The following is a 42,853-nucleotide window of genomic DNA, read 5'->3' on the forward strand; positions in this document are numbered from 1 at the left end:
AGCGCCGGCCGCCTGGCCGAGGCGTCGGAAGGACTGGCCCGCTCCAGCCGGGAGATTTCCCTGTCCACCCAGAGCCAGAGCGAAGCGGCGTCGTCCATGGCCGCCTCGGTGCAGCAGATGAGCGTCGGGGTGGATCACATCAGCCATAACGCCGACGCCACCCGGGCCCTGTCCGCCGAGGCCGAGACCATGTCCGGCCAGGGGACGGAGGTGGTGGGCGGCGTGGTCCGGGGCATCGAGGCCATCGCCGAGGTGGTGCACCGCTCGTCCTCCGCCATGGCCGATCTGGGGCGCCACTCCGAGGGCATCACCGCCATCGTCAATACCATCAAGGAAATCGCCGACCAGACCAACCTGCTGGCCCTCAATGCCGCCATCGAGGCCGCCCGGGCCGGAGAGGCCGGGCGCGGCTTTGCCGTGGTGGCCGACGAGGTGCGCAAGCTGGCCGAGCGCACCGGCCACTCGACCCAGGAAATCGCCGCCATGGTGGACGCTATCCAGAACGGCGTGCGGGAGGCGGTGATTGGCATGGACGAGGGGGTGGCCCGGGTCGGCGACGGGGTGCGCCTCACCGGCGAGGCCGGCGACACCATGGTGCGGCTCCAGGGGGGCGCCCGGGAAGTGGCGGGGAAGGTGGAGGAAATCACCGACGCCCTGCGCGAACAGAGCGCCGCCGCTCAGGAAATCGCCCGTAACGTGGAGCGCATCGCCCAGATGGCCGAGGAAAACAGCGCGGCGGTGGCTGAGAACGCCGGCACCGCCGGGGAGCTGGAATCCCTGGCCGAGTATTTGCAGGGCGAGGTGGGGCGTTTCCGCTTCTGAGGCGCCCCCGCGGCGCAGGCGGGTCCGCTGTCCGGTTGAAGCGGGTCCGCGCGGGTGAGCGCGCCTCAGGCGCCGTGCCAGCGCCCCCAGCCCAGCACCAGCAGCACCGCCAGTGCCAGCCACACGGCGGTGGCGGCCCCCAGGGCGGGGATCAGGGGCAAGCGGTCCAGCAGTACATACAGGGACCCCAGGTAGCCCAGGTAGGGCAGAACCGCCCACAGGCCGAACAGCACCGTGGCCTTCAAGTCGGCGGTGCCGCGTTCGCTGCCGACGATGTAGTGGGCGATCAGGGCGAAGGTGGGGAAGAGGGGGACCAGGCCGGCGATGTAGTAGTTGCGGGTCTTGGCCAGCAGCGCGATCAGCAGCACCACCACGGCGCCGAGCAGGGCTTTGAGGGCGAGGGCCATGCGGATTGTCGGAGGGTTTCCGGGGTCAGGCGATCATGGCGATCAGGGCTTCTTCCAGCTCGATGCGCCCCACCGGGCTGGCCATGGCGATCAGCACGTGGCCGGGCTGCAATTCGAAATCCTTGGCCGGGTTGAACATCCACTCGCTGCCTATGCGCACCGCCAGCAGTACGTACTCGGAGCTGCGCAGGGCCAGCTTGCCCAGGGGGGTGGAAGTGAAGCTAAGGGGCACCGGCACTTCCTCGACCCGCAGGCGCTTTTCCGACTTGAGCATTTCGTCGAGAAAGGACACCACATTGGGCCGCACCATCAGCGAGGCCAGGCGCATCCCGCCGGTGGTGTCGGGGGCGAAGATGGCGTCGGCGCCGGCCTTCTTCATCTTCTCGACGTTGCGCGCCTCCTGGCAGCGGGCCACCACCCGCAGCCGCGGGTTGAGCTGCTTGGCGGTGATGATGATCATCAGGTTGCGCGAATCGTCGCCGGTGACGGCGAACACCCCGGCGGCGGCGCCGATGCCGGCCTTCTCCAGCACGTCGTCGTCGGAGGCGTCCCCGTGCAGGGCGAGCAGCCCGGGGAATTTCTCCCGGTTGGCGGCCAGAGTCTCGCCATTCTCCTCGAGGGCGACGAAGTGCCGGTTGGTGCTTTCCAGTTCCCGCCCTACGTTGCGCCCCACCCGGCCGAAGCCGCAGACGATGTAGTGGTCCTTGAGCTGGCGGATCGTCTTGTCCATGCGTTTTCTCTTCAAAGTGCCGTTCAGGTCCGATTCCAGCACCATCACCGTCACCGACGAGAACAGGAACGACAGGGTGCCGGCGCCGAGCATGCCGATGAACACGGTGAACATCCGCGCCGGCGGATTGTCCGTCATCTCGATGATTTCACCGAAACCGATGGTGGTGACGGTGATGAAGGTCATGTAGAAGCAGTCGAACCAGCTGTAGCGGCCGCCGGTCAGAAGGTGGTAGCCGAGGGTGCCGATGACGTGCACCAGGGCGAACAATGCCAGGGCGCCCTGCAAGTAGCGCAGCACGTTGCTCGGTTCGCGTTGCGAGGCCATGGGCGGAAGAGGGGGAGGTGAGGGCGGTCGGGGCGATTCGGCTCAGGAAGAAGACGCGGTGCGATGCCGCGCGCGGCGGGCGTGCCAGGCACGCACCAGATAGTAGCGCCAGCCGGCGCGCACGATAGCGTATCCCGATGCCGCCAGCAAGGCGGCCAGCAGCACCAGCCCCACCCCCAGGGGCTTGCCCAGGGCCAGGGCCCAGTGGGCCATGGCCTCGACCCAGGCGAGCAACTGGCCGCCGTCGAATTCCGGCGGGCTGACGAAGGTGGCGCTGCCGTCCCCCAGCACCAGCCGGCCCAGTTCGAAGGCCACCAGGTAAAGGGGCACGATGGTAAAGGGGTTGGTGTACAGGGTGGTGAACAGGGCGAGGGGCAGGTTCACCCGCAGGAAGACGCAGCAGATGGCCGCGCCGAGCATCTGGAAGGGGCCCGGGATCAGCCCGCAGAACAGGCCCACGGCGATGCCCCCGGCGGCCGAGTGGCGGTTGAGGTGCCACAGGCGGGGGTGGAGCAGGGTGCCGGCGAAGGGGCGCAGCCAGCGGTTGCCGTGGACCGATTCGTGGTGGGGCAGGAAGCGTTTGAAGATTTTGCGCATGGCTCGGAAATAGTAGCGAGAAAACGGGCGGGAAGCCGGACAAACCGTGGACGGGGGCTTTCCGGGGCGTTGCCGATCGGGGTGGCGCCGCTTTGGCGGCCCAGGCATGGAGCGGGCTTTCTGGTTTAATTGAATGTCATGAGACTGGCGTCCCTATTCTTTGCCCTGGGCGTGCTGCTGCTCCAGGCCCAGCCCAGGTTGCCCGGCTGGCCCTGGGGGCTGCTGTTGCTGCTGTCCGGCGCGGGCGTGCTGGCGGCGGCGTGGCAGACCCGGGGTGCCGAGGCCCGCCGCCGCGCCCTGGGCCTGACGGCCCTGGCCACCCTCCTGGCCGTCCTCGGTTTCTCCTGGGCCGGCTGGCGGGCCGACGACGCCCTCTCCCGCCAGCTGGCGGCAGCGGACGAGGGGCGGGATTTCGTCGTCACCGGCATCGTCACCCGCATGCCCCAGGCCATGTCCTGGGGCGTCCGCTTCGAGTTGGAGGTCGAGCAGATGCAGGGTGCCGGCCTGTTGGGAAAAGAGCCGGGGCCCGCCGTCATGCCGCGTCGCCTGTCCCTGGGTTGGTGGGAGGCGCGCCGCGCCGACAGCCTGGCGGGCCGGGACGCCCGGTCCACGCCGGAGCTGCATTCCGGCGAACGCTGGCGCATGACCGTGCGCCTCAAGCGCCCCCACGGCCTGCGCAACCCGGGGGGCTTCGACGCCGAGGCCTGGATGGTGGAGCGGGGCATCGACGCCAGCGGGGCGGTGCGCCTGGTGCCGGTGCGGCTGTCGGCCTTCGTCGCCCGGCCGGACACGATCATCGAGCGGCTGCGCGAAATGGCGCGGGACCGTTTCCTGGCCGTCCTGCCGCGGCCGGACTACCCCTGGGGCGGTATCCTCGCCGCTCTGGCGGTGGGGGACCAGCAGGCGGTGGATAGCGGCCAGTGGCGCGTCTTTGCCCGCACCGGCACCACCCACCTGATGTCCATTTCCGGCCTCCACGTCACCCTGGTGGCCGGGCTGGTGGCGGCCCTGGCCGGCGCCCTGTGGCGCCGCCATCCCCGGGCCCCATTGCTCCTGGCGACGCCCCGAGCGGCGGCCTTGGCCGGCATGGTGGCGGCCCTGGTCTACACCTTGCTGGCCGGCGCCGGCGTACCGGCCCTGCGCACCCTGATCATGGTGGCGGTGGCCGGCCTGGCGGTGGTGTGCGGACGGGCCACCCGGGTCAGCCGGGTACTGGCGGCGGCGCTAGTGGCCGTGCTGGTGCTCGATCCCTGGGCCGTGCTGGTGCCGGGGTTCTGGCTTTCCTATGGTGCCGTGGGGGCGCTGCTCTACGTGGGCGGTGGGCGGGTCGAGCTTGCCCGGGACGAAGAGGGCGGCACCACCCGGACGTGGCGCGGCCGGATGCGGCTGGCCCTGGCCCGCTTCGGCCTGGCCCAGTGGACCGCCACCCTGGCGACCCTGCCCCTGGTCCTCTTCTTCTTCCAGCAATTCTCCCTGGTGTCGCCCCTGGCCAACGCCGTGGCCATCCCTGTGATCAGCTTTGTGGTCACGCCCCTGGCCCTGCTTGCGGCGCTGCTGCCGGTGGACAGTCTGCTGTGGCTGGCCCATGCCGTGCTGTCTCCCCTGATGTCCCTGCTCGTCTGGCTGGCGGATCTCCCCCTGGCGGTGTGGTCGCCCCCGGCGCCGCCGATCTGGAGCATGGCCCTGGCGGTGGCCGGGCTGCTCCTGCTGCTGGCGCCCCGGGGGCTGCCCGGGCGGCTGGCCGGCGCCTTGCTGCTGCTGCCCCTGGTCACCTGGCCGGTGCCCCGGCCCGGCGCGGGAGAGGCCTGGGTCACCGTGCTCGACGTGGGCCAGGGGCTGGCGGTGGTGGTGCGCACGGCCGGCCATGTGCTGGCCTACGACACCGGCCCGGCTTGGGGCGAGACCGATGCTGGCGAGCGGGTGGTGGCGCCCTATCTGCGTACCCTGGGGGTGGGGCGGCTCGATGCCCTGGTGGTGACCCATTCCGACCGGGACCATTCCGGCGGCGCCCTGTCGGTGCTGCAGGCCTTTCCCACCGCCTGGCTGGTGGACACCCTGCCCGAGGCCCACCCCGCCCATGCCTTCGGCGTGCCGCGGGACCTGTGCGAGCACGGGCTGGCCTGGGAGTGGGACGGGGTGCGCTTCACCGTCCTCCATCCGCCCCGGGAAGCCGTGGCGCCGGGCATCAAGCCCAACCGGCAGAGCTGCGTGATGACGGTGGATGCAGCCGGGCGACGCCTGCTCCTGGCGGCCGACCTGGAAATCCCCGACGAGGCCGCCGTGCTGCGCCGGGGCGGCCCGGAACTGCGCGCCGACGTGCTGGTGGCGCCCCACCACGGCGGTGCCAGCGCCTCGTCCCCGGCGTTCGTCGGGGCCGTGCGGCCGGACCAGGTGGTGTTCTCCGCCGGCTACCGCAACCGTTTTTCCCATCCCCGCCCCGAGGTGGTGGAGCGCTACCGGGAGATTGGCAGCACCGTGTGGCGGACCGACCAGGACGGCGCCGTCACCTTCCGCCTGGGAGTCGATGGGGTGTCCGGCAGCTCCGAGCGCCAGGACCGGCCGCGTTACTGGGCGGCCCGCCAGGAAATGTCAGGAATGCCGAGATAGCGACGATTGTTGCCGCGTTAGGTGTGAAATTTTCCCTAAGCCCCGCTGCCGTAAGGACTTTTTTTCTTGTCCACAGAATCTGTGGATAACTTTGTGAATAAGACGGGGATGAATGCCCTAAGTCGCCTCGGGGCAAGGGTTTTTGTTACTTTGCCTAGAAACCGGGCTGGAAAATTACTTATTTAAAAACAGCAGGTTAATATAATTTTCTGCTTGGCAAGGGGTTTTTGTGACGGGCGGACAAGTTTTGTTACAGGAAATGTCGAGGTGTGCATAAGTCAAGCCCCGGGGCGCACTTTTTTTGTTCCGGCGGGCCTTGACAGCCGCGTTTGCCCTTGTCCGCTGGAGGGGCATGGCGTGCGGGGTCATCCTCATTGGTTATCATGCCCCCTGTCCTGTTTTACGGAATCGATTACGCCATGTCCGTCCTGACCCCGCTGCATCGCTGGTGGACACGTTTCTCCGGCCGCACCGAGCCCCTGGTGCCACGCCAGCGAAGCGTGCTGTGCGCCGATCCCCATGGCCTGCACCGCATGGCCTACACCGAGTGGGGCGATCCGGCCAATCCCCGGGTGGTGGTGTGCGTCCACGGCCTGACCCGCAACGGGCGCGACTTCGACGAGCTGGCCCGGGCCCTGGCCGCCGATTACCGGGTGGTCTGCCCCGACGTGGTGGGGCGTGGGCAGAGCGACTGGCTGACGGAGCCGGCCGACTACGGCTTCCCGACCTACATCGCCGATATGGTGACCCTGATCGCCCGGCTCGACGTGGAGTCGGTGGATTGGGTCGGTACCTCCATGGGCGGGTTGATCGGCATGCTGCTGGCGGCCCAGAACAAGGCGCCGATCCGGCGGCTGGTGCTCAACGACGTGGGGCCGGTGATCACTGCCGAATCCCTGCAACGCATCGGCCAATACGTGGGCAACGCCCCGCGCTTTGCCAGCCTGGCCGATGCGGTGGCCTATGTGCGTACCGTGTCGGCCCCGTTCGGCAATCTCAGCGATGACCAGTGGCAAGCCCTGACCCGACATTGCGTGCGCCAGGGCGAGGACGGGAACTGGACCATGGTCTACGACCCGGGCATCGGCGCGCCCTTCCGCAACGGCTTCGTCTATGCGGACGTGAATTTATGGGGCTTCTACGAATCCCTGCGCCTGCCGGTGCTGGCGATCCGGGGAAAGGAATCGGACCTGCTCACCTCTGAGGTGCACCAGGCCATGGGCGCCCGGGGGCCCCGCGCCTCGCTGGCGGAAGTCGCCGAAGTGGGGCACGCCCCCATGTTTACCGACGCCGGCCAGATTCGGCTGGTGACCGATTTTTTGCTTCAGGAGTGAGGATGAAGGTCGACACGAACATTTCCGCCCGGACCCTGCGGGTCGCGGTGCGCGACCTGGAACTGGAAGTGGGCTGTTGGAGCCCGGCCGGCGCCCCCGCCGGGGCGGATCTGGTGCTGCTGCACGAAGGGCTGGGCAGCCTGTCGCTGTGGCGCGATTTTCCCGAGCAGCTCGCCGCGGCCACCGACCGCCGCGTCTGGGCCTGGTCGCGTCAGGGCTACGGGGCTTCGGGCCACGACCCGGTGCCGCGCACCCCGGACTACTTGGAAATCGAAGCCCGGGACTGGCTGCCCGCCACCCTGGTGGCCCTGGGCATCGAACGTCCGGTGCTGGTGGGCCATTCCGACGGCGGGTCGATTGCGCTGCTGCACGGCCTGCTTTTCCCCGGCGCCCAGGCGGGGGTGATCGCCATCGCTCCCCACAGCTGGGTCGAGGAGGAATCCCTGGCCGGCATCCGCATCGCAGGCCAGTCCTGGCGCGACAGCTTGGGCAAGGCAGGGGGCTTCCAGGCGCGCCTGGCGCGCCATCACGGAGACGCCGACCGGGTTTTTTCCGACTGGCACGATACCTGGCTGTCGCCCCCGTTCCGCCATTGGGATATCCGCTCGCGGCTGCACACGATCGCCTGTCCGACCCTGGCGGTGCAGGGACGCCAGGACGAGTACGCCACTCTGGGCCAGATCGAAGTGGTGCGCGATTCGGTGCCGGGCGCCGAGATGGCGGTGATCGAGGACTGCGGCCACTCGCCCCACCGGGAGCAGCCGGCGGCGCTGATCGCCATTCTGCGCACGTTCCTGGCCGGAAAACCCTGATTCCTGGTCAGGGAATTTAGTGCGACACCTGGAAATCTGACTGTAATCTGACGAAAATTGCTTCAAAAACCCGGTTTCAGGGCCCTGGAGTGGGCCGTGCCGGGTTTTTGGCGGCTTTTTTCGCTTGATCCAGCGCAAAAAACGGCGATTTTTGCCATTTTTTACACGCGCCATATTGCAGTGCGCCAGAGGCTTTACGATAATTATTCTCAGTTGCAGTCCGAGCAAGCTTGCCAGAACCGTTCCGCCGGTCGCCGCAAGCCAGCTCAACACCAAATAAAACCAACTGGGAGTTCGATATGCGCTGGCGTTCCTTGCTCGATAAAACCGTTTTTGCCCTGGCTGTTTCCTGTCTCGCCTCCGTTTCCGCCCACGCCGTGGAATACCCGATCGGCACCCCGCAGCAGCGGGCCGGCATGGAAATCGGCGCGGTCTACCTGCAGGCCGTGACCATGGAGCCGGACGGCATGATGCGCAAGGTGGAGGAATCGGACATCCACCTGGAAGCCGACATCCACGCCATGGGCGGCAACCCCAACGGTTTCGAGGAAGGCGCCTGGATTCCTTACCTGGTGGTGAAGTACGAGGTCACCAAGATCGGCACCAGCCAGAAGGTGAGCGGCGAGATGATGCCCATGGTGGCCAACGACGGCCCCCACTACGGCGACAACATTAAGCTGTTCGGCCCGGGCAAGTACCACGTCAAGTACACCGTGATGCCGCCCTCCGCCAATCCCCATTCCCACTTCGGCCGCCATACCGACCGCCTCACGGGCGTGCGCCCCTGGTTCAAGCCCTTCGATGTGGAGTACGAGTTCACCTACGTCGGCGTGGGCAAAAAAGGCGGTTACTGAGCCATGTCCGCCCGATCCCTGTGGCGGCCCGCTCGCGTGGCCGCGATGGTAGCGCTCGCCCTTTCGCCGGCGGTCAGCCAGGCCGATACCGACCCGGAAGTGCGCAAGCTTCTGGAAAAATTGACCCAGCGCCTGGACCGGCTGGAAAAGCGCAACGCCGAACTCGAAGCCGAGCTGAAGGCGGCCAAGACCGCGCCGGCCCGGGCCGTGGCACCGGCATCCGCCGCGCCCGCGGCCACCGCCAGCCTGGAAGCCCGGGTGAAGACCCTGGAGGAGCAAAGTGCCCGGGTGAATGACGGCCTCAACCGCGAAGACGTGAGCGAGAACGAGCCCGAGCTGACGGCCCGCCTCAAGGCGGTGGAATACCAGTCCCTGGGCATGCTCAAGCAGGCCCGCATGGCCGAGGCCCTGGATGGCATCACCGCCGGCATGAGCCTGTCCACCGTGGCCCAGCGTCCCAGCAACGGCAGCGGCCCGGCCGGCTCCGACCTGGTCGGCAAGTCCAACAACAGCCAGCTCAACTACCGGGGCGACGTCTATGTGACCTTGCCCCTGGAGAACATCGGCGACATCGAGAGCCGCATCTTCGCCCAGTTCCGCTTCGGCCAGGGGTTCGGCCTGAACGACCTGTACAGCTTCTCCAAGCCCAACGCCACGGCCTTCCGCGTCACCAGCCTGAGCCCGGACGACTCGGTGGCGATCCTGGGGCAGGCCTGGTACCAGGCCACCATTCCGTTGCCCTACGGCGGCTTCAAGCCCCATTCCAAGGAAAGCCTGGAGATCACCTTCGGCAAGATGGACCCCTTCGTCTTCTTCGACCAGAACGCGGCCGCCAACGATGAGACCAAGCAGTTCCTCAACACCGCCTTCGTGCACAACCCGCTGCTCGATGCCGGCGGCGACATCGGCGTCGATGCCAACGGCTTCGCACCGGGCTTCCGCGTCTCCTACTCCAACAGCGTGAACAAGCGCGAGGTGTGGCGCCTGTCCGCCGGCGTGTTCGGTGCCGGCAAGGGGGCCAACTATTCCCGCTTCTTCTCCTCGCCGCTCCTGATCGTCCAGGCCGAAACCCAGCAGCGCTTCTTCGGCGGCCTGCTCGGCAACTACCGCCTGTACTACTGGCGCAACGGCCAGGCGCCGACCTTCGAGGACACCGCCGCCCACCGCTCCGGCTGGGGCCTGTCGGTGGACCAGCGGGTTGGGGACACGGTGACCCTGTTCGGCCGCTACGGCCAGCTGGTGCAAAATACCGGCGCCCGCTTCGACCGGGCCCTGACCGTTGGGGCCGAGTTCAACGGTTCCACCTGGAACCGGGGCGGCGATTCCCTGGGCATCGGCCTGGGCATGATGCGGGCTGCCAGTTCGTTCCGCAGCACCTCCAGCCTGATCGACATCGACGGCAACGGCGTGCCCGACTATGGCTTTGCCGCCACCGGCAGCGAGCGCCTGGTCGAGTTGTACTATCGCTACCGCATCAACAAGCAGTTCGAGCTGTCGCCCGACCTGCAATACATCGCCCGGCCCGCCGGCAACCCCGACGCCAAGGGCATCACCTTGATCGGCTTGCGCGCCCAGCTCACTTATTGATCTTGAGGTTTGCCCGTGAAAACCGTGTCGCTATCACTATCGCAACCGTTCCGCCGCCTGGCCCGGCAGGCCGCCGCCCTGGCGGCCCTGGCCTGCATGGCGGCGGGCGCCCCGGCCCTGGCCGATGAACTGCCCACCTTCAACCTCGTCATCCGCGCTGGCAAGTTCTACCCCGACGTGATCGAGGTGCCGGCCAACACCAAGTGGAAGCTCACCATCCACAACGAGGGGCCGGGGGCCGAGGAGTTCGAGAGCATCGAGCTGCGCAAGGAAAAGGTGCTGGCCCCCGGGGCCAGCAGCTTCCTCGTCTTCGCGCCGATGAAGCCGGGTACCTACAAGTTCTTCGGCGATTTCCACCCGGAAACCGCCCAGGGCAAGATCGTCGCCAAGTAATGCGGCCGCAGGTGCGGCCGTTCGCTTTCGTATATCGCAGTCTTCGCAGTTGGAGTTCGCATCATGGGAAATGCCCTGTTCATCGTCTGGCGTGAGAGCCTGGAGGCCATGCTGGTGGTGGGGGTGCTCTACGCCTGGCTGGCGCGCAACGCCCCCGAGCGCCTGCGCGCCCTGTGGGCCGGCACTGCCGGCGGCCTGGCCCTGGCCGGCGGTCTGGCCTACGCCATCGTCAGCGTCCAGGACGAGCTTTCCGGCGAGGCGGTGGAATGGTTCCAGACCGGGGCCCTGCTGCTCGCCGCGGTGCTGATCGCCCAGATGGTGCTGTGGATGCAGAAGCACGGCCGGCACATGAAGAAGAGCATCGAGGCCGACGTGGCCGCCGCCGCCGAGAAGTCCGGCGGCCTGGGCATCGCCCTGGTGGCGGCCCTGGCCATCGGCCGCGAAGGTGCCGAGACGGTGATCTTCCTCTACGGCGTCGGCCTGGAGCAGGGCAGCGCCCTGACCACCCTGGGCGGTGCGGCCATCGGCCTGGCCTTGGCGGCGCTCACCGCCTGGGCGGTGAGCCGGGGCCTGCGCGGCCTCACCTACGCCACCTTCTTCCGCGTCACCAGCCTGCTGCTGCTGATGTTCGGCGCGTCCCTGCTGGTGGCCGGCGTAGACCGCCTGGTGGGGGCCGGCCTGCTGCCGGCCCTGGTGGATCCGCTGTGGGACACCTCGGCCCTGCTCGACGACGGCGCTGGCCTGGGCAAGCTGCTCTACGCCGTGGTGGGCTACCGGGCCATGCCGTCCCTGTCCCTGGTGCTGGCCTACGCCGCCTACTGGGCGGCGGTGTTCCTGGTCGGCCGGATCGGGGGGGGGGCGCCCAAGCCGGCGGCAGCGCCGGCCCGGGAGAACGGCCGTGGCTAGATCGGCGACGATCCCCATCGTCCCGGTGGCGTCAGTGGCGCCACCTTCTCCCCGGTCACCCCTGGCGACCACCTTCCTCGGCCGCCTCGGTGAGGCCATGCGCCGCCACCGCCGCGTCATCCTGGCCATCCAGTGGGTGGTCATCGTCGTTTACGTGGGCCTGGTCACCGTGCCGGCCTTCATGCCCCTGCCGGAAACCGGCGCCACCATCGTCTCCAACCTGACCCTGGCCGCCCAGTTCGCCTTCTGGGGCATCTGGTGGCCCTTCGTCATCTTCACCACCCTGTTCGCCGGACGGGTCTGGTGCGGCGTGTTCTGCCCCGAAGGGGCCCTGGCCGAGCACGTCAGCCGCTTCGGTCTCAACCGGCGGGTGCCCAAGTTCATCCGCTGGAGCGGCTGGCCCTTCGTCGCCTTCATCCTGACCACGGTCTACGGCCAGCTGGTGAGCGTCTACGAATACGCCCAGGCAGCCTTGCTGGTGCTGGGCGGTTCGACCCTGGCGGCCATCGCCGTGGGCTTTCTCTACGGCCGGGAAAAGCGCGTCTGGTGCCGCTACCTGTGTCCGGTGAGCGGCGTGTTCAGCCTGCTCGGCCGGGTGGCGCCGCTCCAGTTCAAGGTGGATCGCCAGCTGTGGCGCGAGCACCGGCCCAATTTCCGCCTCGAATGCGCCCCCCTGGTGGACGTGAAGGGCATGACCGGCTCGTCCGACTGCCACCTGTGCGGTCAGTGCAGCGGCTTCCGCGAGGCGGTGCACCTCACCGCCCGGCTGCCCGGCAGCGAGGTGGCCCGGCTGCCCGACGGCGAGGTGTCGAAGTGGGACGCCCGGCTGGTGGTGTTCGGCATGCTCGGCGTGGCGGTGGGGGCCTTCCAGTGGAGTTCCAGCCCCTGGTTCGTCATGGTCAAGCAGGCCCTGGCCGAGTGGCTGGTGGAGCGCAACTGGTTCGGCCCCCTGGAATCGGACATCCCCTGGTGGGTCCTGACCCACTATCCGGAAGCCGGTGATGTGTTCACCTGGCTCGACGGCGGCCTGGTGCTCGGCTACATCGGCTCCATGGCCCTGGTGCTGGGCAGCTGGATCAGCCTGTGGCTGGCGGTGGCCGGCCGGATCACCGCCACGGCCGGCGAATCCTGGCACCACGCCGCCCGGCGCCTGGCCTACACCTTGACGCCCCTGGCCGGCCTGGGCATCTTCCTCGGCCTGTCCGCCCTGACCGTCACCCTGCTCAAGGCCGAGGGCCTGCGCTTCCCCTGGCTGGGCAGCGCCCGGGGCGTGGTGCTGGCCATCGGTGTGCTGTGGAGCCTGGGCCTGGCCTGGCGCCAGTTGCACCATCGCAAGGCCCCCCTGCCACGCCTGGCCGCCGCCCTGGCCTGCGTAGCCGTAGCTCTGGCGCCGGTGGCGGCAAGCTGGATGCTGCTGTTCTACGTCTGGTAAGCGTGTGGGTCCGTTCCCCGGACGCTCTCCGGATTTTCCAAGCAGGTTGCGATGAACCGCCCGGCATTGTCCGGGCGGTTTTTTTCATGCCGGTTCATGTCAATTGCCCCGGCAGGCGGGGCTGGTCAGGGCCAGGTGCGCCCAGGCGCGGTCGATTTCGCCGGTGCGGGCGGCGCAGGGTCGGCGCCCGGCGGTGAGCACCACGCTGTAGGGCAGGGCCTGGGGACGGTCGCCGAAGCGGGCCAGCACTCCGGCCGGATTCGACGGCGCCGTGAGGGCCAGCACCGGCGGCAGCAGGGCTTGGCGTACCGATTCCGGTGCCGCCAGGGTTTCGGAGGGGCGTTGGACCGCGACGGCGATCACCCGCAGCCGACCCTCCCTGGCAATGGCCGCCAGTTCCGCCATTTCGCGCACGCAGCCGGGGCAGTCGCTGCGCCAGAAGTTGACCAGGGTCGGCGCCGGAGCCAGGGCGGACAGACGCACGAAGCCATCGTCGCCGGCCAGTTCGAAATCCAGGGAGGTGGCCGGGTCGAGGGCGGCGGAAGCGAGGGCGGGGAGGCTGGCGAGCAGACAGGCGGCGATCCGGTTGCGGGCCCGGCCCCATCGGGGCCGGGAGGTTCCTGTGGTAACGCCCTGCCGCATCGAAGGGGAAATGGGCACGGTCAGAGGGTGAATTTCACGCCGGCATAGAGGAAGCGGCCGCGGTTGGGGCCCCACAGATGGGTGACGTCCAGGCTGCCGTTCCGGTCGATCCAGAGAAAGCTCTCCTTGGTGGCCTGGCGGTAGTCGAACAGGTTGTCGGCCCCGGCGTAGGTGCTCCATTGCTTGTTCACCCGGTATTCGGCGCGCAGGTCCACGGTCCAGAAGGTCGGGCTCTTGTCGCGCTTGGGCGTGCCGTCCAGGTTGTAGCGCGGGTTGTTGGCGTAGTCGTAGAACTTGGCCAGGTTCTGGCTGCCGGTCCAGGTGGCCCGGGTAAACACGTCCCACGGACCGCTGGCGTAGTCGAGGCGGAAATAGGCGCGCTCTTCGGGGCGGGCGAACACCAGGGTGCCGGGGGTGAAGGTGTAGTGGTATTTCTCGACGCCCACCGTGCCTTCCAGGGTCGTGGTCAGCTTGTGGGTGAGGGTGAAGTCGCCGCCGACCACGGTCACCGGGGTGGTGGCCGAACTGAACACGGTGATTGGGTTGCCGGATGCGTCGGTATGGTTGGGGTCGAGCAGGGCCATGTTGTAGATGCGGTTCCACGACAGGTTGCCCGACCAGGCGGTGCGGTCCCCGGCGTAAGCCAGGGTGTAGGTGGCGTTGTGGGAGACCTCGGGTTTGGTCACTTCGCGCACGATGCGCACCGTGTCCAGAATGCCGTGATCCTGCTCGAAGAACGAGGTGGGGGCCCGGTAGCCCTTGCCCACGGCGAAGCGGCTGTTGAGGTGGTCGGTGTGGTTCCACAGCACGTTCAGGCGCGGGCTGGTGATATTGCCGAACACGTTGTGGTGATCCACCCGGACCGACCCGTTTACTTCCACGGCGCCGTCGAAGAACGGGCGGTAGGCTTGGAAGAAGGCGCCCGGGGTGCGATAGACGTAGTTGTCGATGCCGTTGTTGACTTCGCCGGCTGCATCCGCGCCCCGGCTGGAAAGGTCTTCGTAGCGATAGTTGAGGCCGGCGGTGACCAAGCTGCTGCCCAGGGGCTGCTGGGTGCTGGCTTCCAGGTAGTACTGGGTCTGGTCGGCCTTGTAGACGGCCTTTTCGTAGAACGAGTCCTGCTTGTGCCGGGCATAGCCGACGGCTAGGCGCAGGGTGCCGTCGCCCAGGCCGCGGGTGCCGCTGGAGACGAACTGGGTACGGTCGGTGAAGATGATTTCCGACATGCCGGCGCGGCCGTTGTCGTAGGGCACCAGGGCCCCGGTGGAAGGATCGATCCAGCCGTCGGGGGAGGGGGAGCCGTGGGGGCCCTTGGACCAATCGAAGGGATTGCCCGAGCCATCCGCCTTGACGCCGCCGTAGTCCTTGCCCATCGCGCCGCCCATGCGTTTTTCGCTGACCACGTCGAAGCGGCCCCGTACCTTGAAGCCGCCCCAGTCGTCACCGAAGAAGCCCAGGCCGCCCATGTCGCGCTGGTAGCCGGTGTACTGGGAAATGCCGCTGCCCACTGCATCCACCGTGTTGTGGCCGGTATGGCTGGCGCTGAGGGTGACGGCGCCGCCGTCGAACATCCGGGCGCCAAACAGGTTGGTCTGGTTGTGGCCGTAGCTGCCGAACTGCTGGTTGGCGATGAACTCGTTGGCGGTGGGTCGCCGGGTCACCAGGTTCACCGCACCGGCCAGGGCCTCGGGCGCGATCAGGCTGGCGCCGGCGCCCCGGGAAACGTCGATCCGCTCCAAGCCCCCCAGGCTGACGCTGTCCAGGCCGTAGGCGGAGGAGACGGACGAATAGATGGGAATGCCGTCGATCAACAGGGTGGTGAAGCGGCCGGGCAGGTTGTTGAGCACCACATTGCGCACGTTGCATATCGAGCATTCGGTCTGCACCGCGATGCCGGGACGCTTGTCCAGGGCCTCGGTCAGGCTGGTGGCGCCGCTGCGCTCGATGTCCCGCTGGGAAAGGCTCTCGGTGGCAACGATCTCGTCCCGCAGAATCGCACGCCCGGTGCCACGGCTATTGGTTACGGTCACCTCGCCCAGTTGCTGCTCGGCAGCGAGGGCCGACGCAGCGGGAATGCAGGCGAAGGCCATGGAGACGGCCAGACTGAGCGGGAGGGGCGAGGTGGGGAACGGGCGGTGTGAGCGGGTCATGGCGTGGAATGTGTAATGAGTTCTGTTGTTGTGCGCAGATTTGTATCGAATCTGTTGCAAAACATAATAATACGAATTGTTCTCAATACACAATAGGTGCAACTTTGTTGCGTTTATTCTGGCCGTGCCGCGGCCGAATCCGGGAAGGGCGACGTAGAAATGGAAACGGCCCGCAGGAGCGGGCCGTGGAAGGCAGGGAAAGGGCTAGGGTTAGTGCCCACAGGGGCAGGTTGCCAACCTGCGCAATGGTGTGCCGATGGGGCTGAGAGGTTTTCAGGATGAAAAATTGGCCGGCATCAGGAGCGGGGTCAGGGGCGGGAAAAGCACCGGGCCCACGATTGCGGGCCCGGTGGCGAGGAAAAGCGAGCCTTGTATCTTTCGAGCTCGGACCGACTCAGTCCTGCACGAAGCGCATCGACAGGTCCAGGGCGAGCACGTCCTTGGTCAGGCCGCCGATCGAGATACGGTCCACCCCGGTTTCGGCGATGCCGCGCAGAGTGTCGAAGTTGACGCCGCCGGAGGCTTCCAGGACCGCTCGGCCGGCGGTGCGGGCCACGGCCTCGCGCATCTGCTCGTTGCTGAAGTTGTCGAGCAGCACCATCTCGGCGCCGGCGGCCAGGGCTTCGTCCAGCTCGGCCAGGTTCTCCACTTCCACCTGGATGAACTTGCAGCGCCCCTCGGCACCGGCTGCCACCTGGCGGGCGGCGGCCATGGCGGCGGTGATGCCGCCGGCGGCCATGATGTGGTTTTCCTTGATCAGGATGGCGTCGTAGAGGGCGATGCGGTGGTTCTCGCCGCCGCCGCAGCGCACGGCGTATTTCTGCGCCAGGCGCAGGCCGGGCAGGGTCTTGCGCGTATCGACGATGGCCGCCTTGGTGCCGGCCACCGCCGCGACGAAGCGGGCGGTCTTGGTGGCGACGCCGGAGAGCAACTGGAGGAAGTTCAGCGCCGAGCGCTCGGCGGTGAGCAGGGCCGGGGCATTGCCGCGGATCTCGCACAACACTTGGTTGGGCGCCACCCGGTCGCCGTCGGCGGCGTGCCAGACGATCTGCACGCTGGGGTCCAGTGCGGTGAAGCAGCGTTCGAACCAGTCCCGGCCGGCTAGCACCGCGTCTTCTCGGGAGATCACCGTGGCGCGGCCGGGGCGGCTGGCGGGCACCAGGGCGGCGGTCAGGTCGCCGGGGCCCACGTCTTCGTCCAGGGCGGCGGCGACGTTGCGGTCGATGACGTGGGAAGGGGGCAGGGCCGCGGCCAGGGCGGCGGAGGCAGCACGGGACATGAGGTGCTCGGCGGAGAGTGACGGGAAGGCGGGCATTCTACCCGCTCCGCCGCGTCACGCGGGGTTGGACGGGCGCGGCCCGGGCCAGGCGGCGGGCCAATCGGCGCTATGGTCCAGGTCCACCAGGCAGCCCGGGTCGTTCACTTCGACGAGGCGGGTGTCGGATTGCAGGATCAGGTGGCGCGCTCCCTGGTCGCCGCTCAGGGACGACAGGTCCGTTTCGAAGTTCCGGGCGAAGGCTACCGGGTGCCCGCGCCGGCCTTGGTACACCGGGGCGGCGACTGCGGCGCCCTTGCGCAGGGCTGCCGCCACCGCTCGGCTGGTGTCCGGGTGGATGAAGGGCATGTCGGCCAGGGCCACCACCCACCCCAGGGGATCGAAGGCCAGGCTGCGGCGGATGCCGGTGGACAGGCTGTCCCCCAGGCCCGGCTCCGGATCGGTGGCCACCGGCACCAGGGCGATGCCTTCATGGCCGAGCAGCACCGAGGCCGGCGAGCCGGGGCGTACCACCGCTAGCACCAGGTCGCAGGCGGTCCGCAGGGACTGGGCCGCCGCCAAGGCCACGGGGGTACCGCGGTCGGCGTGGGGCAGGTTGTAGGGCAGGGGTTCGAGAAGTTTTTCTGCACCATAGCGGCGGGAATAGCCGGCGGCGAGCAGGATGCCGATTATCGGCCGGAGGGGCGTGCGCACCGTGGTGCGGCGGGGGCGCTCGTGGCTCGTAATGGGCGGGGCCATGCTGACTACCTCATGAACGTTGGCCGCAAAGGGCGGTGGGATAGGGGGCCGGTGCCATGTCGGCGCCTTCGGCGGGGGCGGTTCCGGCGCTTTGTTCCGGGGTGCCCCGGGCGGTGGCCACAAGGTCGGCGGCGATGGCCACGGCGATCTCGGCCGGGGTTCGGCTGTTGATGGGCAGGCCGATGGGGCCGTGTAGCCGCGCCAGTTCGGCTTCGTTGAAGGCGAAGTGCTCCATCAGCCGGGCCCGGCGCAGAGCCTGGCTGCGCTTGGAGCCCAGGGCGCCGACGTAGAAGGCTGGCGAGCGCAGGGCTTCAAGCAAAGCCAGGTCGTCGAGCTTGAGATCGTGGGACAGGGCGACGATGGCGCTGCGCGGGTCGGGGCGGAAGGCCTGCACCACGTCGTCCGGCATGTCGGCCAGGGGGGCGATGACGGCGATGCCCGGGGCGCCGCCGGCCTGCAATTCGGCCCAGGCGGTGCGGGCCTCGGGGCGCGGGTCGCACAGGGTTATCCGGTAACCGAGCAGGGCGGCCATGGGCACCAGGGCGGCGCTGATCTGGTTGGCCCCCACCACCAGTAACCGCTGGCGCGGGCCGTAGGTGGCGGAAAAACCGTCGGTCCAGGCGAAAAAGTCGGCAGCGGTGCCTGGGGCCGGGGCGTCGTCGAGTAGGGGCGGCGTGCCCAGGCGTACGGTACGCCGCACCAGCCGGCCGGCGGCGAGGCGTTGGCGCCACTCGGCCAGGTGGGCCGGTGGCACTGCCGGTTCCAGGGCGATGGACAGGCGGCCGCCGCAAGGCAGCCCCCAGCGCACCGCGTCGGCCTGGTCCACCCCGTAGTGGCGCAGGGCCGGCCGGGCGACCTGGCCGGCCCGGATGGCCTCGGCCAGGTCGTCCTCGACGCAGCCGCCGGACACCGAGCCGACCTGGACGCCGTCGCCGCGGAAGAAGGCCACCGACCCCACTGGCCGGGGGGCGGTGCCGAAGGTGGCCACCACCGTGGCCACGGTGACGGCCTCGCCCTGGGACGCCCAGCGGACGGCGGTTTCCAGGGCGGCCTCGTCGGGATCGAGGAGGGGCGCGGGGTTCATGGGGTGATCCTTGGAAACCCGCGTCAGGCCTTGATCAGCGGCAGGTCGGTGGTCCAGGTGCCGGTCAGGCTGGCCAGGGCGTTGGCCACCGCCGGGGCGATCACCGGGGTGCCCGGTTCGCCGACCCCGGTGGGGGCGCCGGCCGAGGGCACGATGTGCACGTCGATGTGGGGCATCTCGTCGATGCGCAGCACCCGGTAGGCGTCGAAGTTGCGCTCCCGCACCGCTCCCTTGTCCACGTGGATGGCGCCGTACAGGGCGCCCGACAGGCCGTAGCCGATGCCGCCTTCCATCTGGGCCCGGACCACGTCCGGGTTGATCGCCAGGCCGCACTCCACGGCGCAGGTCACCTTGTCCACGGTAAAGCTGCCGTCGCCGCGCCGGGTGACTTCGGCCACCTGGGCCACCATGGTGTTGAAGGATTCGTGCACCGCCACGCCCCGGGCGCGCTGCTCGCCGGTCTTGCCCGGGGCCAGGGGCGTGCCCCAGCCGGCCTGTTTGGCGGCCAGTTCCAGGGCTGCCAGGTGGCGCGGGTGGCCGGCCAGCAGGGCGCGGCGGCCGGCCACCGGGTCGGTGCCGGCTTCTCGGAACAGGCGGTCGAGGAAGGTTTCGGTGGAATAGGCGGTGTGGGTGGCGCCGACCGAGCGCCACCACTGCACCGGCACCGGCTGGGTGGGGGAGTGCAGATCCACGGTGAGGTTGGGGATGCGGTAGGGCAGGTTGGCGGCCCCTTCCACCGACGTGCCGTCGATGCCGTTCTTGACCAGGGCGCCCTCGAAAGCGGTGCCGGCGATGATCGACTGGCCGACGATGCGGTGCTGCCAGGCGACGATCTGGCCGGCCTTGTCCAGGCCCGCCACCAGCTTGTGTACGTAGAGCGGCCGGTACCAGCCGGCGCTGGTGTCGTCCTCCCGCGTCCATACCAGCTTCACCGGCAACCGCTTGCCCTGGTCGGCCAGGCTCTTGGCGATGTGGGTGGCTTCCAGCAGGTAGTCGGAGTGGGGGTTGGCGCGGCGGCCGAAGCTGCCGCCGGCAAAGAGCATGTGCAGGGTGACCTTTTCCGGCGGCAGGCCCACGGCCTTGCCCAGGGTGATCTGGTCCACGGTTTGGAACTGCTCGCCGTTCCAGATTTCCAGGGCGTCCCCGGTGAAGTGGGCCACCCCGTTCATCGGCTCCATGGCGGCGTGGGCCAGGTAGGGAAAGGTGTAGGTGGCTTCCAGCACCTTGACCGCATTGCCCAGGGCCTGGGCGCTGTTGCCGTCGTTGCGCGCCACCAGGCCGGGCTTCTGCGCCAGCTGGCGGTAGTCGGCGATGATCGAGTCGCTGCCGCCGGCGAAGGCGCCGCTTTCGTCCCACTGCACCTGGAGCTTTTCCCGGCCCTGGCGGGCCGACCAGAAGTCCTTGGCCACCACGGCCACGCCGGAGGGGATTTGCACCACCGCCACCACGCCCTTCACCGCCAGGGCCGGGGCCGCGTCGTAGCGGGCGACCTTGGCGCCGAAGCGGGGCGGGTGGGCGACCACGGCGGTGAGCATGCCGGGCAGCTTGAGGTCCTGGGTGTAGATGGCGCTGCCGTTGGTTTTGGCGGCGGAGTCGGTGCGGCCGACCTTCTTGCCGATCAGGACGAAGTCCTTGGGGTCTTTCAGGACCACCGTTTCGGGTACCGCCTCCTTGGCGGCGGCGTCGGCCAGTTCGCCGAAGCTGGCCTGGCGGCCGCTGGCGGCGTGGCGCAGCACGCCTTCCTTGACCGTGATCTCGCCGGCCGGCACGTTCCAGCGCTTGGCCGCGGCGGACACCAGCATGGCCCGGGCGGTGGCGCCGGCCTTGCGCATTTGCTCGAAGGAATTGGCCATGGCGGTGCTGCCGCCGGTGCCCTGGGTGGGGCCCCAGAACAGGTTGTTGTAGCGTTTGGCATCCGCCGGGGCCCCCTCGACCTTGATCTGGCTCCAGGCGGCGTCCAGTTCCTCGGCCACCAGGGTGGGCAGGCCGGTGAAGGTGCCCTGGCCCATTTCCAGGTGCTTGACCACCACGGTCACGGTGTTGTCCGGGGCGATGCGCACGAAGGCGTTGGGGGTGAGGGTGGCGCCAGCCGCGGTCTTCTTGTCGGCGGCCAGGGCCGGGGGCAGGCCCATCCACACGGCCAGGGCCAGCCCGCCGCTGGCCTTGATGAAGGTGCGCCGGCCGGCGCTGGCCGGGGCGTTGGCGTCGTCGGCCGGGAGGGCGGGGGAGGCGTCATCCACAGCCAGGGTGATCTTGGCGTCCATGGAGCCTCCTTACGCCTTGGCGGCGGAAAGATCGCGGGCCGCTTCGTGAATCGCGGCCCGGATGCGGTGGTAGGTGGCGCAGCGGCAGACGTTGCCGGCCATGGCGGTGTCAATGTCGGCGTCGGTGGGCGATGGGTTGTCGGCCAGCAGCGCCACGGCGGACATGATCTGGCCGGACTGGCAGTAGCCGCACTGGACCACGTCGAGGCGGGTCCAGGCGCCCTGCACCGCCTTGGCGGCCCGGGCGCGGCGGTCCTTGGCGGGCATGGCCGAGGCCGGGGCGGAGACGCCCTCGATGGTGGTGACGGCCTTGCCGGCCACGGCGGAGACGGGCAACTGGCAGGAACGCACCGGGGCGCCGTCGAGATGAACGGTACAGGCGCCGCACTGGCCGATGCCGCAGCCGAATTTGGTGCCGGTGAGGTTGGCGTGGTCGCGGATGGCCCACAAGAGGGGCATGTCGGCGGGCACGTCGAGGCGGACGCGCTTGCCGTTGAGGGTGAACTGAATCATGGCGTCTCCAGGCGAAACCAGGGGAACCGAGGGAATCGGAGGCTGGGGCGCGGCCCGTCTCTGCCCGGTGACAAGCGGCGTGGGAATCCTGAATCCTGAATGCTGAACGCTGGGCTGGGCTGGGCTGGGCTGGGCTGGGCTGGGCTGGGTGCAGGATGCGGGGACGGGCGGCCGGGTAAAAACCGAAGTAAGACCCCGGATGCCGTCCGGGCGTTCCGTGAAATTTGTTACGGTTCGGCGGACGGAATGGACAGGGGGGGGCAATGCGTTTCACCAATCCCCTTTTGAGGCGCGGCCGACGAAAACCGTTGGTTTGGCCGGCCGCTCAGGTCCGGTCGGTGGCCTCGGCGGCGGCGCGGATGGCCGCTGCCAGGGCGGGCAGGCCGAGGCGGATGGCGGCAGGGCCCGGGGCCAGGATGTCGGCGGACTTGACCTCGGCCAGCTGGCCTCGGGCCAGGGCCGGGATGGCGTCCCAGCCCGGGCGGGCCCGGACCTTCTCGGGGCGGAAGTGCTTGCCGCACCAGGAGCCGACGATCAGGTCCGGGGCGCGGCGCACCACCTCGTCCGGGTCGGCGATGATGCGCTCCCGGGCCCCGGGCTTGGCCGCCAGTTCGGCGAAGATGTCCTCGCCGCCGGCGATGGCGATGAATTCCGACACCCAGCGGATGCCCGAGATCATGGGTTCATCCCATTCCTCGAAATACACCCGGGGGCGGCAGGGCAGGGTGGTGGCAGCCTGGCGCACCGCCTCGACCCGGGCCGCCAGGTCGTCGGCCAGGGCGTGGGCGCGTTCCGCCGCGCCCACCAGCCGGCCCACGGTTTCGACCATGGCCAGGATGCCGGCCACGTCGCGCTGGTTGAACAGATGCACCTCGATGCCGGCCTTGACCAGTTCGGCGCAAATGCCCGCCTGGAGGTCGGAGAAGGCCAACACCAGATCCGGGCGTACCTCCAGAATCTTGTCCGCCTTGGCCGAGGAAAAGCCGCTCACCTTGGGCTTTTCTTTGCGTGCCTGGGGCGGATGGACGGTGAAGCCGGAAATGCCGGCGATGCGCTCTTCCTCCCCCAGGTCGTAGAGCACCTCGACGGTTTCGGTGGACAGGCAGACGATGCGTTGCGGCAGACGGGGCATGGCGGCGGAAAGCGGAACGGGGAACAAGGGGGCATCATAAAAAGAATCGGGGCGCCGGGAAAACCGTTGCCGGTCTTCCGGGCGCCCCGGGGGCATGGCGTGGCGCGCTTAGACGGTGGCCAGGGCCTGCTCCAGGTCGGCGATCAGGTCGTCGATGTGCTCGATGCCGATGGACAGGCGCACGGTGTCGACGGTGACGCCGGCCTTGGCCAGTTCTTCGGGGTTGAGCTGGCGGTGGGTGGTGGAGGCCGGGTGGCAGGCCAGGGACTTGGCGTCGCCGATGTTCACCAGGCGAGTGAACAGTTGCAGCGCATCCTGGAACTTGGTGCCGCCGACGATGCCGCCCTCGACGCCGAAGGTGAGGATGCCGGAGGGCTTGCCGCCCATGTACTTCTTGGCCAGGGCGTGGTCCGGATGGTTTTCCAGGCCGGCGTAGTTCACCCACTTCACTTTCTTGTGACTTTGCAGGTATTTGGCCACGGCGATGGTGTTGTCGGTGATGCGCTCCATGCGCAGGGCGGCGGTTTCGATGCCCTGGAGGATGAGGAAGGCGTTGAACGGGCTGATGGCCGCGCCCATGTTGCGCAGGGGCACCACCCGGGCGCGGCCGATGAAGGCGGCGGGGCCCAGGGCTTCGGTGTAGACCACGCCGTGGTAGGAGACGTCGGGCTCGTTGAGGCGCTTGAAGCGTTCCTTGTGCTCGGCCCAAGGGAACTTGCCGCTATCGACGATGATGCCGCCGATGGAGTTGCCGTGGCCGCCCAGGTACTTGGTCAGGGAGTGCACCACGATGTCGGCGCCGAATTCGATGGGGCGCAGCAGGAAGGGCGAGGGCACCGTGTTGTCCACGATCAGCGGGATACCGTGGCGGTGGGCGATCTCGGCCAGCTTCTCGATGTCGGTGATGTTGCCCAGGGGGTTGCCGATGGTTTCGGCGTAGAGGGCCTTGGTCTTGCCGTCGATCAGCTTTTCGAAGGAAGAGGGATCGCGGTAGTCGGCGAAGCGCACCTGGATACCCAGTTGGGGCAGGGTGTGGGCGAACAGGTTGTAGGTGCCGCCGTACAGGGTGGCCGCCGAGACGATGTTGTCGCCGGCTTCGGCGATGGTCTGGATGGCGTAGGTGATGGCAGCTTGGCCGGAAGCCAGGGCCAGGCCGGCGATGCCGCCTTCCAGGGCCGCGACGCGCTTTTCCAGCACATCCTGGGTGGGGTTCATGATGCGGGTGTAGATGTTGCCCGCCACCTTCAGGTCGAACAGGTCGGCCCCGTGCTGGGTGCTGTCGAAGGCGTAGGAGGTGGTCTGGTAGATGGGCACCGCCGCCGCCTTGGTGGTCGGGTCGGGCGAATAGCCGGCGTGGACGGCCAGGGTTTCGAGCTTCATGCAGCTTCCTTTGGCTGGGACGGAGCGCTTGAGGCGCCCCTCGGTCGGGTTGTTATCGCTCGCTGCCGGACCGGTTGGGTCCGGAGAGTGGGGCGAGTTTAGCACCGCGGAATTTCCCGCTTATACGGAATGGGAATACGCAAAGAAGACGCGCAAAGAAGGCGTGCCACCAACGTATGGGGAAGGTGCAACAAAGCCCCGCTGCCGCCGCGCCGGGTGCGAGGCTCGGCGCGGCGGAACCTAATGTGGGCCAGCGGGGGGCTTGCCGGGGCGGTCAGGCCACCCGGCGGCGCGCCCATGCCCAGGCGGCGAAGCCGAGTACGCTCACCGCCAGCCCGGTGGCCACCACGCCGGTCCAGCCGGCATGGCTGTAGGCGGTGGCGGAGGCGAGGGAGCCGGCGGCGGCGCCGATGAAGTTGCTGGTCATGTAGCCGGCGGTGATGCGGTTGCGGGCCTCGGGGCGGATCTTGTAGATGGCGCCCTGGTTGCTGACGTGGACGCCCTGCACTGCCAGGTCCAGGGCCAGGATGCCGACGATGAAGGCCGTCAGGGACTGGCCGGCGAAGGCCAGGGGCAGCCAGGAAAGCAGCAGCAGGGCCAGGCCGATGCCTGTGGTGGCCTCGCCTTTGCCGTGGTCGGCCAGCCGGCCGACGGCGGAGGCGGCCAGGGCGCCGATGGCCCCGGCCAGGCCGAACAGGCCGATGGTGCCTTCGGAAAAGCGGAAGGGCGGGGCAGCGAGCAGGAAGGCCATGGAGGTCCACAGCACGCTGAAGTTGGCGAAGGTCAGGGCCCCGAGCACGGCCCGCACCCGCAGCACCCGCTCTTCCTTGAACAGGGTGGCGATGGAAAGCAGCAACCGGGGGTAGGGCAGGCCGGCGGTTTCGTGGTGGCGGGGCAGGGCGCGGTAGAGGATGGCAGCCATGGCCACCATGGCCATGGCGCCGACCCAGTACACAGTGCGCCAACTGCCCAGGGCGGCCAGGGAGCCGGCCACGGTGCGGGCGAGCAGGATGCCGAGCAAGAGGCCGCTCATCACCGTGCCCACGGTCTTGCCGCGCTTGTCCGGAGTGGCCAGGGTGGCGGCAAAGGGCACCAGCAGTTGGGCCACCACCGAGAGCAGGCCGGTCAGGGCCGTGCCCAGCAGCACCACGCCAAAATGGGGGGCGAAGGCGGTGGTGAGCAGGCCTGCGGCGCACAGCAGGGTCATGGTGACGATCAGCCCACGGCGCTCGAACAGGTCCCCCAGGGGCACGATCAGGAGCAGGCCCAGGGCGTAGCCGAGCTGGGCGGTGGTGACGATGAAGCCGGCCTGGGTGGCGCTCAGGCCCAACTCGTCGGCCATGGTCGGCAGCAGGGGCTGGGGGTAGTAGTTGCTTGCCACGGCCAGGCCGGTGGCCATGGCCATGATCAGGACCAGCAGGGGGGAAAGAGGGGCAATGGGGGCAAGGGGCGCGGTGCCCGGCCGGGCGGCGGTGGAGGCGGTCGTCATGGTCGGTTGGGGTTGGGGCGCGAAGCCTGGGCGGGACGCCCGGCCGTGCGTTGTATTGTGATTGTTCGCGCAGTATCGGCCAGGGCGTTCAATCACGCCAATGCATTGTTTTCATCGGATTGATGATGAAATAAGATCAATCCATGAACCTGCGCCAACTCACTTACGCTGTCGCCGTGGCCGAGGAAGAGAACTTCACCCGGGCCGCCGAACGCTGCCATACCGTGCAATCGGCCCTCAGCCACCAGGTGGCCCGGCTGGAGTCCGAACTGGGGGTCCAACTGTTCGAGCGCACCTCGCGGCGTGTGCGCCTCACCCCTGCCGGGCGCACTTTTCTCATCCATGCCCGTCAGGTGCTGGACGCCACCCGCCGCCTCGAAGACGAAGTCGCCGCCAGCAGCGGCGTGATCCGCGGCACCCTGAGCATCGGCACCATCTCCACCCTGACCGGGGTGGATCTGGTGGAACTGCTGGCCGAGTACCAGGGCCTGCATCCCCAGGTGGACGTACAGATCCGCATGGGCATGAGCGACCGGATGCTCGACGAGCTGCGCGAGCAGAGCACCGACGTGGCCTTTCTCGGCCTGTGGCCCGGGGAGGACGTGGCGGGGGTGGAAGCCCGCCTGCTCTGCGACGAGAGGCTGATGGCGGTGCTGCCCCTGGGGCATCCCCTGGCCGCCGCCGAGGCGCTCACTCTGGCCCAGTTGGCCGCCCATCCTCTGGTGGATTTCCACGGTGGTACTGGCCCGCGCCGCCAGACCGACGAGGCCTTCGCCGCCGCCGGGGTGCCGCGCCGGGTGCAATACGAGGTCAGCCATGTGGACCTGATCAAGGCCATCGCCCGCCGGGGCCTGGCCCTGGGCCTGGTGCCCGCCGCCTCGGCGGTCGAGTTCCGCGATCAGGGGCTTGCCGTGGTGCGGGTCCGGGACGCTCCTCGCCGCCGGGTCTATTTCGCCTGGGGCCGCCACCCGACCCCGGCAGCCGCCGCCTTTCAGGCCCTGGTCCTCGCCAGATTAGATGCCATCGCTCCGGTCGCCGATCCGGTGGACGGGTGACCTGACCCAGTTGTGCGCTGTGGTACGGGTGCAGAATCGACGGGGGAACTACCCTTTAGCCGGCCGGATTGCTTGGCTGTCTTGGGGGAGTGGAGAATTCATTGTCATGTGAAATAGTTGCTCAAGCCGATGGCGTGATGACAGTTTTTGCCAGCTTTCTGGGCGGGTGTTTGGCTAGAATCCCGAGTGCTAGAAGGCCTTCTTCCGCTTGAGAATATGGTTGCCAAGAGGGATAAGTAACGCAAGGCCGTTACGTTGTTGTGCGCTTCGATGTTCTTGGCTGGGACAGAAAATCTGACTAGAAGCCAGGGGAGTAGCGGTGCATGCTTGGCTGAAAGCCTGTGTATGGGTCTGCTGAATCAAAATTTTACGGGTGGGGACTCTTAATGAACAATGTGGTTCGTTTCAAATACGGGGTATTGGCCGTTGCCATGGCACACTGTTTCAGTGCGCCGGTTCAAGCCCAAGTTACCAGTACTTATATGGTAACTTCAGGATTGTCGAGCATACAGCAGATGGGGCTGAATACATCTTATCTTAGTGATGGTACATCTGCTGCTCTTAGCTCGGGCACCAATAATTTTTATTTTAGCGGTGTATCCATAGTGCCGACAGTTACTGGGGTTTACACCCTTGGACAAACCAGTGCTCCTACCGATACCGTGATGCTGATTTATAACGGCACTTTCAACAAGAATGCGCCAACTGCACCGAATGCTTTTAATGATGATGGCAGCGGTGGAACAATTGGCTCCGCATCGGTGGGGAGTTGCGGTGGGCCGACCTATTGCCCCAAGATCGTTGGTTATTCAATGACGGCTGGGGTCAAGTATTATTTGATCGTTTCCACCTATAATGCGGGTGACGCCAGCTTGCAATTGCCGCTTGGCTTTGCCGTCGATGGTCCTGGATATTTGAATTTTTATACCATTTCAGCAGTGACCGGGCAGTTTGTTCCCAATTCAACGACCAGAACCGGCGGTGTGGCGTCTGTCCTGGATTCCCTGAATGGTGGTGCCGGCAATATGGCGCCGGCGATTGCCGCGCTTTCCGCGCTTTCGCCTGCCCAGCAGACGGGGGCGCTCGAGAAACTTACGCCTTCGACTTCCCGCGGGGCCCAGATCGCAGCCCAAAATAGCCTCTTCTCGGCCTTCGGCCAGATCGGCCAGCGCCTGGATGGCCTGCGCCTGGCGGGGGGCGAATTCAATGCCCGCTCCCTGGCCGCCGATGGCAGCGTGAGCATGGGCCTTTCCTCCGGCGATGGCGTTGCCAAGCGGGGGTTCTGGCTGAAGACGTATGGCCTGGAAAGCACCCAGGGGCAAAAGGATGGTTTCGCCGGCTATAAGGGTAGCGGGTGGGGCGTCGCGGCGGGCCTGGATCGTCAGTTCGCCCCCGGCCTGATCGGCGGTGTGGCGCTGAGTTATTCCGACACCTCGATTTCCTACCGCAATCAACTGGATGGCAACAGCAGCGGCGCCAAGAGCACCCAGCTGTCGCTGTACGGCACGAAGACCATCGGCAGCGCCTACGTCGATGCGGTCATTGCCTACGCTCAGCAAAAGAACAGCAGCAGCCGCGATACGGTCGTCAGTGGCATTGCCCGGGGGAACTTCAACGGCGATCAATGGGGGGCCCGCCTGGGCGTCGGCCTGCCGGTCGCCCTGGGACGCGATCTTTCTATCGTTCCCCAGGCCCGGATCGAGTGGTCCCGTGTGCACCAGAAGTCGTACACCGAAACCGGCAGCGATCTGGCGCTGAATGTCGGTTCCTCTTCGGCCGAACGGCTGCGCAGCAGCCTGGGGGCCCAGTTGAATTACGACACCCTGGTGGCCGACGTCAAAGTCCAGCCGTTCGTGCGGGCCTTCTGGAACTACGACTTCAAGAACAACGGCGTGGATTCCGTAGCCAGCTTTGTCGGCGGTGGCGCATCGTTCGTCACCCCCGGGCAAAAGCTAGATCGCAATACCTACTCGGTGGGCGCCGGTGCGAATCTCTTCACCAAGGGTAATTTCACGGCCACCGTCGGCTATGACTTCACCAGCGGTGATTCCTATCGCGCCCACGTGGCCCAGGCGAGCACCCGTTGGGCGTTCTGACGGAGTTGTCGTTTGCCTGATGTGCAAAAGCCCGGCAGTTTTCTGCCGGGCTTTTTTTTCTGCTTCGAATCGTCGAATTGCGTGCTTAGTACGTGATGGAACGTCGCGGCTGCGTTTTCCGAATGCGGCGCACTACTTGGTTACCGTCAGCAGCCCGAGGAAGTTCCACCAGGTCAGGGCGAAGAGCAGCAGCATGGCGTAGCCGATGGCGGTGATCCATAGGCCGAACTTGGTGAACTGCTTGCTGGTGAAGGTTTCGGTGCCCAGGCAGACCATGTTTTGCGGTGCGTTCACCGGCAGGATGAAGCCGAAGCTGACGACGAAGCCGAGCAGCATGGTCATGCCGCCCACGTTGATGTCGCCGCCCAGGCGTTGCAACACGGCGATCAGGATGGGAATCATGGCCGAGGTCAGGGCCGTGGCGCTGGCGAAGCCCAGGTGGATGAGGATCAGGAAGGCCGACAGGGCGGCGAACACGCCGAAGGGGCTGAGGGTTTCCAGGTGCAGGTTGCGCACGGCGATGTCGGCCAGCCAGATGGCCGCCTTGGTGTCGAGCAGGGCGGTACCCAGGCTGATGCCCACGCCGAACACCACCAAGGTGCCCCAGGGCACCTTGGTCTGCACTTCCTTCCAGGTCATCACGCCGATGCCGGGCAGGAGCATCAGGGACAGGCCGACGATGGTGGTGGAGGTGGTGTCGAAGTCGTGCAGTTCCTTCTCGGTGGTCCAGAAGCACAGCAGGCCGAGGGCGATCAGCAGCACCCGCCATTCCTTGCCGCTCATGGGGCCCAGTTCGGAGAGGGCCTTCTTCATCGCCTCGCGGCCGCCCTGGATGCGTTCGGCCTCGGGCGGGAACAGGCGGCGGGCGATCACGTAGAGGGCCACCGACATCAGCACGCTCCACGGCGCGCCGGCCAGCAGCCAGTCCATCCAGCTCGGCGCATCGCCCAGGGACTTGCGCATGAAGCCGATGGTCAGCACGTTCTGGGCGGCGGAGGTGAGGATGCCCACGTTCCACACGCTGGTGGCCTGGGCGATCATCATCATGATCGAGGCGGCGAACACCGAGCGCTTGTCCACGCCGAAGGCGGTGATGATGCCGGCCATGATCGGCACCACGCAGGCGGTACGCGCCGTGGCCGAGGGCACGATGAACGAGAGCAGGATGGTGACGACGATGGCCCCGAGCAGGATGCGCCGGGCGCCGGTGCCGATGGTGGACAGGGTGCGCAGGGCGATGCGCTTGTCGAGGCCGCTGGCGGTCATGGCCACCGAGATGAACAGGGCGGCGCCCACCAGGGCCAGGGCGGTGTTGGAAAAACCGGCCAGGGCCATCTGCAGGCCGCCGTTGGTGCCCAACACCACGTCCGGGTTCTTGGGGCTGGGGGCGGTGCCGAGCATGAAGGCCATCAGGGCCACGATCAGCACCGAGGACACGGCGTAGTCCAGGGCTTCGGTGAGCCAGACGATCACCGCGAAGGCCAGGACGGCGAGCATGCGCTGGCCGGCGACCGACAGGCCGGCCGGCTCGGGCATGAACAGAATGGCGGCGGCCGCGACGGCGCCGACGAGCACGCCCCAGGGAATGGCCGGGGCCTTGGCGGCGCCAGGTGTCGGGGAAACGGTGGCGGTCATGTTGTTCTCCTTGTCGCGTGGGGATTCCCGCAAGCGCGGGCCGGAACGGGAGCGCGGCACCGGGCCGGTACGTTCGATCCGGCGGCGGATGCATGCCAAAGGGATTGTGGCGGAATTCGGACTCCACCGGGTTACGGAATCCTTGGCACCGTTTCCGGCGCTACCTTTCCTGTGGGCCCTGCGTTGGTGCGGGATCAGGAAAGTACGGTTCGTAATTATTTGTTGCCTTGAATGTGGCGTAGATGCTTGTTATACGTCAACAGAGGTTACTGGCTACCACATTGCGTAATAGCGATTCGGGGAAAAGAACTCCACCCCCGGACGGCACCGGCAGCCATCGATACGCGCGATGGGGCGACTGGACTAGTTTTCCAGCCCCTTGAACATCTCCGGGTTGAGCAGGTCGTGCAGGGGCACCTGCAAGGCATCGGCCAGCAGGCCCATGTTGTCGATGGAGATGTTGCGTTCGGCGCGTTCCACTTCGGACACGTAGGTACGGCTCAAGCCCGCCTGGAGGGCCAAGGCCTCCTGCGACAAATCCTTGAGACGGCGAACGCGCCGCAGGTTTTGGGCGAAAACCTTGCGTGCGGTTTGCGATTTGGATGCATTTCCCATAGGGCGAAGCATCCATTTCATTCAAGTAACTATCTACCAGCTATAAGCAGATAAATTATCACTATGAGTGACAATATGATGCCTTTAAGATAAATTCAGTCCTTCTATCGTTGTAGATAGACACAAAGCCTGACAGTTGAAAGTCGGGCCAAGAACAAGGGGTTCGCCCCGGCGGCGCGGCCATGCCCCGCGCCGCAAAACGGCCTCCGCCGGCCAGCGTCACGCTCCGGCGCCGGAGGCGGCCGCCGTGGCTGGGGTACGCAGCCCAGGTGGGCAGTTTCCCCAGGGATTCATTTCATGAGCGCCACCGACAAACCGGCCGACGTCTCCTCCATGACGGGAGACGACCCGGGCCTTGCCAACGAACGCAGGATCTTCCAGGGCATCGTCCTGGTGATCGGCCTGGCCGTGGCCGTCGCCCTGGGCTCGGTGCTGGGTATCACCCAGCTGCGGGAGGACGGGCTGTGGGTGGCCCGGGCCCAGGAAGCGAGCGAGGCCCTGGACGAGGTACTGGTGACGGTCACCGAGGCCGAGGCGGCGAGCCGGGGCTACGCCCTGAGCGGCGATGCGGCCTATCTCAAGCTCCACGGCGAGACGGCGCTGGCGATCGGCCCCGCCCTTTTGCGCCTGGGCCGCTTGATCGACGACGACGCCGTGCAATTGCAGCGCTTCGACCGCTTGTCCAACCTGGTGGAGCGGCGCCTCGGCGTTATCCGCCTGCTCATCGAGACCCGCCGCCGCGATGGCGTGGAGGCGGCCCGGACCGTGGTGGCCGGGGGGGAGGGCAAGCGCTTGCAGGACGATATCCGCACCCTGGCCGGCGAGATGCGGGCGCGGGAGAAGGGGCTGCTCCAGCAGCGCTTGGTCCAATCCGAGCGTAGCGCCCGCATGGCACTGGCGGTGGTGGCCCTGGGCAGCCTGCTCGCCATCGGCATCGCTGCGATGGCCAATTACCTGATCCGGCGCGATTTTTCCGGCAGTCGCCGGGCCCACGCGGCGCTGCGCGAGGCCAATGCCTTGCTCGACCGGCGGGTCGCCGAGCGCACGGCGGAACTGCAACGGGCCAACGACCGCTTGCAACTTGCCGACGCGGTGTTCCGCAACACCCAGGAAAGCATTGTCATCACCGACCCGGAAACCCGCGTCGTGGCGGTCAACCCGGCCTTCAGCATGGTGACCGAATACCCGGCCGATGAGGTGATCGGCCAGTCCGTGCGCCTGCTGCGTTCCGGCTGGCACGACGAATCGTTCTACCAGCAGCTGTGGGCCAGCCTGGACGCCACCGGCAACTGGCAGGGCGAGATCTGGAGCCGCCGGCGCGGCGGCGACATCTACCAGGAATGGTTGAGCATCAGCACGGTCCACGACGCCCAGGGCAAGCTGACCCACTACATCGGCGTCGGGGTGGACCTGAGCCGCATGAACCACGCCAAGACTCTGCTCGAACACCTGGCCCACCACGACGCCCTGACCGGCCTGCCCAACCGGCTGCTGCTCCATTCCCGGCTCGAACACTCCATCGAACGGGCCCGCCGCGACAAGACCCTGTGTGCGGTCCTGTTCATCGACCTGGACCGCTTCAAGGAGGTCAACGACAGCTTGGGCCACGCCGCCGGCGACGAATTGCTCAAGCTGGCCGCCGAACGCATGCAGTTACGTCTGCGCGACGTGGACACCTTGGGCCGTCTGGGGGGCGACGAATTCGTCGTGGTGCTGGAGCGGGTGGGCAGCGAGGAGGGCGCGGCGGAGGTGGCCGGCGCCCTGGTCGAACAACTCAGTTCCCCATTCCTGCTCTCCAGCGGGCGCCAGGTCCGCATCGGCGCCAGCGTCGGCATCAGCCTCTTTCCCCGGGACGCGGAGCGCTGGGACGAGTTGCTCGACCGGGCCGACGTGGCCCTCTATTCCGCCAAGAACGGCGGCCGGGGCCGCTGGTGCTTCGCCGCCCCGGACCGGAGTCCTTTCGCGCCCTTTACCGCCGACCCGGCGTCCCTGCCGGCGGCCGGCGTTCGGGTCAGCCCCGGTTGAGCAGGCTGAAGACCTGGGTGGCGGCGGCCAGATAGAGGGGCACGCCCACCACCACGTTGAAGGGGAAGGTGATGCCCAGGGCCAGGCCGATGGACAGGGCCGGGTTGGCTTCGGGCACGGCGATGCGCATGGCGGCGGGGGCGGCAATGTAGGAGGCGCTGGCCGCCAGGGTCATCAGCATGACGCAGCCCCCCAGAGAAAGGCCGGCCAGGGCGCCCAGGGCCAGGCCCACGCCAGCGGCGAGCAGGGGAAAGAGCATGCCGAAGGCGAGCAGGAAGGCGCCGGACTTGCGTACTTCCGCCACCCGGCTGGCGGCCACCAGCCCCATTTCCAGCAGGAACAGGCAGAGGGCGCCCTTGAACAGGTTGAAGAAGAACGGGGCCAGGGGCTCGGTGCCCGCCGGGCCGGCGATCCAGCCGATGGCCAGGCCGCCGATGAGCAGCAGCACGCTCTTGCCGGCGAACACCTCCCGCAGCAGGTGGGCGTCGAACAGGGAGCGGCCGCCCCGGGCGTTGGCCAGCAGCACTCCGGTAATCACCCCCGGGGCCTCCAGCAGCACCACGAACAGGGGCAGGTAGGCCTCGAATTCCACGTCCCGGGCCGCCAGGAAGCTGCTGGCCACGGCGTAGGTCACCACCGACACCGACCCATAGTGCCCGGCGATCGCCGCCGCGTCGGGCCGGCCGAAGCGCCGGCGCAGCAGCGGGTAGGCCAGCAGGGGCAGCAAAAGGCCCAGGCTCAGGGCCGCCAGGGCCTGGGGCAAGATGGTCAGCACGTCCTGCCGGGCGAGTTCCACCCCGCCCTTGAGGCCGATGGTCAGCAGCAGGAAGACCGAGAGGGTTTCATGGACCGCCGCCGGAATTTTCAGGTCCGAGGCGGAGAAGCGGGCGATCACGCCCAGAAGGAAGAAGAGAGGTATGGCATCCATGGGGGGCGATTCTAGGGGCCCCGCTTTTTGGTCGCTTGCGAATTAAATTGTGTTTTGTATAGATAAAAATCTATGTATTTGACCGGCGCATTATGGCTGGCGGGATCTGGCCGCCGGGCAGGCAAGTGCGTGCGGACGGTTGCGGTGGGCGGGGGCGAACGGCTGCGCAAAGGGGCCGCTCAGGCCGTGGCGTCGAAGGCTCGGTGGCAGGCGACATTGCCTTGCGGGCGGCTGTCGCCGAAGGCAAGGGCCAGGAAATACTCCGTGGGAACGCCGGGAAGCACCAGAGCGACGGGGGAGGCGGCCACATGCCCGACAAGCTTGCCGTCGATTTCTGCGACGAGGGAAAGGTCAACGCACCCGATGCGCACAGGGCTCGGACGATGAACTGTTCCGTATGGCTGCCATGCGGCGTAGCCGCGAAGGCGGCGACGGTGACATTCTCGACGGCTTGGGCGTCGCCGGGGGCTCTTCGGGGCGGATGCACGGGCGCATTCGTTCAGCCTCACCCATTTTTCACTCCCCGCCTTGATCCCGTTCATTGCGCCAGCGCCGGCCGGGCAGGAGGAAGCGGGCCGGGTCCAGGGCGTCGGCCAGGTCGGCCTCCAATGGCAGGGGGTCGCCGGCCATGCGCGAGGCCAGCAGCTCGCCGGCGTGGGCCGACCAGACCAGGCCCCGGGCGCCGAAACCGTTGACCAGCCAGAGCCCGGGCAGGCGCGGGATGGCGGCGAGGGACTGGCCCGGTGCGGCTTCCGCCGCCGGCAGGGCGCCGACCATGGGCAGCCGGTCCGGCGACACCGGGCGAAAGCCGACCCGGCCTTCCAGGGTGTCCGGGTCCAGGGGCGGTTCGGCCTGGGCGGTCAGGCCGGGCAGGATGAAATCGAGCTTTTGCAGGTTTTCCCGGTGCTCGGCGGGGCGCAGGGCCGGGTCCGTGTCCCCGGCGATGAAGCTGGCGCCGCACACCCGGTAGCCGTCCACCACCGGGGTGACGTAGCCGAGGCGGCACACCACCACCTTGGGAGCGGGCAGGGCGGCCGCCGGGATCACCGTGGTCTGGCCCCGGGCCGGGCGCAGGGGCAGCCAGGGCGCCGGGTAGAGCGCCTTGGCCGCGGCGGCGTTGGCCAGCACCAGATGGGGCGCCCGGCCGAGCAGGGTGCCGTCTTCGGCATGGGCTTCCCATTCGCCGTCGCGGTGGGCGATGGACGCCACGGCCTGGCCGAAGCGGGTGCGGATGCGCTCGGGAAAGCGGGCCAGGTTGGCGCGGCACAGCGATGGGGGGACGCCCCAGCCGCCACCGGGAAAGAACCAGCCGCCGGCGGCGGTGGGCCAGCCGGCGATGGCCGAGGCTTCGTCCTGGCCGACGTAGCGCAGGTAGTCGGCGGGGGGCTGGTGCAGCTCCACCACCTTGCGCTGGGTGGCCTCGTGCACCGGGTCCCGGCCCAGGTGCAGCACGCCGCTGGCGCCCCACTGGACGGGCAATCCTTGGGCGCTGAGGGCCTGTAGGTGGCGCCGGGTATAGAGGAAGGCGGCCCGGGTGAGGCGGGCCAGCCGGTTGTCGTCCACCGCCGGCAGGGGGCGCAGTACGCCGATGCGGTTGCCCGAGGCACCGGCCCCCGGGCCGACGGCGTCGATCACTTCCACCTGCCAGCCTCGGGCGGCCAGCCGCTCGGCTACCGAGGTGCCGGCGAAGCCGGCGCCGATGACGAGGGCGCGGTGGTCGTCAGGGCCTGCGCCGCTGGTTTCTGCCGGGGCCGGATCATTGTCCCGGGCCGTCCGCTCGCCCACCAGCCGTTCGCGCTTGGTGCCGAAGCCCGACACCTTGTCGACGCAGAAACCGGCCCGGGCCAGGCCCTCGCGCACGGCGCCGGCCACCGACCAGGTGGCGATGCGCGCCCCGGGGGCGGCCAGCCGGGCCAGGGGGTAAAACACCTGGGGCGACCACAACTCCGGGTTCTTGGCCGGGGAAAAGCCGTCCAGGTAGATGGCATCCACCCGGGCCTGGAGTTGGGGCAGGGTCGCGAGGGCGTCGCCGAACAGCAGGGTCAGGGTGACCCGGTCGCCGTCGGCGCCGGAGCCCAGGTGCAGGCGGTGGGTGCCCGGCAGCAGGTCGGGCCATGCGCGGCGCAGCTCGTCGGCTAGGGGCGCCAGTTCCGGCCAGGCCCGGTGCAGCACCGCCAGGTCGGCGGCGGAGAAGGGGTGCTTCTCGGTGGAGACGAAGTGCAGCTCCCGGGAACGGGCCGGGTCGGCGCGCCAGGCGGCCCAGGTGGCGAGGAAGTTGAGCCCCAGGCCGAAGCCGGTCTCCAGGATGGTGAAGCGCTCCCGCCCTTGCCAGCGCTCCGGCAGGCCGCAGCCGGCCATGAACACTTGGCGGGCCTGCTCCAGCCCGCCGGCGGCAGTGTGGTAGACGTCGCCGTAATCCGTGGAGCGGGGCGTGCCGTCCGGGGCGAAGTCGAGGCGGGCCGGCTGGATCGGGGTGAAGGGGTGGGCGGCGGACATGGGCAGGAGCGGAGAGGGCCGAATGGACAACGGCCCGCGGTCAGGCGGGCCGTTGCAGCACGGTGGCAAGGCTTGAGCGGGCTCAGTCCTTGCGCATGTGCGGGAAGAGGATCACGTCGCGGATTGCCGGGCTGTCGGTGAGCAGCATCACCAGGCGGTCGATGCCGATGCCGCAGCCGCCGGTGGGGGGCAGGCCGTATTCCAGGGCGCGGATGTAGTCGGCGTCGTAGAACATGGCCTCCTCGTCGCCGGCGTCCTTGGCCTTGGCCTGGGCGAGGAAGCGCTCGGCCTGGTCTTCCGGATCGTTCAACTCGGAGAAGCCGTTGGCGATCTCGCGGCCGACGATGAACAGCTCGAAGCGTTCGGTGATCTCCGGGTCGGAATCGCTCTTGCGCGCCAGGGGCGACACTTCCACCGGGTAGTCGATGATGAAGGTCGGCTCCCACAGTTGGGCTTCGGCGGTTTCTTCGAAGAACATCAGTTGCAGGGCGCCCAGGCCCATGTCGCCGCGGGGGTCTGCCTTCATTTCGCGCAGCTTGTGGCGCAGCCAGGCGGCGTCGGTCAGCTGGGCCTCGGTGTACTCGGGGCAGTGCTTCATCACGGCCTGGACGATGGTCAGGCGGTGGAAGGGCTTGGACAGGTCGAGCACCCGGCCCTGGTATTCGAACACCTCGGTGCCCAGGGCGTCCCGGGCGGCGTGGCGCAGCAGGCCTTCGGTGAAGTCCATGAGGGTGCGGTAGTCCGCGTAGGCCTCGTAGAACTCCATCATGGTGAATTCGGGGTTGTGCCGGGGCGAGACGCCTTCGTTGCGGAAGTTGCGGTTAACTTCGAAGACCTTCTCGAAGCCACCCACCACCAGGCGCTTGAGATAAAGCTCGGGAGCGATGCGCAGGAACATTTCCATGTCCAGCGCGTTGTGGTGGGTGACGAAGGGCTTGGCCGAGGCGCCGCCGGGGATGGGGTGCATCATCGGCGTTTCGACTTCGAGGAAGCCGGCGTGGACCATGTAGTTGCGGATGGACTGGATCATCCGGCTGCGGGCGAGGAAGGTGAAGCGGGAATCCTCGTTGGTGATCAGGTCCAGGTAGCGCTGGCGGTAGCGCTGCTCGATGTCGGTCAGGCCGTGGAACTTCTCGGGCAGGGGGCGCAGGCACTTGGAGAGCAGCTTGACCTCGCTGGCCTTGACGGTCAGCTCGTTGGTCTTGGTGCGGAACAGGGTGCCGGTGACGCCGACGATATCGCCGATGTCCCAGTGCTTGAAGTCGGTGTAGGTGTCCTCGCCCACGGCGTCCTTGGCCACGTAGACCTGGATGCGGCCGGACAGGTCCTGCAAGGAGATGAAGGACGCCTTGCCCATGATCCGCTTGAGCATGACCCGGCCCGCCACTTTCACTTCGACGGGCGTGGCTTCCAGGGTTTCGCCGTCTTTCTCGCCATAGACCTCGAGCAGCTTGCCGGCGGTGTTCTCACGCTTGAAGTCGTTCGGGTAGGCGGTGCCGGATTCGCGCCATTTGCCAAGCTTGGCACGGCGTTCGGCGATGATGTGGTTTTCGTCCTGGGGCAGCTCGTTGTTTTGCGGTTGGGCAGCGTCGGTCATGGTGGTCTTTCGTGCGAAGCCTGGGGAAGCTCCGGGGTCGTGCGGTTTGCGCGTGGCGCGTTGCAATGCGTCATTTTCGCACATCGCGCCTGTGCTGACGCGGGCGATGAGGGGCGCGCGCCGCCGGAAAACGGCTCCGGCGGCGCGGCAGGGTCAGACGCCCTGCTTCAGGCTGGCCTCGATGAAGGGGTCCAGGTCGCCGTCGAGGACGCCCTGGGTGTTGCCCACTTCCACGTTGGTGCGCAGATCCTTGATGCGCGACTGGTCGAGCACGTAGGAGCGGATCTGGTGGCCCCAGCCGATGTCGGACTTGGCGTCCTCCAGCTTTTGTTGCTCGGCCTGGCGCTTGCGCAGCTCATGCTCGAACAGGCGGGCACGCAGCATCTTCCAGGCTTCGTCCCGGTTACGGTGCTGGGAACGGTCGTTCTGGCATTGCACCACGATGCCGGTGGGCACGTGGGTCAGGCGCACCGCCGAGTCGGTCTTGTTGATGTGCTGGCCGCCGGCGCCGGAAGCCCGGTAGGTGTCGGTGCGCACGTCGGCCGGGTTGATCTCGATCTCGATCGAGTCGTCCACTTCCGGGTAGATGAACACCGAGGTGAAGCTGGTGTGGCGCCGGGCGTTGGAGTCGAAGGGGCTCTTGCGCACCAGGCGGTGGATGCCGGTTTCGGTGCGCAGCATGCCGTAGGCGTAGTCGCCGCTGATCTTGATGGTGGCGCTCTTGATGCCCGCCACTTCGCCCTCGGACTCTTCCAGCACCTCGGCGGTGTAGCCGCGCCGCTCGCAGTAGCGCAAATACATGCGCAGCAGCATGGAGGCCCAGTCCTGGGCCTCGGTGCCGCCGGCGCCGGCCTGGATTTCCAGGAAGCAGGGGTTGGGGTCCTGGGGGTTATTGAACATGCGCCGGAACTCCAGCTCATGCACGGACTTCTCCAGGCCCTCGGCATCGCCGGCGACGGACTGGAGCATGTCCTCGTCGCCTTCCTCACGGCCCATCTCGAACATCTCCCGGGCGTCGCCCAGGGTCTGGGAGATCCGGTCGAGGCTGAACACCACGCCTTCCAGGGACTTCTTCTCCCGGCCCAGTTCCTGGGCGGCCTTGGCGTCGTTCCAGATGGCGGGGTCTTCGAGCTGCTTGGTGACTTCGACTAGACGCGCTTGCTTGGCATCGTAGTCAAAGATACCTCCGTAGGTCGGCGGTCCGCTGGGCCAGGTCGGCGAGGTGATTGGCGATGCTGTTGAGCTGTTCGGCTTCCATGGCGGTTTTCCTGTTGGGCGTGCGGAGCGCCGCGGGGCGGGCGGCCAGGCTTGGCCGGCGCCGATGGCGGCGGAAAAACCGGTAAGTATACCGCAGCCGATGGGAGCCTTCGCTCGTGCTACAGTCCGCTGCCCTGCACTTTTTCCGCCGCCGGGCTCCGCCGTCCGGCCGTACCGCTCCGTGACCGCTCCAGATTCCAGCCGCGCCGCCGCGGCCGCGCCTTCGTCCTCGCCATCGGCCGAGGCTGCTCCCACCTCTTCTTCCACCTTCGCCGGGCACGCCCCGGAACGGGACCGCCTGCCTGCCAGCGGCCTGCTCCTGCTGGCCGCCATCGCTCTGGGCTGGGGCCTCAACTGGCCGATCATGAAAGTGGTCCTGAGCGAAGTGCCGCCCCTGACCTTTCGCGGTTCCTGTCTGACCCTGGGCGGCCTGGGCATGCTGCTCCTGGCCCGCCGCACCGGCCAGTCGGTGGCGATCCCGCCGGGCAGCCTGGGGCGTCTGGTGGCCCTCTCCGCCGCCAACATCATCGGTTGGAACGTGCTGGTGGTGTACGGACTGCTCACCCTGCCGTCCGGGCGGGGGGCGCTGCTCGGTTACACCATGCCGCTGTGGGGCATCTGCCTGTCGGTCTGGCTGCTGCGCGAACGGCTCACGGCGCGCAAGCTGGCCGGCCTGGGACTGGGTTTCGCCGGGGTGGCGCTGTTGATCGGCGAGAGCCTGGGCGCCCTGTCGGCGGCCCCGGCGGGCGTGGCCTGCATGCTCGGCGCCGCCTTCTGCTGGGCCCTGGGCATCGTGCTGCTCAAGCGCCTGCCGCTGGCCATGCCGACCATGTCCCTGACCGGCTGGATGATGCTGTTGGGCGGGGTGCCGATCGCCGTCGCCGCGCTGATCGTGGACGCCGGCCGCTGGCACGTCCCATCGTTCTGGCCGGCTTTCGGCCTGGCCTACAACCTCTTCATCGGCTTCATGTTCTGCTACTGGGCGTGGAACCGCATCGTGCTGATGGTGCCCGTGTCGGTGTCATCCCTCTCGTCCCTGGTTACGCCGCTGATCGGCCTGTTCGGCGGCATGATCTTTCTCGGCGAGCGGCCGGGCTGGCAGGAAGGGCTGGCGGCACTGTGCATCCTGGGTGCCCTGGCGGTGGTATCCCTAGCCGGGCGCCGCCGGGGTTAGCTTTTATCAGCGCCCCTCATGCCTGGACATTCCTGGGGGAGCGGCGGGTCGCCCGGCTGGGCGCGTCGGGCCAGTTCTTCGAGGATGCGGGAGCGCACCAAGCGGCGGAACGCCGCCTTGCAGGCCGGGCCGCAGGTGAGCTGGCGGCCGTAGCTGAGGCGGTGGAGTATTTCCGGCACGTCGTGGGCCGTGCCGCATACCGGGCAGCGATGCCGGACGGTGGCGGGATGAATCACGGCGTTACGGTGCCCGGGAGGCGAAACGGGCGAGGTCGGCGGGCTGGGAGGCGACGGCTGGGGAAACCAGGATCACTTCCCGGCGTGGCACGTCGGCCAGGCCCACGGCCAGGGTGACGGCGGCGGCGCCGGCAGCGGCCACCGCCAGTCGCAGAGGGGCTTCCCAGCGCTTGAGAGCCTGGGCGAGGGCGGCATGGCCCTGGGAGTCGGAGGCGAAGGTCTGGAAAACGATCTCTTCGCCCTGTCGTTTGGGAATGCGGGTGGCGACCCGCAGCAGCCCCTTTTCCAGGGCGATGCCGACGCAGATGGCGCGCTTCATGAGGCTTCCTCGTAACCCGGATCGCTGATCCGTATGGCTTCAGAGTAGGCCCTGCCGCGCAAGACGTCCGTCAAGAAGCGGGCCGGGACGGTAAAAAAGCCGTCAAGGCCCGCCCCGGACCGGCTATCAGCTATCCACGCCCCGGGATTCTTGCTGCCAGACGACCGCATCCGCCGGCAGCAGGACGGCCTCGGGGCCGTCGCCCAGGGCCACCTGGGGCGCGATCACCCAGCCCAGGGGCCGGTCCGGTCCGCCGGGCAGGCGCACGTCGCCGCCGGTGTGGTAGGCGATCCAGTTCATTTCCCAGAAGCCGAACAGGCGGCGCTTCAGGGCGACGGTCTTGGCGTCATCGCTGCGCAGGTTGTCCTGGATCATGGCACGACGCGCATCCGCCGGGTCCACCGGGACCCAGCCGTAGGCGGCCACGTAGAACTCGGCCCGGCAGTGCTGGGCCGTGGCCACGTTGCCGGTGGCACCCAGGCTGGGGAATTGGCGCGATTCACCGATGCGCTGGCCATAGACCACCCGGGCGGGGATGCCCGAGGCGCGACACAGGCCGACGAACAGGGCGCTGGCGTTCCAGCCCAGGGCGTCGTCGCACAGGGTGATCTGGCCGCCGGGGCCGACCAGGGCCTGGAGGTCGCCGCTGGCGCACTGGCTGGCGGCGCTGGACTTGAGGGGCTGGTCGATGATCCAGTCGTAAAAGGCCCGGGCCTGGGGCATGGGTTCGCGGATGCGGCCGGTGATGCGTTCGGCGGCGTCGGCGATGGCACCGTCCAGGGGCAGTTTGCTGCTGCCCTGGAGAAAACGCTGCAGGGTTTCCTCGTCCTCGTTGCGGTTGCCGCGCCGGGTGATGTCGAAGAGGCGCTGGCGGGTGGCCACCCGGGTGGTGATTTCCAGTTCCGGCGTGGTGCCGTCCTTCCAGTCGGCCACCAGGAAGGTGAGGTCGCTGCCCGGGTCACGCTTCAAGCCGATGCGCTCGAAGTTGCCTTTCCAGGTCACGTCCATGTCCCGCTGCCAGTCGGATTCCCGGGGGAGGGGAATCCAGGCGCGGCTGCGGCCGCGGCCGGGCAGCTTGGCCTGGAGCTTGCCGGTGATCTGGTATTCGCGCCACTCGAACTGGGGGGGCGGGGTGAGGGAGGCGGCCGCCATGGGGCGGCTCTGGCGGAAACCGCTGCCACCGCCGGTATCGCGCAGGCCGGCGGTGGTGCCGCGATGATGGAGCGCGGGTTTGCCGTGGCCTTTGGCGACGGGTTTGGCGGCAGTCTTGGCAGTGCCCTTGGCGGGCGTCTTGGCCGTTGCACCTTTTTTCTGGACCGGCTTGGCCAGGACGGGGGCGGCGGAAAAGAGGGAGAGGAACGCCGAAGCGGCGAGGAAGGCGCGTCGTTTCATAAACAGCTCTGTCCGTTACGCGTGAAAAGACACGACCGCCGGGAGCGGTGCTCGGGGCGGTCGCGGGAGGTTCATATGGTCAGCAAATCATAGCACCTCGGCGGCGTGATCGGCCAGGCGGGAGCGCTCGCCCCGCGCCAGGGTGACGTGGCCGGAGTGGGGCCAGCCCTTGAAGCGATCCACCACGTAGGTGAGGCCCGACGAGCCCTCGGTCAGGTAAGGGGTGTCGATCTGGGCGATGTTGCCCAGGCAGACCACCTTGGTGCCCGGGCCGGCCCGGGTGATCAGGGTCTTCATCTGCTTGGGCGTGAGGTTCTGGGCCTCGTCGATGATCAGGTACTTGCTGAGGAAGGTGCGGCCGCGCATGAAGTTGAGGGATTTCACCTTGATGCGGCTGCGGATCAGGTCCTGGGTGGCGGCCCGGCCCCAGTCGCCGGAGCCGGCCTCGTCGTCGGTCTTGTTGAGGACCTCCAGGTTGTCCTCCAGGGCGCCCATCCAGGGGGCCATCTTTTCTTCCTCGGTGCCGGGCAGGAAGCCGATGTCCTCGCCCAC

36 protein-coding genes (1 of these 36 running past the window's edge) are annotated in these 42,853 nt (G+C 68.1%); 13 read left to right on the top strand and 23 right to left on the bottom strand.

Features of this window, described 5'->3' with window-relative positions:
* Positions 1-822 carry the 3' portion of a methyl-accepting chemotaxis protein gene (locus V7Z98_RS14815; RefSeq protein ID WP_334158823.1) on the top strand. Its footprint begins 1,161 nt before the window's first position, so 822 of the gene's 1,983 nt are visible here — the last part of the coding sequence; its start codon lies beyond the left edge, outside the window; it ends in the stop codon at positions 820-822.
* A 65-nt stretch (positions 823-887) separates the two neighbouring features.
* Here V7Z98_RS14815 and V7Z98_RS14820 read toward each other — a convergent pair whose 3' ends face one another.
* From V7Z98_RS14820 to V7Z98_RS14830, 3 genes are read right to left on the bottom strand one after another with little or no spacing between them, the layout of a single operon-like run.
* Positions 888-1,229, bottom strand: a complete 342-nt coding sequence (locus V7Z98_RS14820) for a GlpM family protein (protein ID WP_293262486.1) — start codon at positions 1,227-1,229, stop codon at positions 888-890.
* Between the two features lie 25 nt (positions 1,230-1,254).
* Entirely contained in the window at positions 1,255-2,286 is a 1,032-nt protein-coding gene (locus V7Z98_RS14825; protein WP_293262489.1) for a potassium channel family protein, read from the bottom strand.
* A gap of 42 nt (positions 2,287-2,328) precedes the next feature.
* Positions 2,329-2,883, bottom strand: coding sequence for a DUF2062 domain-containing protein (locus tag V7Z98_RS14830; protein WP_293262492.1), 555 nt, complete (start codon positions 2,881-2,883; stop codon positions 2,329-2,331).
* 138 nt (positions 2,884-3,021) lie between these two features.
* Here V7Z98_RS14830 and V7Z98_RS14835 point away from each other — a divergent pair, with 138 nt between their 5' ends.
* The 8 genes from V7Z98_RS14835 (at position 3,022) to V7Z98_RS14870 (ending at position 12,808) form a co-directional block, all read left to right on the top strand.
* Positions 3,022-5,490: a DNA internalization-related competence protein ComEC/Rec2 gene (locus V7Z98_RS14835; protein ID WP_334158824.1), complete on the top strand. Its 2,469-nt coding sequence runs from the start codon at positions 3,022-3,024 to the stop codon at positions 5,488-5,490.
* 419 nt (positions 5,491-5,909) lie between these two features.
* On the top strand, positions 5,910-6,824 hold the full coding sequence (locus V7Z98_RS14840; RefSeq protein ID WP_334158825.1) for an alpha/beta fold hydrolase: 915 nt from the start codon (positions 5,910-5,912) through the stop codon (positions 6,822-6,824).
* A gap of 2 nt (positions 6,825-6,826) precedes the next feature.
* Entirely contained in the window at positions 6,827-7,636 is an 810-nt protein-coding gene (locus V7Z98_RS14845; protein WP_293262501.1) for an alpha/beta fold hydrolase, read from the top strand.
* A 299-nt stretch (positions 7,637-7,935) separates the two neighbouring features.
* Positions 7,936-8,490, top strand: a complete 555-nt coding sequence (locus V7Z98_RS14850; protein WP_293262504.1) for an iron transporter — start codon at positions 7,936-7,938, stop codon at positions 8,488-8,490.
* Between the two features lie 3 nt (positions 8,491-8,493).
* Positions 8,494-10,077 carry a carbohydrate porin gene (locus tag V7Z98_RS14855; RefSeq protein ID WP_334158826.1) on the top strand — a complete coding sequence of 528 codons (1,584 nt, stop codon included), beginning with the start codon at positions 8,494-8,496 and terminating at the stop codon, positions 10,075-10,077.
* A 15-nt stretch (positions 10,078-10,092) separates the two neighbouring features.
* Positions 10,093-10,470 (top strand): cupredoxin domain-containing protein, encoded by a 378-nt coding sequence (locus V7Z98_RS14860; RefSeq protein ID WP_334158827.1) that lies wholly within the window; start codon positions 10,093-10,095, stop codon positions 10,468-10,470.
* Between the two features lie 63 nt (positions 10,471-10,533).
* Positions 10,534-11,376 (top strand): FTR1 family iron permease, encoded by an 843-nt coding sequence (locus tag V7Z98_RS14865; RefSeq protein ID WP_293262513.1) that lies wholly within the window; start codon positions 10,534-10,536, stop codon positions 11,374-11,376.
* The gene (locus V7Z98_RS14870) at positions 11,369-12,808 is read left to right on the top strand and encodes a 4Fe-4S binding protein (RefSeq protein WP_334158828.1); all 1,440 of its coding nucleotides are present in this window, start codon (positions 11,369-11,371) and stop codon (positions 12,806-12,808) included. Before V7Z98_RS14865 ends, V7Z98_RS14870 begins: the two co-directional genes overlap by 8 nt.
* A gap of 99 nt (positions 12,809-12,907) precedes the next feature.
* Here the strand turns inward: V7Z98_RS14870 and V7Z98_RS14875 are convergent, their stop codons facing one another.
* From V7Z98_RS14875 to V7Z98_RS14920, 10 genes are all read right to left on the bottom strand, one after another.
* Positions 12,908-13,468 carry a TlpA family protein disulfide reductase gene (locus tag V7Z98_RS14875; protein ID WP_334158829.1) on the bottom strand — a complete coding sequence of 187 codons (561 nt, stop codon included), beginning with the start codon at positions 13,466-13,468 and terminating at the stop codon, positions 12,908-12,910.
* 2 nt (positions 13,469-13,470) lie between these two features.
* The gene (locus tag V7Z98_RS14880; protein ID WP_334158830.1) at positions 13,471-15,600 is read right to left on the bottom strand and encodes a TonB-dependent receptor plug domain-containing protein; all 2,130 of its coding nucleotides are present in this window, start codon (positions 15,598-15,600) and stop codon (positions 13,471-13,473) included.
* A gap of 394 nt (positions 15,601-15,994) precedes the next feature.
* Complete coding sequence (gene nadC, locus V7Z98_RS14885; RefSeq protein WP_334158831.1) at positions 15,995-16,879, bottom strand: carboxylating nicotinate-nucleotide diphosphorylase; 885 nt, start codon at positions 16,877-16,879, stop codon at positions 15,995-15,997.
* 54 nt (positions 16,880-16,933) lie between these two features.
* Positions 16,934-17,614, bottom strand: coding sequence for a nucleotidyltransferase family protein (locus V7Z98_RS14890; RefSeq protein ID WP_334158832.1), 681 nt, complete (start codon positions 17,612-17,614; stop codon positions 16,934-16,936).
* A gap of 10 nt (positions 17,615-17,624) precedes the next feature.
* Positions 17,625-18,698 carry an XdhC family protein gene (locus V7Z98_RS14895; protein WP_334158833.1) on the bottom strand — a complete coding sequence of 358 codons (1,074 nt, stop codon included), beginning with the start codon at positions 18,696-18,698 and terminating at the stop codon, positions 17,625-17,627.
* 23 nt (positions 18,699-18,721) lie between these two features.
* A complete protein-coding gene (locus tag V7Z98_RS14900) occupies positions 18,722-20,962 on the bottom strand; it encodes a xanthine dehydrogenase family protein molybdopterin-binding subunit (protein WP_334158834.1) in 2,241 nt (746 codons plus the stop codon).
* Between the two features lie 9 nt (positions 20,963-20,971).
* Positions 20,972-21,475 (bottom strand): (2Fe-2S)-binding protein, encoded by a 504-nt coding sequence (locus V7Z98_RS14905; protein ID WP_334158835.1) that lies wholly within the window; start codon positions 21,473-21,475, stop codon positions 20,972-20,974.
* A gap of 325 nt (positions 21,476-21,800) precedes the next feature.
* Entirely contained in the window at positions 21,801-22,607 is an 807-nt protein-coding gene (locus V7Z98_RS14910; protein WP_334158860.1) for an ABC transporter substrate-binding protein, read from the bottom strand.
* A 108-nt stretch (positions 22,608-22,715) separates the two neighbouring features.
* Positions 22,716-23,987, bottom strand: a complete 1,272-nt coding sequence (locus tag V7Z98_RS14915) for an O-acetylhomoserine aminocarboxypropyltransferase/cysteine synthase family protein (RefSeq protein WP_334158836.1) — start codon at positions 23,985-23,987, stop codon at positions 22,716-22,718.
* 274 nt (positions 23,988-24,261) lie between these two features.
* Positions 24,262-25,476 carry an MFS transporter gene (locus tag V7Z98_RS14920; RefSeq protein WP_334158837.1) on the bottom strand — a complete coding sequence of 405 codons (1,215 nt, stop codon included), beginning with the start codon at positions 25,474-25,476 and terminating at the stop codon, positions 24,262-24,264.
* 143 nt (positions 25,477-25,619) lie between these two features.
* Between V7Z98_RS14920 and V7Z98_RS14925 the strand changes: the two genes are divergently transcribed.
* A complete protein-coding gene (locus V7Z98_RS14925; RefSeq protein WP_334158839.1) occupies positions 25,620-26,531 on the top strand; it encodes a LysR family transcriptional regulator in 912 nt (303 codons plus the stop codon).
* 386 nt (positions 26,532-26,917) lie between these two features.
* Positions 26,918-28,627, top strand: a complete 1,710-nt coding sequence (locus tag V7Z98_RS14930; RefSeq protein ID WP_334158840.1) for an autotransporter family protein — start codon at positions 26,918-26,920, stop codon at positions 28,625-28,627.
* Between the two features lie 132 nt (positions 28,628-28,759).
* Here V7Z98_RS14930 and V7Z98_RS14935 read toward each other — a convergent pair whose 3' ends face one another.
* Complete coding sequence (locus V7Z98_RS14935) at positions 28,760-30,262, bottom strand: DASS family sodium-coupled anion symporter (protein ID WP_334158841.1); 1,503 nt, start codon at positions 30,260-30,262, stop codon at positions 28,760-28,762.
* A gap of 363 nt (positions 30,263-30,625) precedes the next feature.
* Positions 30,626-30,898 (bottom strand): helix-turn-helix domain-containing protein, encoded by a 273-nt coding sequence (locus V7Z98_RS14940; RefSeq protein ID WP_334158843.1) that lies wholly within the window; start codon positions 30,896-30,898, stop codon positions 30,626-30,628.
* A gap of 276 nt (positions 30,899-31,174) precedes the next feature.
* On the opposite strand from V7Z98_RS14940, the gene V7Z98_RS14945 reads away from it, so the two are divergent.
* Entirely contained in the window at positions 31,175-32,902 is a 1,728-nt protein-coding gene (locus tag V7Z98_RS14945; RefSeq protein ID WP_334158844.1) for a diguanylate cyclase domain-containing protein, read from the top strand.
* Here the strand turns inward: V7Z98_RS14945 and V7Z98_RS14950 are convergent.
* The 4 genes from V7Z98_RS14950 to prfB form a co-directional block, all read right to left on the bottom strand.
* Positions 32,889-33,830 carry a sodium-dependent bicarbonate transport family permease gene (locus V7Z98_RS14950; protein ID WP_334158845.1) on the bottom strand — a complete coding sequence of 314 codons (942 nt, stop codon included), beginning with the start codon at positions 33,828-33,830 and terminating at the stop codon, positions 32,889-32,891. The two genes, V7Z98_RS14945 and V7Z98_RS14950, sit on opposite strands and share 14 nt — an antisense overlap.
* Positions 33,831-34,346: 516 nt before the next feature.
* A complete protein-coding gene (gene mnmC / locus V7Z98_RS14955) occupies positions 34,347-36,326 on the bottom strand; it encodes a bifunctional tRNA (5-methylaminomethyl-2-thiouridine)(34)-methyltransferase MnmD/FAD-dependent 5-carboxymethylaminomethyl-2-thiouridine(34) oxidoreductase MnmC (protein WP_334158846.1) in 1,980 nt (659 codons plus the stop codon).
* 82 nt (positions 36,327-36,408) lie between these two features.
* Positions 36,409-37,923, bottom strand: a complete 1,515-nt coding sequence (gene lysS, locus V7Z98_RS14960; RefSeq protein WP_293262576.1) for a lysine--tRNA ligase — start codon at positions 37,921-37,923, stop codon at positions 36,409-36,411.
* A gap of 153 nt (positions 37,924-38,076) precedes the next feature.
* A protein-coding gene (gene prfB / locus V7Z98_RS14965) for a peptide chain release factor 2 (RefSeq protein ID WP_334158847.1) occupies positions 38,077-39,181 on the bottom strand; the annotation gives its coding sequence in 2 pieces (ribosomal slippage) (positions 38,077-39,099 and positions 39,101-39,181; 1,104 coding nt in all).
* Between the two features lie 180 nt (positions 39,182-39,361).
* On the opposite strand from prfB, the gene V7Z98_RS14970 reads away from it, so the two are divergent.
* Positions 39,362-40,354, top strand: a complete 993-nt coding sequence (locus tag V7Z98_RS14970; protein WP_334158848.1) for a DMT family transporter — start codon at positions 39,362-39,364, stop codon at positions 40,352-40,354.
* Here the strand turns inward: V7Z98_RS14970 and V7Z98_RS14975 are convergent.
* From V7Z98_RS14975 to V7Z98_RS14990, 4 genes are all read right to left on the bottom strand, one after another.
* On the bottom strand, positions 40,351-40,590 hold the full coding sequence (locus V7Z98_RS14975) for a hypothetical protein (RefSeq protein WP_293262585.1): 240 nt from the start codon (positions 40,588-40,590) through the stop codon (positions 40,351-40,353). The genes V7Z98_RS14970 and V7Z98_RS14975 overlap by 4 nt on opposite strands.
* A gap of 4 nt (positions 40,591-40,594) precedes the next feature.
* Positions 40,595-40,909: a hypothetical protein gene (locus V7Z98_RS14980; RefSeq protein ID WP_293262588.1), complete on the bottom strand. Its 315-nt coding sequence runs from the start codon at positions 40,907-40,909 to the stop codon at positions 40,595-40,597.
* Positions 40,910-41,035: 126 nt separating this feature from the next.
* Positions 41,036-42,301, bottom strand: coding sequence for a transglutaminase domain-containing protein (locus tag V7Z98_RS14985; protein WP_334158850.1), 1,266 nt, complete (start codon positions 42,299-42,301; stop codon positions 41,036-41,038).
* Positions 42,302-42,388: 87 nt separating this feature from the next.
* Positions 42,389-42,853: PhoH family protein (locus V7Z98_RS14990; protein ID WP_334158852.1), on the bottom strand; the 465-nt coding region annotated here is incomplete at its 5' end.

Origin of the sequence: Oryzomicrobium sp. (assembly GCF_036820405.1) — a bacterium.
Classification (GTDB): domain Bacteria; phylum Pseudomonadota; class Gammaproteobacteria; order Burkholderiales; family Rhodocyclaceae; genus Oryzomicrobium.

What these genes read in the sequence shown, in the direction of transcription:
- V7Z98_RS14865 (WP_293262513.1), top strand. Translation starts at nt 10,534, where the DNA reads ATGGGAAATGCCCTGTTCATCGTCTGGCGTGAGAGCCTGGAGGCCATG.
- V7Z98_RS14940 (WP_334158843.1), bottom strand. Translation starts at nt 30,898, where the DNA reads ATGAAATGGATGCTTCGCCCTATGGGAAATGCATCCAAATCGCAAACC.
- V7Z98_RS14900 (WP_334158834.1), bottom strand. Translation starts at nt 20,962, where the DNA reads ATGGACGCCAAGATCACCCTGGCTGTGGATGACGCCTCCCCCGCCCTC.
- V7Z98_RS14835 (WP_334158824.1), top strand. Translation starts at nt 3,022, where the DNA reads ATGAGACTGGCGTCCCTATTCTTTGCCCTGGGCGTGCTGCTGCTCCAG.
- V7Z98_RS14840 (WP_334158825.1), top strand. Translation starts at nt 5,910, where the DNA reads ATGTCCGTCCTGACCCCGCTGCATCGCTGGTGGACACGTTTCTCCGGC.
- V7Z98_RS14915 (WP_334158836.1), bottom strand. Translation starts at nt 23,987, where the DNA reads ATGAAGCTCGAAACCCTGGCCGTCCACGCCGGCTATTCGCCCGACCCG.
- lysS (WP_293262576.1), bottom strand. Translation starts at nt 37,923, where the DNA reads ATGACCGACGCTGCCCAACCGCAAAACAACGAGCTGCCCCAGGACGAA.
- V7Z98_RS14895 (WP_334158833.1), bottom strand. Translation starts at nt 18,698, where the DNA reads ATGAACCCCGCGCCCCTCCTCGATCCCGACGAGGCCGCCCTGGAAACC.
- V7Z98_RS14910 (WP_334158860.1), bottom strand. Translation starts at nt 22,607, where the DNA reads ATGCCCCGTCTGCCGCAACGCATCGTCTGCCTGTCCACCGAAACCGTC.
- V7Z98_RS14905 (WP_334158835.1), bottom strand. Translation starts at nt 21,475, where the DNA reads ATGATTCAGTTCACCCTCAACGGCAAGCGCGTCCGCCTCGACGTGCCC.
- V7Z98_RS14920 (WP_334158837.1), bottom strand. Translation starts at nt 25,476, where the DNA reads ATGACGACCGCCTCCACCGCCGCCCGGCCGGGCACCGCGCCCCTTGCC.
- V7Z98_RS14985 (WP_334158850.1), bottom strand. Translation starts at nt 42,301, where the DNA reads ATGAAACGACGCGCCTTCCTCGCCGCTTCGGCGTTCCTCTCCCTCTTT.
- V7Z98_RS14850 (WP_293262504.1), top strand. Translation starts at nt 7,936, where the DNA reads ATGCGCTGGCGTTCCTTGCTCGATAAAACCGTTTTTGCCCTGGCTGTT.
- V7Z98_RS14880 (WP_334158830.1), bottom strand. Translation starts at nt 15,600, where the DNA reads ATGACCCGCTCACACCGCCCGTTCCCCACCTCGCCCCTCCCGCTCAGT.
- V7Z98_RS14930 (WP_334158840.1), top strand. Translation starts at nt 26,918, where the DNA reads ATGAACAATGTGGTTCGTTTCAAATACGGGGTATTGGCCGTTGCCATG.
- V7Z98_RS14935 (WP_334158841.1), bottom strand. Translation starts at nt 30,262, where the DNA reads ATGACCGCCACCGTTTCCCCGACACCTGGCGCCGCCAAGGCCCCGGCC.
- V7Z98_RS14890 (WP_334158832.1), bottom strand. Translation starts at nt 17,614, where the DNA reads ATGGCCCCGCCCATTACGAGCCACGAGCGCCCCCGCCGCACCACGGTG.
- V7Z98_RS14855 (WP_334158826.1), top strand. Translation starts at nt 8,494, where the DNA reads ATGTCCGCCCGATCCCTGTGGCGGCCCGCTCGCGTGGCCGCGATGGTA.
- nadC (WP_334158831.1), bottom strand. Translation starts at nt 16,879, where the DNA reads ATGTCCCGTGCTGCCTCCGCCGCCCTGGCCGCGGCCCTGCCCCCTTCC.
- V7Z98_RS14825 (WP_293262489.1), bottom strand. Translation starts at nt 2,286, where the DNA reads ATGGCCTCGCAACGCGAACCGAGCAACGTGCTGCGCTACTTGCAGGGC.
- V7Z98_RS14925 (WP_334158839.1), top strand. Translation starts at nt 25,620, where the DNA reads ATGAACCTGCGCCAACTCACTTACGCTGTCGCCGTGGCCGAGGAAGAG.
- V7Z98_RS14830 (WP_293262492.1), bottom strand. Translation starts at nt 2,883, where the DNA reads ATGCGCAAAATCTTCAAACGCTTCCTGCCCCACCACGAATCGGTCCAC.
- V7Z98_RS14820 (WP_293262486.1), bottom strand. Translation starts at nt 1,229, where the DNA reads ATGGCCCTCGCCCTCAAAGCCCTGCTCGGCGCCGTGGTGGTGCTGCTG.
- mnmC (WP_334158846.1), bottom strand. Translation starts at nt 36,326, where the DNA reads ATGTCCGCCGCCCACCCCTTCACCCCGATCCAGCCGGCCCGCCTCGAC.
- V7Z98_RS14980 (WP_293262588.1), bottom strand. Translation starts at nt 40,909, where the DNA reads ATGAAGCGCGCCATCTGCGTCGGCATCGCCCTGGAAAAGGGGCTGCTG.
- V7Z98_RS14945 (WP_334158844.1), top strand. Translation starts at nt 31,175, where the DNA reads ATGAGCGCCACCGACAAACCGGCCGACGTCTCCTCCATGACGGGAGAC.
- V7Z98_RS14950 (WP_334158845.1), bottom strand. Translation starts at nt 33,830, where the DNA reads ATGGATGCCATACCTCTCTTCTTCCTTCTGGGCGTGATCGCCCGCTTC.
- V7Z98_RS14845 (WP_293262501.1), top strand. Translation starts at nt 6,827, where the DNA reads ATGAAGGTCGACACGAACATTTCCGCCCGGACCCTGCGGGTCGCGGTG.